Origin of the sequence: Pseudomonas sp. yb_2 (assembly GCF_043103905.1) — a bacterium.
GTDB classification, from domain to species: Bacteria; Pseudomonadota; Gammaproteobacteria; order Pseudomonadales; family Pseudomonadaceae; genus Aquipseudomonas; species Aquipseudomonas alloputida.
Genome location: NZ_JBICKH010000024.1, coordinates 1 through 56,730, shown reverse-complemented (window position 1 = coordinate 56,730; position 56,730 = coordinate 1). Strand labels below are relative to the sequence as shown.

Sequence of the window (56,730 nt, the reverse complement as noted above, 5' to 3'; positions counted from 1 at the left end):
GAAAATGGCCGACCCCGGCTGGAGTGATATTGCCTCGACCAATGCCGTGGCACGCCTGTTACTGGAAAGCCTGGGTTACCAGGTGAAGATCGACAGCCTGGCCGTACCGATCATCTACGGCGGCCTCAAGGACGGCCAGGTCGACGCCTTCCTCGGAAACTGGATGCCGGCGCAGCAAGGCTTCCATGACAAGTTCATCGCCAATGGCGATGTGCAGCAGCTGTCGCGCAACCTGGAGGGAACCGAGTTCACCCTCGCAGTGCCCGACTATGTGTGGAATGCCGGGGTGAAGGACTTCGCTGACCTGCAAAAACACGCCGGGCAGTTCGACAAAAAACTGTACGGAATCGGCTCCGGCGCCCCGGCTAACCTGTCGCTCAAGGCAATCATCGACAAGAATGAATTCAAGCTCGGCCAGTGGAAGCTGGTGGAGTCCAGCGAGCAGGCGATGCTGGCCCAGGTCGACCGGGCGGTGAAGAAGCAGCAATTCATCACCTTCCTTGGCTGGACCCCGCACCCGATGAACGTGAAGCTGAAAATGCATTACCTGACCGGCGGGGAAAAGTGGTTCGGCAGCAAGGGCGAGGTATACACGCTGACGCGCAAGGGTTATCCACAAGCCTGCCCGAATGCCGCGAAGCTGCTGGGTAACCTCAAGTTCACACTGGACATGGAAAACAGCATCATGGCCGAGGTGGTAGACAAGAAGATCAGCTTCGATGAAGCGGCCAAGGCCTGGGTGAAAGCGCATCCTGAACGGTTGGATGGGTGGTTGGCCGGAGTTACCACCAAGGCCGATGGGGATGCCCTGGAGGCCGTCAAAGCCAAACTGTAATCTCACAAAGCAACACACCAACCCTGTGGGAGCGGGCGCGCCCGCGAACACCGGCAAAGCCGGTGCCAAGCAACGCGTTGGCTTTTTCGCGGGCATGCCCGCTCCCACAGGGCTTGGCGACCCCTTAAGGATTGTGGATAACCCATGCATCGCCTCTCTTTACTGCTGCCCTTCCTCACCTGGCTTCCCCGCCAATCGGGCCGCAGCCTGCGCCAGGACCTGCTGGTAGGCCTGAGCGGCGCCATCCTCGCCCTGCCGCAATCCATCGCCTACGCCCTGATCGCCGGCCTGCCCGCCGAATACGGGCTTTACGCCGCCATCGTGCCGGTACTGATCGCCTGCCTGTGGGGTTCTTCCTGGTACCTGATCTGCGGCCCGACCGCTGCCATTTCCATCGTGCTCTACGCCAGCATCAGCCCGCTGGCCGTGGCCGGCAGCGCTGACTACATCACGCTGGTGTTGCTGCTGACCTTCCTCGGCGGCATTTTCCAGCTGCTGCTCGGGCTATTGCGCTTCGGCGCGCTGGTCAACTTCGTCTCCCATTCCGTGGTGCTCGGCTTCACGCTGGGTGCCGCCATCGTCATTGCCTTGGGCCAGCTACCCAACCTGCTGGGCATGGCCCTGCCCAGCCAGGCCACCGCGCTGATGACCGTGCAGGACCTGGCCAGCCACGCAGGCGAGGTCGACCTACCTTCCTTGCTGCTGGGCCTGGCCACCGTCGTGATCGGTGCGGCCTTCAAACTCTGGCGCCCACGCTGGCCGAGCCTGTTGATAAGCCTGATCCTGGTCAGCTTGCTGGCCTGGCTGCTGCCGGGCTTCTTTGGCCATGTACCGCGGGTGGCAGCGTTCACCGGGCAACTCCCGCCTTTCAGCCCGCTGCCTTTGCTGGACGTGGAGCTCATGTTGCGTCTGCTGCCCAGCGCCGTTGCGGTAGGCATGCTGGGGTTGGTCACCAGCCTGTCGATTGCCCGCTCGCTATCGGCACGTTCAGAACAACTGATCGACCCGGACCAGGAAATACGCGCACAGGGCCTGTCGAATATCGCCGGTGCATTTTTCTCTGGTTACCTGTCTGCCGGTTCCTTCACCCGCTCGGGCCTGAGCTACGAGGCGGGCGCCCGTTCACCGATGGCCGGGGTGTTTTCAGCGCTGTGGGTGGCGTTGTTCGCCGTGACCGGCGCCGGCCTGATCGCGCACCTGCCGATACCGGCCATGGCCGGCAGCATTCTGCTGATCTGCTGGGGGTTGGTGGACCACCGAGGGATCCGTGCATTGTTCCGGGTCAGCCGCTCGGAGTTTCTGGTGATGGCGCTGACGGCTGCAGCGACATTGCTGCTGGAGCTGCAGACGGCCATCTATGCCGGCGTGCTGGCTTCGCTGTTCTTCTATTTGAAGCGCACCTCACGACCACGGATCCAACAAAGCCGTGAAGGGGACGCGGATGTATTGCGGGTAGGTGGGTCGATTTTCTTTGGTGCGGCGCATTACCTACAAGTGCGCTTGCAGCGCTGCCAAGGGCCGCATGTAGTGATCGATGCCCGGCAGGTGAATTTCATCGATTACTCGGGTGTGGACATGTTGCACCGCGAGGCGCGGCGGTTGCGGCGATTGGGGGGGAGTTTGACCTTGCACCGGGCCAGGCCGCAGGTGATCGAGGAGTTGCAGAAGCTGGAAGGGGTGGAGTTGTGCCCGATCCGGTTTGAGGAATGAGGTTGGGATTCTGGGGCTGCTTTGCAGCCCATCGCGACGCAAGGCCGCTCCCACAGAGGATCGGCGTACGACGTACTTTGTGGGAACGGCCTTGCGTCGCGATAGGGCCGCCAAGCGGCCCCGGCCAGCTCAGCCCCGAGCGAGTTGCCGGCGCAGTTCAGCCAACACCGGCGCCGTATCCGGCCTCACGCCACGCCAGATAAAGAAGGCTTCAGCTGCCTGCTCAGCCAGCATCCCCAACCCATCCAGTACCTTGGCAGCCCCCAGCTTGGTAGCCCACTGGCAAAACGGCGTCGGCTCCTTGCCATACATCATGTCGTAGCAAACCGTACGACCCGCCTCGACCAGGCTGTCGGCAATCGGTGGCAACTCCCCGGCCAGGCTCGCCGAGGTGGCGTTGATGATTACATCCACAGGCTCCTGCAACCAGGCAAACCCGCTGGCCACAACCGGCCCCAGTTCATCGAACTCGCGCGCCAGCTGTTCGGCCTTTTCCACGGTACGGTTGGCAATCACCAGCGACTGCGGCTTGTGCGCCAGAATAGGCTCCAGCACGCCGCGCACGGCGCCACCGGCACCGAGGATGAGAATGCGCTTGCCCGCCAGCTCGACCCCGGCATTCACCGTCAGGTCGCGCACCAGGCCAGCGCCGTCGGTGTTGTCGCCCTGCAGGGTGCCATCAGCCAGCTTGCTCAGCGTGTTCACTGCGCCTGCGCGCCGGGCACGTGGGGTCAGGCTGTCGCACAGGCGGAAGGCCTCTTCCTTGAACGGCACGGTGACATTGCCGCCACTGCCTTGCTTGAAGAAGCCGCGCGCGCAGTCGCTGAACTCGTCCAGCGGCGCCAGCAGCGTGGCATATTCCAGGTCCTGACCGGTCTGCTCGGCGAACAGGCGGTGGATCAGCGGCGACTTGCTGTGGCCGATGGGGTTACCAAAAACGACGTACTGGTCCATGACGGCTCCTTGTTTATCCACAGGCTTACTGGCCGAGCCAGTCGCGGTCTTGCAGGAAGTACTCTGTCAGGCGCGCTTCTTCACTGCCGGGTGCAGCCTTCCAGTCGTAGCCCCAGCGCACCTGAGGCGGCAGCGACATGAGGATGGACTCGGTACGGCCACCGGATTGCAGGCCGAACAGGGTGCCACGGTCGTAGACCAGATTGAACTCCACGTAGCGGCCGCGGCGGTATTCCTGGAACTCGCGCTGTTGCGGGGTGTAGGGCGTGTCTTTGCGGCGCTGGACGATCGGCAGGTAGGCGTTGATGTAGGCATCGCCGATGGCGCGGATGAAGGCGAAGCACGTGTCGAAGTCCCACTCGTTCAGGTCATCGAAGAACAAGCCGCCGATACCACGTGGCTCACCACGGTGCTTGAGGTGGAAGTAGCGGTCGCACCAGGCCTTGTAGCGTGGGTACACATCGGCGCCAAACGGCGCGCAGGCCTGCTCGGCCACTCGGTGCCAGTGAACGCAGTCTTCTTCGTTGCCATAGTATGGCGTCAGGTCAAAGCCGCCGCCGAACCACCATACAGCCTCTTCACCTTCCTTTTCGGCGATGAAGAAGCGAACGTTGGCGTGGGAAGTGGGCACATGCGGGTTGTGCGGGTGTATCACCAGCGACACGCCCAAGGCTTCGAAGCCACGGCCTGCCAGTTCGGGGCGGTGGGCACTGGCCGACGGCGGCAGGCCGCTACCAAACACATGGGAGAAGTTGACCCCGCCTTTTTCGATCACGTTGCCATCACCGATAACCCGCGTGCGGCCCCCGCCACCGGCTTCGCGCACCCAGGCGTCCTCGACGAAGCGGGCACCGCCGTCTTCTGTTTCGAGGGCAGAGCAGATGCGGTCTTGCAGGTCGAGCAGGTAGGCTTTCACGGCCTCGGTGCGGCTAGTCATCGGGTCACCAGGAACGGGCAGGGAAGAATTCGCCGCGTAGCATACCACCGCCAGCGCGCGCCGCAGTTGACGACGACCAAGCAAAGGCGTCCGATAGAAGGCCTTTCCCGATCCCGACTACAGGAGTGCGAGATGGCCAAGCGTATCCAGTTCAGCCAGCATGGCGGCCCGGAAGTGCTGCAGTTTGTGGAATTCGAACCCACCCCGCCCGGGCCACAGCAGGTGCGTGTGCGTAACCATGCGATCGGCCTGAACTTCATCGATACCTACTTCCGAAGCGGGCTGTATGCGCCGCCGTCCCTGCCTTCTGGCCTGGGTACCGAAGCGGCAGGTGTGGTAGAGGCCGTGGGCGAAGGCGTGTCCCGGCTGAAGGTAGGAGACCGTGTGGCACATGCCGGCGGCCCGCTGGGCGCCTACAGCGAGGTGCATACGCTACCGGAAGCCAACCTGGTCAAGCTGCCGGACACCATCAGCTTCGAGCAGGCGGCAGCGGTGATGCTCAAGGGTTTGACCGTACAGTACCTGCTGAAGCAGACCTATGAGGTGAAGGCGGGTGATGTGATCCTGTTCCATGCCGCAGCCGGTGGTGTAGGGTCGCTGGCTTGCCAATGGGCCAAGGCCCTGGGCGCCAAGCTGATCGGCACCGTGAGCTCTGCCGAGAAGGCCGAACGGGCCAAGGCGCTGGGGGCTTGGGCGACCATCGACTACAGCCGTGAAGACGTGGCCAAGCGCGTACTGGAGCTGACCGACGGCAAGAAATGCCCGGTGGTGTATGACGGCGTGGGTGCCGACACCTGGCTGACCTCGCTGGACTGCCTGCGCCCGCGTGGGTTGATGGTGAGCTTTGGCAACGCTTCCGGTGCGGTGAGCGGGGTGAACCTGGGGATCCTGGCGCAGAAGGGCTCGCTGTATGTCACCCGGCCGACCTTGGCCACATATGCCAACAATGCCGAGAACACCCAGGCCATGGCCGATGACCTGTTTGCGATGATTGGCAGTGGCAAGCTGGCTGTGGATATCCAGCAGCGGTATCCGCTGAGTGAGGCGGCCAAGGCGCAGGCGGAGTTGTCGGCGCGCAGGACTGTGGGGTCGACCGTACTGATTCCCTGAGCCACACACATTCCCTGTAGGAGCGGGTTTACCCGCGAAGAAGCCACCGCGATGGATGGCACCGGCTTTGCCGGTGTTCGCGGGCACGCCCGCTCCCACAGGTACTGAGTCGGCCTCGATAGCAGCGCTATGCCTTGGAGGCTGGGCGTGACGGCGATGGCGTCGACTCGATGCCATCGAGTATCGCCTCGATCACACCCTCTGCCATCTCAATCGCATGCAGGTTCGACCAGAACATGCCACGGCCTTCTTCACGCATGTAGTCCAAAGCTTTGTAGCCGGTTTCGTAAGCGCTGCGCAGGTATAGGGCTACGTGGACCAGAGCGTCCTCGGCAGAAATGTTTGGGTTGACGGTGAAGAGTGGATCGTGGCCGGCATCGCAGCGGCCGAAGGGGCGGGTGGAGGTGCAGGGTAGGGGTGGATCAGGAACAATCTTCTTCATCACTAGATCTCGCTTCATGGCCCCACCCAGTCGTTACCACACGAATGGGTGGCAGCTGTACGCAGGGTGGTAAACCGGGTGGGAGATCTAAAACCCAGCAGGCACGAAGCCTCCTGCGAACAGCCGCCATGGACTGCCAAGATCACCCAGAACCCGGGTTACCACACCCGATCGCCAAGTTGTTCGGCGACGGTTTGAGCCTAGGGGCAGAGGTTCCCACTGAGAAGGTGATGGCAGAGGACGCGGGTCGTAGGATATTTCCGAAGTGCCCAGCTGGACAGACATTTTGGCAATAATCAGAAAACCCTGATCACCTAGAAAGCCACAGAAGGCCCATCTACAGCACGCGAGAAAAAGATCCCGGCTTGACCGTACAGATTCGGAAACGTAGCATTTCTGCTTGAGGAAGTGCTGGTGCGCCGGTTGAGTTTCAAGTTATCCGGGCGAGTGCATCCCCGCCATTTAGGCCGCTTAAGCGGCCTTTATTTTTTGGCTTGTTTCTATCCCCTTTCGGGATGATGGAATAGAGCTCTGCCTTGGGCTTGCGGGCCGTCAGTTCAAAAATCGCCTCATCGAAGACCTCGTTACCATAGCCATCATCGCGACCAAACGTGCTGCGAAGGGCAGTCATGTGCGTGACACTTTCGGGAGCGGGCATGCCCGCGAACACGGGCGAAGCCCGTGCCTGGCACCGAGTTGTATTCTTCGCGGGCGCGCCCGCTCCCACAGGGGCCCGAGTCCCGAGCCAGGCCTGTGGATTGGTATCAACCCGGGCGAACGACTTCGCCGGTTGCCAGGTCGCGAATCACACTCGGGTTCTTCCGCCCGCCCAGCGCCCCGCCAAGCACCAGGTCCAACTGGCCATGGAAGTACTGCTCAACCCGCAAGCGGGTCTTCGCCGCCGGGCGCCCGCCGGGGTTGCACGAGGTGGAAATCAGCGGCCCCACCAGTGCGCACAGTTCACGCACCACCGGGTGATCACTGACCCGCAGCGCCACCGTGTCATGCTGCCCGGTCACCCACTCGGGCAACAGGTCCTGATGCGGCACCAGCCAGGTGTTCGGCCCCGGCCAGGTGCTGCTCATGCGGTCGATCCAGTCCTCGGGGAAGTCCTCGAACAGGAAGTCGAACTGGCGGATGTTGTCAGCGATCAGAATCAGCCCTTTATCCACAGGACGCGACTTCAGCGCCAGCAGGCGATACACCGCGTCCTCGTTCCATGGGTCGCAGCCCAGGCCCCAGACCGCTTCCGTCGGGTAGGCGATCACTGCGCCTGCCCGGATCTCACGTGCGGCTTGTTGCACACGAAAACTGCTCACCATTGCTGTTTCTCCGCCTATATACCTTGCATGTGAGCAGTGTACTTAGCCCGCGCGGGCAAACCAACGCCCGGCTTCATTGCTGACACGGCCTTCCAGCTCCAGCTCGGTCAACTGCGCCAGCACGTCGGCCAGCGGCTGCTCGCTGCAGTGGGCCAGGCTTTCACTGGTCTGGGGTGCGGCATGCAGCAGGGCGAGCAGGGGGTGGTCGAACCTGTCCACAACCGCAGGCGGCAGGTTCTGCCAGCCCTGCAAGCTTTCCAGGATCTGCTCCACAGTTTCCACCAGCAGCGCCCCATCACGAATCAGCTGGTGGCAGCCCTTGGCCCCCGGGTGATGAATGGAGCCCGGAATGGCGTACACCTCACGGCCTTGCTCTGCGGCCAGGCGCGCCGTGATCAGCGAGCCACTGGCGAGGCTCGCCTCAACCACCAGTACACCTAGCGACAGGCCACTGATGATGCGGTTGCGCCGTGGGAAGTTTCCAGGCAGCGGCCCGGCATCCAGGGGATACTCGGAAACCAGCGCACTGCCGTTGTCGATCATCGCCTGCGCAAGGTCCCGATGGCGCTGTGGATAAAGTTTTTGCAAGCCCGTACCGAGCACGGCAATCGTGCCGCCGCCAGCCTGTAACGCGGCCCGATGAGCGGCACCGTCGACACCTACCGCCAGCCCGCTGGTAATGGTGAAACCAGCCTGCGCGAGGTAGCGGGAAAATGCCCGGGCGGTGTCGAGCGCCGGGGGTGTGGCACGTCTGCTGCCCACGATCGCCAGCTGAGGACGATCGAGCAAGGCTGGTTCGCCAGCGACAAACAGCAGCGGCGGGGCATCGTCGATTTCTGCCAGCAAGGCTGGGTAGCCTGGGCCGTCCCACATCAGCAAATGCTGGCCAGGGCGCTCCAGCCAAGCCATTGCGGCCAGTGCGCCATCGCGTACCTCGGCACTGCGCCGGGCATCGATGGTGGCTTGGGGGATGCCCAACGCTCGCCAGGCCGAAGCGGGAGCACTGAGCGCGGAGGAGGCACTGCCGAAGGCTTCGAGCAACGTTCGAAAGCGCCGCAGTCCAGCCTCGGGGAGGCGATGCAGGCGTAAGCGTGCCTCCAGTTCGGCAGGCGGGCAGGGCGACGAATGGTGACTGGGCATTGAGATCATCCTTGATCGAAAGGGGGCCAATTACGTGGCACAACCTGTGGATAACTCTGTGAGTAACACTTTGAAAAGCTGTCCATTGATTGGGGGCTATCAAGCCCATAGTCACCCTAGACGAGCTTGCCAGGTGCCGAAATCCCCGTTTCCCTTTATTATGTGTGCTCAGTTTTCAACCGAACGCACAGTGACTGCCTGACCTTATGGCCATCTTGAACATTCTCGAATTCCCGGACCCGCGCCTGCGCACCCTCGCCAAACCGGTGACGGAGTTCGACGACGCCCTGCGTCAGCTGATCGACGACATGTTTGAAACCATGTACGAAGCCCCTGGCATCGGCCTGGCCGCTACCCAGGTGAACGTGCACAAGCAGGTTGTGGTCATGGACCTCAGCGAAGACCGCAGCGAACCGCGCGTCTTCATCAACCCGTCGGTCGAAGAGCTCACCCATGACATGGGCCAGTACCAGGAGGGCTGCCTTTCGGTACCGGGCTTCTACGAGAACGTCGACCGTCCGCTGCGTGTCCGGGTCAAGGCCCAGGACCGCGACGGCAAGCCTTTCGAACTGGAATGCGAAGGCCTGCTGGCGGTGTGCGTACAGCACGAATTCGATCACCTCAACGGCAAGCTGTTCGTCGACTACCTGTCGCAGCTCAAGCGCGACCGGATCAAGAAGAAGCTGGAAAAGCAGCATCGCCAGCAAGCCTGATCCCCACCTTCCTGAAGGCTTGCTCCGGCAAGCCTTTTTCTTTTTTGAAGCGAGAACTCCATGCGCATCGTCTTTGCAGGCACTCCAGAGTTTGCCGCCGAACACCTCAAGGCCCTGCTCGACAGCCCCTACGAGATCGTGGCCGTCTACACCCAGCCCGACCGCCCGGCCGGCCGTGGCCAGAAGCTGATGCCAAGTGCGGTCAAGGCACTGGCCGTGGCCCATGACATCCCGGTGTTCCAGCCGCAGACCCTGCGCAATGCCGATGCGCAGGCCGAACTGGCCGCACTGAAACCAGACCTGATGGTAGTGGTCGCCTACGGCCTGATCCTGCCGCAGGTGGTGCTGGATATCCCGCGCCTGGGTTGCATCAACAGCCACGCTTCCCTGCTGCCACGCTGGCGCGGTGCCGCGCCGATCCAGCGTGCCGTGGAAGCTGGCGACGCCGAAAGCGGCGTGACCGTGATGCGCATGGAGGCCGGCCTGGACACCGGCCCGATGCTGCTCAAGGTAGTCACCCCGATCAGCGCCGAGGACACCGGCGGCACCTTGCACGATCGCCTGGCCGAAATGGGCCCGCCCGCAGTGGTTCAGGCCATCGCCGGCCTGGCTGACGGTTCGCTGCAAGGCGAAATACAGGACGATGCCCTGGCCACCTACGCGCACAAACTGAACAAGGACGAAGCGCGTATCGACTGGACCCGCCCGGCTGTCGAGCTGGAACGCCTGATCCGCGCCTTCAACCCATGGCCGGTGTGTCACAGCACTCTGGATGGTGAAAGCGTCAAGGTGCTGGCCGCCAACCTGTCCACAGGCCAAGGCGCCCCAGGCGAGATACTTTCCGCCAGCAAGGACGGCCTCGTAGTTGCGTGCGGTGACCAAGCCCTGAGCCTGACCCGCCTGCAACTGCCTGGCGGCAAGGCATTGAGCTTCAGTGACCTGTTCAACAGCCGCCGCGAGAAGTTCGCCGCCGGCAAGGTGCTGGGCCAATGAACCCACGCCTCGCCGCCGCCCGTGCGCTGGCCGCTGTGCTCAGCGGCAAGGCTTCGCTGAACAGCTCGCTGCCGGCGCAACTGGACAAGGTAGATGAACGCGACCGCGGCCTGACCCAGGACCTGGCGTTCGGTACCGCACGCTGGCAGCCACGCCTCGACCTGCTGGCCGCACAGCTGCTGCAAAAGCCCTTCAAGGCAGCCGATGCCGATGTTCAGGCGCTGCTGCTGGTCGGCCTGTACCAGCTGTTCTACACGCGCATTCCGGCCCATGCCGCCATCGGCGAGACCGTGGGCTGTGCCGACAAACTGAAGAAGCCGTGGGCCAAGGGCCTGCTCAATGCCGTGCTGCGCCGTGCCCAGCGCGAAGGCGAGGAGCTGCTCGCCGGCATGGAGCGCGACCCGGTGGTGCGTACCGCGCACCCGCGCTGGCTGCAGAAGGCGCTGAAAGCCTTCTGGCCAGAGCAGTGGGAGGCCATCTGCGTCGCCAACAATGCCCACCCTCCGATGATTCTGCGGGTCAACCGCCGTCACCATAGCCGCGATGCCTACCTGGCACTGCTGGCCGAAGCCGGCATCGGCGCCAGCGAATGCCAGTACAGCCGGGATGGCATCGTGCTGGCCGAAGCCTGCGACGTGCGCGGCCTGCCAGGCTTCGCCGAAGGCTGGGTGAGCGTGCAGGACGAAGCTGCGCAGCTATCTGCCGACCTGCTGGAACTGGCCCCCGGTCAACGCGTGCTCGATGCTTGCTGCGCACCGGGCGGCAAAACCTGCCACCTGCTGGAGGCCGAGGCTGGCCTGGCGCACATGGTGGCCATCGATCTCGAAGCCAAGCGGCTGACCCGCGTGCGAGAAAACCTCGACCGCCTGCAGCTGGACGCCGAGCTGATCGCCTGCGATGCCCGCGACACTGCCAGTTGGTGGGACGGCAAGCCATTCCAGCGCATTCTGCTCGACGCGCCGTGCTCGGCCACCGGCGTGATTCGCCGCCACCCGGACATCAAGCTGACCCGCCAAGCCGACGACATCCCGGCTTTGGCCACGCTGCAAGGCGAGCTGCTCGATGCCCTGTGGCCGACCTTGGAAGTGGGCGGCATGCTGCTATACGCCACCTGCTCCAGCTTGCCGACCGAAAACACTGAAGTGATCAAAGCCTTCCTCGCCCGCACCCCGGGCGCCCGTGAGCTGGACCTGGCGACCGAAGCCGGCCTGCGCCAGCCCCACGGCCGTCAGCTGCTGGCCCAGGAAGGCGGTCACGACGGTTTCTACTATGCCAAGCTGATCAAGATCGCCGCCTCGCGCGGATAAGAACAAAGGATAGGGAGTAGCGCATGAAGATCATCATCCTCGGCGCAGGGCAGGTAGGCGGTACGCTGGCTGAACACCTGGCCAGCGAAGCCAACGACATTACCGTGGTCGACACCGACGGCGACCGCCTGCGCGACCTCGGCGACCGCCTGGACATCCGCACCGTCCAGGGCCGCGGCTCACTGCCGACGGTGCTGCGTCAGGCCGGTGCCGACGACGCCGACATGCTGGTGGCGGTAACCAACAGTGACGAGACCAACATGGTTGCCTGCCAGGTGGCCTATTCGCTGTTCCATACCCCGACCAAGATTGCACGGGTGCGCGAATCGTCCTACCTGACCCGCGAAGAGCTGTTCGACAACGACCATATCCCGGTCGACGTTCTGATCAGCCCCGAGCAGGTGGTGACCAATTACATCAAGCGCCTGATCGAACACCCAGGCTCGCTGCAGGTGATCGATTTCGCCGAGGGCAAGGCCCAGCTCGTGGCAGTGAAGGCCTACTACGGCGGCCCGCTGGTCGGCCAGCAATTGCGCCAGATCCGCGCGCACATGCCCAACGTCGACACCCGCGTGGCGGCCATCTTCCGCCGCGACCGGCCGATCACCCCGCGTGGCGACACGGTGATCGAAGCCGACGACGAGGTGTTCTTCATTGCCGCGAAGAAGGATATCCGTGCGGTGATGGGCGAACTGCGCCGCATCGACGAAACCAATAAACGCATTGTCATCGCCGGCGGCGGGCAGATCGGCGAGCGCCTGGCGGAGGCCATCGAAAGCCGATATCAGGTGAAGATCATCGAGATGAGCCCGGCGCGTTGCCGGCACCTCTCCGATACCCTGGAAAGCACTGTGGTGCTGCAGGGCAGCGCCTCGGACAAAGACCTGATGCTCGAAGAGAACATCGCCGACGCCGATATTTTCCTGGCCCTGACCAACGATGACGAAGCCAACATCATGTCGTCCTTGCTGGCCAAGCGCCTGGGCGCAGGCAAGGTGATGACCATCATCAACAACCCGGCTTATGTCGACCTGGTACAGGGTGGCGATATCGACATTGCCATCAGCCCGCAGCTCGCCACCATCGGCACACTGCTGGCGCACGTCCGTCGTGGCGACATCGTCAGTGTGCACTCGCTGCGCCGTGGTGCAGCCGAGGCTATCGAGGCGGTGGCACACGGGGACTCGAAGTCGAGCAAGGTGGTCGGCAAGGCAATCGAGGACATCACGCTGCCACCGGGCACCACTATTGGTGCGATCATCCGTGATGAAGAGGTGATGATTGCCCATGACGACACCATGATCGAATCAGGGGACCATGTGATCCTCTTCGTTGTGGATAAAAAGCATATTCGCGATGTGGAGAAGCTGTTCCACGTCGGCTTGAGTTTCTTCTAGGAGAAAAGAGCATGCGCGAATCGCTGGAGAAGATGCTGGCCAAAGGTGTGGATAACCCGCTGCTGAGGTTTGGCCTGGGCAAGGCCTGGCTGGATGAAGGCAACGGCGCTGAAGCAGCGGTGCACCTGGCGCGCTGTGTAGAGCAGGATCCGAAATACTCGGCAGCATGGAAGCTGCTGGGTAAGGCCTATCAGCTGCAGGGCGAGCTGGCGGCGGCGCGCAAAGCGTGGGAAGACGGGATCGTGGCGGCGCAGGCCCATGGTGACAAGCAGGCCGAAAAAGAAATGACCGTATTCCTGAAGAAGCTCAACAGAGCAGCGGGTTGACGCGGCCCCTGTAGGAGCGGGTTTACCCGCGAATGCGTCGGAAAAACCAACACCGCATTCGCGGGTAAACCCGCTCCTACCAGAGGGCGGTGAATGGCTTAATACCAGCGCGGCTCGCCAGCCGGGCGCTTCTTGAAGCGCTTCATGCTCCACATGTACTGGCTGGGGTACTCGCGCACATAGCGCTCGACCACCTTGCTCATCGCCGCCGCCGACACATTCACGTCGGTGCTGTACATCTCCTCTGGCGCCGCCTCCAGGAACACCTTGAAGCCCGAGCCATCCGGCAACCGCAGCGCATGCAGGAATACACCTACCGCCTTGCCACCGGCCAGCATGTTCGGCACGAACTTGCTGGTCAGCGCCTGGGTGCCGAGGAACGGTACGAACACGCCCGCCGATTCCGCCGGCTCCGGGTCGGCAGGAATACCCACCTGGCCACCACGGCGCACTTCCTTGATCACGCTGAGGATGCCTTCCTTGGTCGACGGTGCCACGCGATTGCCCATCTGCACGCGCTGCTCGCGCAGCAGGTCATCCACCGCCTTCAACTTCGGCGGGCGGTAGAAGATGATCGGTTTGCACTGGTTGCAGTAGAAGTGGTTCAACACTTCCCAGTTGCCCAGGTGGCTGGTGATGCCGACCACCCCTTTACCTGAGGCCAAAGCCTGCTCCAGCACTTCCAGGCCATGCACTTCCTTGACCAGCTCCAGCGAGCGTTGTGGCGGCCAGATCCAGGCACAGGCACTTTCGACAAAGGATTTACCGATATCCCGCAGCGCCTGGCCCACCAGTTGCTCACGGGCAACCGGGTCCATCTCCGGGAAGCACTTGGCCAGGTTGATCCGTACCACGTTGCGCGAACTGTTGGGGATTTTCCACATCAGCCAGCCAATACCGGCGCCGACACGCTGCACAGCGCCCCAGGGCAGCTTGGCAAACAGGCGCAGCACCCCGACCATCAGGGCGCCCTTGAACTTTTCCACAGGCGAATTCCTTATTTCAGCAAGGCGCGCATTGTAACCCCTCAGCGCAACAAGGCGGCGTAGCGATCGCAGTCGGTGGTGTGGTCCATGACCATGCCGGTGGCCTGCATGAAGGCGTAGCAGATGGTCGGACCGACGAACGTGAAGCCAGCTTTCTGCATGGCCTTGCTCATTGCCTTGGCTTCATCGGTGACCGCCGGCACGTCGCTGCGCTGCTTGAAGTGGTTGATCTTCGGTGAGCCGCCGACGAACGACCACAGCCATTCGGCAGGGTTATCCACAGCCAGCCAGGCCTGGGCGTTGCGCCTTGCGGCCTTGAGCTTGAGGCGATTGCGGATGATGCCTGCATCCTGCATCAATTCTTCGATGCGTTCGTCGCTCATGGCCGCCAGCTTTACGGGGTCGAAGCCGTACATCACCTGGCGATAACGCTCGCGTTTGCGCAAAACGGTAATCCACGAAAGCCCCGCCTGGAACCCTTCGAGCAAAAGCATCTCGAAGAGCAACGCCGGGTCGCGCTGTGGCATTCCCCATTCCTGGTCGTGGTAGGCCTGGTACAACGGATCGTCGGTACACCAAAAGCAGCGTGGCATAAGGCTCCAATGAGTAGAGGGCGAGGCGAATCAGGTTATACTCCCGCTCTTTACATCCGCATCCCCAGATACAGGTGAATTTCGTGAGCCAGCCTACGCCAGCCGTGCGTACCTTCCAAGACCTGATCCTTGCCCTGCAGAACTACTGGGCAGCTCAAGGTTGTGTGGTACTTCAGCCCTACGATATGGAAGTAGGCGCCGGCACTTTCCACACCGCTACATTCCTGCGCGCCGTGGGTCCAGAAACCTGGAACGCCGCCTATGTGCAGCCTAGCCGTCGTCCTGCCGACGGGCGGTATGGCGAAAACCCCAACCGCCTGCAGCACTACTACCAGTTCCAGGTGGTGCTCAAACCGAACCCGGCCAACTTCCAGGAGCTGTACCTCGGCTCGCTGAAAGCCATCGGCCTGGATCCGCTGGTGCACGACATTCGTTTCGTCGAAGACAACTGGGAATCGCCGACCCTCGGCGCCTGGGGTCTGGGCTGGGAAATCTGGCTCAACGGCATGGAAGTCACCCAGTTCACCTACTTCCAGCAGGTTGGCGGCATCGAGTGCTACCCGGTCACCGGTGAAATCACCTACGGCCTGGAGCGCCTGGCCATGTACATCCAGGGCGTCGATTCGGTGTACGACCTGGTGTGGGCCGACGGCCCGTTCGGCAAGGTCACCTATGGCGACGTGTTCCACCAGAACGAGGTGGAGCAGTCGACCTACAACTTTGAACATGCAAACGTCGACAAACTGTTCGAACTGTTCGATTTCTACGAAAGCGAAGCCAACCGCCTGATCAAGCTGGAGCTGCCGCTGCCGACCTATGAAATGGTCCTGAAGGCCTCGCATACCTTCAACCTGCTGGACGCCCGCCGCGCCATCTCGGTAACCGAGCGCCAGCGTTACATCCTGCGTGTACGTACCCTGGCCCGGGACGTGGCGCAAAGCTATCTGCAAGCCCGCGCACGCCTGGGCTTCCCGATGGCCACCCCTGAACTGCGTGACGAAGTGTTGGCTAAGCTGGAGGCTGCACAATGAGTGCTCAAGATTTCCTGGTAGAACTGGGCACCGAAGAGCTGCCACCCAAGGCCCTCGCCAGCCTTGGCGACGCCTTCCTGGCCGGTATCGAAAAAGGCCTGCAGGCTGCTGGCCTGAACTACACCGGCAAGCAGGTGTACGCCGCGCCGCGTCGTCTGGCCGTGCTGATTCGCCAGCTGGACGTGCAGCAACCTGACCGCAGCATCAACATCGACGGCCCGCCCCTGCAGGCTGCCTTCAACGCCGAAGGCGAGCCGACCCAGGCTGCGCTGGGCTTCGCCAAGAAGTGCGGTGTGGAACTGGCCGAGATCGACCAGAGCGGCCCCAAGCTGCGCTTCTCCCAGCACATCCCGGGCAAGGCTACCGTTGGGCTGCTGCCGACCATCGTCGAAGATTCGCTGAACGACCTGCCGATTCCCAAGCGCATGCGCTGGGCGGCCAGCCGTGAAGAGTTCGTGCGCCCGACCCAATGGCTGGTGATGCTGCTGGGCGATCAGGTGGTCGATTGCACCATCCTGTCGCAGAAGGCCGGGCGTGAATCCCGTGGCCACCGCTTCCACCATCCGGAAAACGTGCTCATCACCACCCCGGCCAACTACGTCGAAGACCTGCGCAAGGCCTACGTCCTGGCCGACTTCGCCGAGCGCCGCGAGCTGATCAGCAAGCGTACCGCAGAGCTGGCCATGCAGCAGGAAGGCACGGCCATCGTGCCACCGGCGCTGCTGGACGAAGTGACCGCACTGGTCGAGTGGCCGGTGCCGCTGGTGTGCTCGTTCGAGGAGCGTTTCCTCGAGGTGCCGCAAGAAGCCCTGATCACCACCATGCAGGACAACCAGAAGTACTTCTGCCTGCTGGACAGCGAAGGCAAGCTGCTGCCGCGCTTCATTACCGTGGCCAACGTCGAAAGCCGCGACCCGAAGCAGATCGTGCAAGGCAACGAAAAAGTCGTGCGCCCGCGCCTGACCGACGCCGAGTTCTTCTTCAAGCAGGACAAGAAGCAACCACTGGAAACCTTCAACGAGCGCCTCAAGAACGTGGTGTTCCAGGCTCAGCTCGGCACCGTGTACGACAAGGCCGAACGTGTTTCCAGGCTGGCCGCCTTCATTGCTCCGCTGATCGGCGGCGACGCCCAGCGCGCTGGCCGTGCCGGCCTGCTGTCGAAGTGCGACCTGGCCACCGAGATGGTCGGCGAATTCCCTGAAATGCAGGGTGTTGCCGGTTACTACTACGCGCTCAACGACGGTGAGCCGGAAGACGTAGCCCTGGCCCTGAACGAGCAGTACATGCCGCGCGGTGCAGGCGCCGAGCTGCCGCAGACCCTCACCGGTGCTGCCGTGGCCATCGCCGACAAGCTCGACACCCTGGTGGGTATCTTTGGCATCGGCATGCTGCCTACCGGCAGCAAGGACCCGTACGCCCTGCGCCGTGCTGCTCTGGGCGTGCTGCGTATCCTGATCGAGAAGCAACTGGACCTGGACCTGACCGGTGCGGTTGAGTTTGCAGTCAAGCAGTTCGGCGCCAAGGTCAAGGCCCCCGGCCTGGCCGATCAAGTACTGGAGTTCATTTTCGACCGCCTGCGCGCGCGTTACGAAGACGAAGGCATCGACGTGGCCACGTACCTGTCGGTACGCGCACTGCAGCCAGGCTCCGCCCTGGACTTCGACCAGCGCGTACAAGCCGTGCAGGCGTTCCGCAAACTGCCGGAAGCCGAGGCCCTGGCCGCGGTGAACAAGCGCGTGTCGAACCTGCTGAGCAAGGCCGAAGGTGCCATCGCCGAGCAGGTCGAGCCGAAGTACTTCGACAATGCCAACGAGTTCTCCCTGTACTCGGCCATCCAGCAGGCCGACCAGGCCGTGCAACCGATGGCTGCGGCACGTCAGTACAGCGAATCGCTGGCCCGCCTGGCGGCCCTGCGTGACCCGGTCGATGCCTTCTTCGAGGCGGTCATGGTCAACGCCGAAGACGCCAAGGTACGTGCCAACCGTTATGCCCTGCTCAGCCGTCTGCGCGGCCTGTTCCTGGGCGTGGCTGACATTTCGCTGCTGGGGTAAGCCTTGAAACTGCTGATTCTCGACCGTGACGGGGTGATCAACTACGACTCCGATGCGTACATCAAGACGCTGGAAGAATGGGTGCCGATCCCCGGTTCGGTCGATGCGATCGCGCAGTTGAGCAAGGCGGGCTGGACGGTGGCCGTGGCCACCAACCAGTCCGGCATTGCCCGTGGCTACTACCCGCTGGCAACCCTTGAGGCCATGCACGCGCGCCTGCGCGCGCTGGTGGCCGAGCAGGGCGGTGAGGTGGGCCATATCGTGTATTGCCCGCATGGGCCGGACGAAGGGTGCGATTGCCGCAAGCCCAAGCCCGGCATGCTGCGGGCGATCGCCGAGCATTACCAGATCGGCCTTGAAGGCGTCTGGTTCGTCGGCGACAGCAAAGGTGACTTGGAGGCCGCCCTGGCCGTCGGTGCACAACCCGTGCTGGTGAAAACCGGCAAGGGCGAGCGGACCCTGGAAAAAGGCGTCCCGGAAACTACACTGATTTTCGACGATCTGGCAGCTATCGCCAGAGAACTAATTTAAACAGTGCGCCTTCTGGCGCATTTTTCTCAGGCGGGCATGCCCCGCAATGGTACAAGCCACTATGTCGATCCTGCAGGCGATCAGAATCTTTCTTTTTTACCTGCTGCTGGGCACCAGTTCGCTGCTGTGGTGCTCGCTGAGCTTCTTCGTCGCGCCGTTCCTGTCGTTCCCCAAGCGCTACAAGTTCATCAACGTGTACTGGTGCCGCTGCGCGCTGTTTCTGGTGCGCACCATCCTGGGCATCGACTACAAGATCACTGGCGCCGAGAACGTGCCAGCTGAGCCTTGCGTGATTTTGTCCAATCACCAGAGCACCTGGGAAACCTTCTTCCTGTCCCAGTACTTCTCGCCGCTTAGCCAGGTGCTCAAGCGCGAGCTGCTGTATGTACCGTTCTTCGGCTGGGCCATGGCCATGCTGCGGCCCATCGCGATCAACCGCGACAACCCCAAGGAAGCGTTGCGCCAGGTGGCGAGCAAGGGTGACGAACTGCTCAAGCAGAAGACGTGGGTGCTGATTTTCCCAGAAGGCACCCGTGTGCCGTTCGGCACCATCGGCAAGTTCTCCCGCGGCGGTACCGCCCTGGCCGTGAATGCCGGGCTGCCGGTGCTGCCGATTGCCCACAACGCTGGCAAGTTCTGGCCCAAGACCGGTTGGGGCAAGCGTGCCGGTACAATCGAAGTGGTAATTGGTGAGCCGATGTACGCCAACGGCACGGGGCCACGTGCCATCGCCGAACTCAACGACCGCGCTGCAGCTTGGAACGAAGCGACCCAGCGGGCCATGGGATCGCTGCCGCCAGCGGCGGAAAAACCTCAGGAGCAGATGGCTTGACCTTCTGTGGATAACTTGTGTGCAGTTTTTGGATTAAATGCTTGAATTGATACCTAAGTGTATGAATTTTATAGTTATTTCTTTGTATGAATTTTTTCTGAAAATCGTGCATAAGTTTTTTTGAGGCATAAGAAAACCGGCTTTTACAGCCGGTTTTTTTATGGCATGTGGACATCAGACTTTGTCGATATCTACATCCTTGGTTTCTCTCAGACAGAAGATCCCAACCACCAGGCTGATCCCGGTCACCAGCACCGGGTACCACAGCCCGTAGAAGATATCCCCGGTATAGACCACCAGCGCAAACGATACGGTAGGCAGGAAACCACCAAACCAGCCATTACCAATGTGATAGGGCAGCGACATCGAGGTGTAGCGGATGCGGGTCGGGAACAGCTCGACCATCACCGCCGCCAACGGGCCATAGGTCATGGTCGCGATCAGGATCATCGCCACGATCAGTACCACCACCATTACCTGGTTGACCTGCGCAGGGTCGGCCTTGGCCGGGTAACCAGCCTGCTCGATTGCAGCACGCATGGCGGTTTCGTCAAAGCCGTTGATGGTCTTGTCACCGATGTTGACCACCACTTCACTGCCGGCCACGCTAACCGAGCTGTACGGCAGGCCCTGCTTGACCAGGAAGGTCTTGACCTTGTCGCACGGGCTGTCAAAACGAGCCTTGCCCACTGGGTCGAACTGGAATGTGCAGCCTTGCGGGTCGGCGGTGACCACGATCGGCGCCTGACGGCTGGCAGCGTCGATCTGCGGGTTGGCGTAGTGGCTCAGCGCCTTGAACAGTGGGAAGTACAGTACCGTGGCCAGCAACAGGCCGAGCATCAGGATCGGCTTGCGGCCGATACGGTCGGACAACCAGCCGAAGAACACGAAGAACGGCGCGCCAATCACAACGCTGATGATGAGCAGGGTGTTGGCCTGAGCCGAGTCCATTTTCAGCATCTGGGTCATGAAGAACAGAACGTAGAACTGCGCCGTGTAGAAGGTCACAGCCTGCCCCGCGTTGATGCTGAACAGGGCGGTAAGCACCACTTTCAGGTTTGGCCAGGAGGTGAATGACTCACGGATGGGCGACTTGCTGACCTTGCCCTGAGCCTTCATTTTCACAAAGGCCGGCGACTCGTGCATGCTCATGCGAATCCAGGTGGAGATCGCCAGCAGCACGATCGACAGCAGGAACGGCAAGCGCCAGCCCCAGGTTTCGAACTGGTCGCCACTGATATACCGGCTACCCAGCACCACCAAGAGCGACAACAACAGGCCCAGCGTTGCGGTGGACTGGATGAAACCAGTGTGTAAGCCACGCTTGCCGGGCGGCGCATGCTCGGCCACGTAAGTGGCTGCACCGCCATACTCGCCGCCCAGCGCCAGCCCCTGAAGCATGCGCAGGATCACCAGGATGATCGGTGCGGCGATGCCGATGCTGGCGTAGGTGGGCAACAACCCCACAGCGAAAGTGGACAGGCCCATCAGCACGATGGTGACCAGGAAGGTGTACTTGCGCCCGATCATGTCACCCAGGCGGCCGAACACCAGCGCGCCAAACGGCCGCACCAGAAAGCCCGCAGCGAAGGCCATCAGGGCGAAGATGAAAGCGGTGGTATCGTTCACGCCAGCGAAGAACTGCTTGCTGATGACCGCTGCCAGCGCACCATAGAGAAAAAAGTCATACCACTCGAAAACCGTCCCGAGGGATGACGCGAAAATGATCTTGCGTTCTTCACGGCGGCTGGAGCTACTGGCCGCCGCCCCCTGCTCTTGGATGTAATCCGACATCGTTGCTGTCCTCGGCCCTTAGGCCACAGTGATTATTCTTGTTGTTCCACTGTCGGCGACTTCTGACCGCAAGCCGCCGGTACTGCACGCACCCGGGTCAGGGCGTCGGTAACGCGTCTTGGTTCAGGTAGGTCTGGGTAGCAGCTCCTTTGAGGATCAGTTGCGCCGCCTTTTCGGCGATCATCAGGGTGGGGGAACACGTATTGCCGGAAGTTATCTGCGGCATGATCGAAGCATCGGCTACACGTAGACCGGGGATGCCATGCACGCGCAGCTGGTTATCCACAACGTCCATGGCACCGTTGCCCATGCGACAGGTACCGACCGGGTGGAAGATGGTGGTGCCGATCTTGCCAGCGGCCTCGAACAGGTCTTCCTCGCTTTGCAGCGCCGGGCCCGGCAAATATTCCTTGGGCTCGAAAGCGGCGAGGGCAGGGGCCTGGACGATGCGCCGGGTAAGGCGAATGGCATCGGCAGCAACCCGCAAGTCCTGCGGAGCACTGAGGTAATTGGGGTCGATCCGCGGCGTGCTGTTCATGTCGGTGCTGCAGATGTCGATGCGCCCGCGGCTGGCCGGGCGCAGGTTGCACACCGAGGCAGTAAAGGCCGGGAACTGATGCAACGGCTCACCGAAGCGTTCCAGTGACAGCGGCTGCACGTGATACTGAAGGTTGGCGGTGGCCTGTTCAGGGCTTGAACGCACGAACGCGCCTAACTGGCTCGGCGCCATGGCCAGCGGCCCGCTACGGTCGTAGAGGTAACGCAGGCCCATGCCCATCTTGCCCCACAGGCTGTTGGCCATCTGGTTCAAGGTACGGGCGTTGCGGATCTGGTAGATCAGGCGCAGTTGCAGGTGGTCCTGCAAGTTGCCACCAACGCCTGGCATGTCGTGGCGAACACCAATACCCAAGCTTTCCAGCAACTGACGCGGGCCGATGCCGGAACGCTGGAGGATGCCCGGTGAACCTACCGCCCCAGCACAGAGGATGATCTCGCGGCGCGCCGCAAACTCATGCCAGGCCCCTTGCCAGAGCGCCTTCACCGCCCTTGCGCGGGTGTTGTCGAGCAGTACCTGGTCAACCTGCACGCCGGTCAGCACAGTGAGGTTGGCGCGATCCTTGATCGGCCGCAGGAAAGCTTTGGAAGCGTTCCAGCGCACACCACTGCGCTGGTTGACCTGAAAATATCCACAACCCTGGTTGTCGCCGGTGTTGAAATCGTCGACCTTGCCAATACCGCTCTGCTCGGCGGCATCTCGGAAAGCATCAAGGATCGGCCAGCTGTAACGTTGCCGCTCGACCCGCCATTCGCCCTCCGCGCCGTGGTGCTCGCTGGCGCCTGCAAAGTGGTTTTCGCTGGCCTTGAACAGCGGTAACACATCTTTCCACGCCCAGCCGTCGTTGCCTTGCGCGGCCCAATGGTCGTAGTCGGCGGCTTGGCCCCGCATGTAGATCATGCCGTTGATCGACGAACAGCCACCTAGCACCTTGCCCCTTGGATAACCCAAAGCGCGACCGCCGAGGCCAGGTTGTGCCTCGGTCTTGAAGCACCAGTCTGTGCGCGGGTTGCCGATGCAGTAGAGGTAACCGACGGGGATGTGGATCCAGGGATAATTGTCACGGCCACCCGCCTCCAGCAGCAGCACGCGGCAGGAAGGGTCGGCGGACAAACGATTGGCCAGCAGGCATCCGGCAGGACCGGCCCCTACGACCACGTAGTCGAAGACAGAATCGGCTGATGGCATGTGCAACCTCGCGCCTGTTTTTTATTCTTGTCCCGATCCATCTTAGTGAGTAATTTCGTGGATGAAACACGAGATTTCGCGCAGCCGCTGTGCGTTTTAGCACAGTGGCAAGCCTGTACCGACCTCTTCACGGGCTCGCCCGCAGCTCAGGGATCACGTTACCTTCAGGGTGTTCACCGCACCTGTGGGCATGCCCGTGAAGAGGCCGGAACGAACTGCCATAAAGGACAAGCATGTTCGACTGGAATGATCTGCGGTTTTTCCTCGAGTTGCAGCGCAGCGGCCGCCTGCTGACCGCCGCCAAGCGCCTGAACACTACCCACAGCACCGTGGCCCGGCATATCGAGAGCATCGAGCAGAGCCTGGGGACCGCGCTGTTCGTGCAACATGCCCAGGGGTACGAGCTGACCCCCTCGGGTCAAGCCCTGCTCAAGCATGCCGAAGCCATGGAGAACGTCGCCCTGCTGGCACAGGAGGAAATCACCCAGGCCATCACCCCGCTGGGCAAGATTCGCCTGGGGGTAACCGAAGGCATCGGCATCATGTTCTTCACCCCACGCATGAACGCGTTGTTCGAGCGCTACCCCGGCCTGGAGGTGGAATTGGTAGCGGTGCCGCGCTTCGTCAGCATCCTCAACCGCGAGGCAGAAATCAGCATCCATCTGGAGCGGCCCAACGCCGATCTGCTGATCACCCGCAAACTCACCGACTACCGCCTGGCGCTATACGCCAGCCAGGCCTACCTGGACCGCGCGCCGCCACTGCGCCACCGCGAAGACCTGGCCCGGCACAGCTGGATCGGCTACGTTGACGATTTGCTGTTCAGCCAGGAACTGCTGTTTCTCAACAGTTTCTGCCGAGTACCCAACGTGGTGTTTCGAAGCACCAGCGTGATCGCCCAGCAAGCCGCCGCCCGCGCCGGGCTGGGCATCGCCGTGCTGCCCAACTACATGGCCCGCCACGACCCGACACTGGTGCGCGTGCTGCCGGGAGAAACCATCCAGCGCAGCTACTGGATCTGCACCCGCCGCGAGCTGCACAAGTCTGTGCGCCTGCGGGTGGTGTGGGACTACCTGCTGGCGTTGTGCGCGGCCGAACAAAGCGAGTTGCTAGCCGAGTAGAGCCTTGCCGGCCAACAACAGGGCAGCGGCCCAACCTGCCACGGCAAACATCTGCTGCAGACGCGGCCCGGCCAACCTGGCTGCCAAAGGCCGCGCCAGCAGCAGACCGAGCACTGCGCCGACGGCAAACGGGGCGCCAACCTGCCAGTGCATGACGCCCGCAAGGCTGGCGCTGACCACACTGCCGGTAGAGACCAGGGCAATCACCGCCAGCGAGGTGGAGACGATGCTGGCCATGCGCAGGTTGGTGTAGCGGTTCAGGGCAGGGATGATGACGAACCCCCCACCCACGCCCAGCAAGCCGGACAACAACCCGGACAAGGCACCCGTGAATGCCAGTGCGCGCGCGCAGGGCAGGGTCCAGCGCAAACGACCCTGCAGCGGGTTCAGCACACACGGCTCGATAAAGCGATGAGCGCCATTGGCTTCGCCACACAGTTCTTTGGCCGCCTTGCGCCAGATGCGCAGGCAGGCATAAACCAGCACGCCAGCGAATACCACCTGCAACGGTGCATTCGGCAGGCGGTGCGCCAGCATCAGCCCGAACGGCGCTGCTGCCACACCAACCAAAGCAATGAACAGCGCAGCCCGATAACGCACCAGCCCTTGGCGCAAGCCCAGCACCGCACCAACCGCTGCAGCCAAACCTACAGCCAACAGGCCCACCGGTGCCGCTTCGACCATCGATAGCCCCAGGCCGAACACCAGCAAGGGTACTGCGAGAATGCCACCGCCTGCGCCGGTCAGCGCCAGCACCGCGCCGATGATTGCGCCCAGGCCCGCTCCTAACAGTTGATGCTCGATCACTGCCCACCCTCGGCTACCAGCTGCGGGCGTGCCAACCACTCCCGCCCCTTGAGCATGCCTTGCCAGTACAACGGTGGCAGTGCCTGTGCCTTGAGCTGCCAGGCCAGGCGGGTCGGCTTGCGGCCATCCAGTAACCAGTTGGGGAAGCTCGGGGCCAGCTTGCCGCCATAGGTGAACTCGGCCAGGACGATCTTGCCGCGCTCGACGGTAAGCGGGCACGAGCCATAGCCGTCGTACTGGGCCAAGGTCGCCAGCCTGCCCAGCGCCACCAGCACATTGTTGGCGACCACCGGTGCCTGCTTGCGCGCCGCAGCGGCGGTCTTGGCATTGCTGGTGTTAGCCACGTCACCTAGGGCATGAACGTTGGTGTATTTGCGATGGCGCAGGGTATGCGGATCGACGTCAACCCAGCCGGAGCTATCAGCCAAGGGGCTTTCGCGAATGAAGTCTGGCGCCACCTGTGGCGGTACCACGTGCAGCATGTCGAAGGCCTCGATGCGCGTTTCGCTGCTGCCGTCGGGCAGGGTACGCAAGAATGTAGCGCGCTTTCCCGGGCCGTCTACTGCTACCAACCTGTGGGAGAAGTTGAGGTCGACGGCGTATTTCTCGATGTACTTCATCAGCGCGGGCACATAGTCGGCGACACCGAACAGTACGGCACCCGCATTGTAGAAGCTGGCTTTCACCGCCCCCAAATGGCCATGGCGCAGCCAGTGGTCGCAAGACAGATACAGCGCCTTCTGTGGTGCACCGGCGCACTTGATCGGCATGGGCGGCTGGCTGAACAACGCGCGTCCTTGCTTGAGCTTTTGCACCAGCTCCCAGGTATAGGGTGCCAGGTCGTAGCGATAGTTGGAGGTGACACCGTTGCGGCCCAGGGTCTCGCTGAGCCCATCAATGGCCGCCCAGTCCAGCTTGAGGCCGGGGCAGACGATCAGCTGTTCATAGCTGATGGCGCGACCATCATCGAGGATGACCAACTGGGCCAATGGGTCGAATCCCTTTACCCACGCCTTGACCCAGCGCACACCGCGAGGAATGGTCGACGCCATGGTGCGGGCAGTGCTTGGTGCCTTGAACACACCGGCACCGACCATGGTCCAGCCGGGTTGGTAGTAGTGCACTTCGGCAGGGTCGATCAAGGCGACGTCCAACGATGGGTCGCGGCTGATCAGGCTGGAAGCAGTGGCGATTCCGGCGGCACCGGCACCGACGATGACCACCTTGTGGTGGTCGGTATTGGCAGGGGACAACAAGGCAGGCATGGCGGTAAATCCTGGAAATCTGATTATGGGGGCAGGGCGCTTACAGCTTGTTCAGCGGGATCTTCAGATAGCTCACACCGTTCGCCTCCGGTGGGGGCAGTTGGCCGCTACGCATGTTCACCTGCACTGAAGGCAGGATCAGCACAGGCATTTCGAGCGTCTTGTCGCGCGCTTCGCGCATAGCAACGAAGCTGTCCTCATCGATACCCTGATGGATGTGAATGTTGTGGGCGCGCTGCTCGGCGACAGTTGTGACGTACTGCATGTCGCGGCCACCTGGCAGGTAGTCGTGGCACATGAACAACCGCGTCTGATCGGGGAAAGCCAGCAGGCGACGGATTGAGCGGTACAAGGTGCGGGCATCGGCCCCGGGGAAGTCGCAGCGGGCGGTGCCATAGTCGGGCATGAACAAGGTGTCTCCAACGAACACCGCGATCTCGCCGGCATCTTCGATCATGAAACTCATGCACGCGGGTGTGTGCCCAGGCGTGTGCAACGCACGGGCCTGCAGGTTGCCAATCCGGAAACCTTCCTCGTCTTCGAGCAGCACATCGAACTGGCTGCCATCACGGGCGAAGCCGGGCTCTGCGTTGAACAAGGCGCCAAACACTTTCTGCACCTGGGTAATGTGCGCGCCAATTGCGGTATGGCCGCCCAGCTTTTCCTTCAAATAGGCAGCGGCTGAAAGGTGGTCGGCGTGTACATGAGTTTCCAGCACCCACCGCACACTGGCATTCAGCTCGTTCACACGCTCGATCAGGCGATCAGCCGAAGCGCTGCAGGTGCGCCCGGACTTGGGGTCATAATCCAGCACGCTGTCGATCAATGCGCATTGTCGGGTTTCACGGTCCATGACCAGGTAGCTGATGGTCGAGGTCGCCTCGTCGTAGAAGGCGTCCACGTGAAGGTTGTTGCCGATGATCATCACGTTCTCCAATTTATCCGCCCCGCCTTGTACAGGCGTAGGCAGTGACAGGAGCTTTATCAAGATGCATGCCAGGCTTTTTGCCACTCACTGGCCAGTAAAACCGGCCAGTTGCAGACAGCTGCGGGCAAAACTGGCAGCCCAGGTGGCAGTCGACTGACAGCCAATGGCAGTGTTTGGCAGTCCTTGTTACCCTGCGTCGGTCATCCATACGGTGCCGACATGCCTGAAGCCCATCCTCTCATCCTAGCTCTGGTTTCCTACCTCGAGCACGATGCCCTCCCGACCATCGTGTTGGACACCGACTACAACATCCTCGCCGCCAATGCGGCCTATCGCCGTCAGTTTGGCCGGCATGATCAGGCCCCACTGGGCGAGAAGTGCCACAGGGTTTCGCACCACTACGCGGTGCCGTGCGACCAGGCTGGCGAACATTGCCCGATGCGCAAGGCGTGGGACAGCAAGGTACCGGAGCGGGTATTGCACATTCATCACACACCACGCGGCCCGGAGCATGTGGATGTGGAGTTGCGGCCGATCCTGGATGAGCAGGGCAAGGTAGTGGCCTTTGTCGAACGCCTCACCACCATCACCCTCGCCTCGGCGCAGCCTCAGGAGCAAGGGTTGGTCGGCCGCGCGCCAACCTTCAAGGCCGCGCTGGCCAGCCTGCAGCGTGCGGCACCGGCGCAGATCCCGGTGTTGCTGCAGGGGGAGTCGGGGACCGGCAAGGAGCTGTTCGCCCGTGCAGTGCACATGGGCAGCCCCAGGGCCAACGGCCCACTGGTGGTGGTCGACTGCACCGGCCTGACCGAGTCGTTGTTCGAGAGTGAACTGTTCGGCTATGAGAAGGGTGCGTTCACCGGGGCGAATCAGCGCAAGATCGGCTTGGCCGAGGCAGCCCATGGCGGCACCCTGTTCCTCGACGAAATCGGTGAAGTGCCGCTGGCGATGCAGGTGAAGCTGCTGCGCCTGATAGAGTCCGGCAGTTTCCGTCCTGTGGGTAGCCTGCGCACTGTCCATTCGGATTTCCGCCTGATATCGGCCACCCATAAACCACTTAAACAAATGGTCGCGGATGGCTCCTTCCGTGAAGACCTGTATTACCGCATCAGCGGCTTCCCGATTCGTCTGCCTGCATTGCGCGAACGGGTGGAAGATTTGCCGCTACTCGCACAGAGCCTGCTGCAGCGCATGGCCGGCCAGCCGACGCCCAGGCTGAGTGAAGATGCCTTGCAGCAACTTGCATTGCATCCGTTTCCGGGCAATATCCGCGAGCTGCGCAACATTCTGGAACGCGCGCGTTTGTTTGCCGATGACGGTGTGATCAGGCCAGAGCATTTACCGGAAGACACCGGGCTGACTGGCGCGGCTAAAGGAAGCGGCCGTCGCAATGACTTGGGTGAGCTGGCGCAGGCGCTGGAGCAGTTCAAAGGCTCGCGCAGTGAACTGGCCAGTCATCTTGGCATGAGTGAACGCACGCTGTATCGCCGCTTGAAAGCGCTCGGGCTGAACTGAAAGAACGCCAGACTTTACCGGACCTTTACCTGCGCCCTGACATTGAAAGGGAAAAATCGTGGTCTGATCAGTTAACCGAACCTGGCAATCAATACTTGCCAGGCGATTAACAGGCAGAGGACCGCATCAAAATGAAGAAAGCCCTAACCGTGATCTGCGCCGCGCTCATGCTCAGCACACCGCTGGCAAGCTTCGCGCAACCGGGCCCGCCTGATCGGCATGATGGCGGCCCATCGCACCAAGGCAACCCGCCACATGGTCAACCACAGCACCAGGGCCGACATGACAATGGCCGCGGACCTGCTTACCGTGATCCAAACTTCCGCCCACAACAAGGCATGCCGATACCTCATAAGCAGTGGCAGCGTGGTCATGCCGTTGATCCTCATTACCGTGGGGACCGTTACTGGGTAACTGACTGGAAAGCGCGCCACCTGTATGCGCCACCTCGTGATCATCGTTGGCTGTATGTGAATGGCGACTATGTTCTGGTGGCCATTGCCAGCGGTGTGATCGTGAACATTCTCACCGGCTACTGATTGTTTGCAGGCACTAAAAAGCCCGCAGCAGCGGGCTTTTTAGTGCCTGGCGAATTACACCTGATCAGAAGTCCAGGTTCGACACCGACAGCGCGTTACTTTCGATGAAGTCACGACGCGGCTCGACCGCATCACCCATCAGGGTGTTGAAGATCTGGTCAGCGGCGATAGCATCTTCGATCGTGACCTTGAGCATACGGCGAACGGTCGGGTCCATGGTGGTTTCCCACAGTTGATCCGGGTTCATCTCACCCAGCCCTTTGTATCGCTGAATCGTATGGCGCTTGGTGGTCTCGTTCATCAGCCAATCCAGGCCCTCTTTGAACTCGACGATTGCCTTGCGGCGTTCACCGCGCTGCACGTACGCACCTTCACCCAACAGGCTCGAAAGCTTGGCACCAATGTTGACTACGGTACGGTAGTCATTGCTGCCGAAGAAATCGCGGTTGAAGGTGATGTAGCTGGCCAGACCGTGAGAGGTAATTTCCACTTCAGGCAGCCATACGTTGCGCTCTTTGTCTTCACGCAGGCTGGCGTTGTAAGCCAGGCCAGACTTCTGGCTGGAGTTCAGACGCGCCTGGAACTGGGCCAGCCAGGCCTGCATCACTGCGTGGTCACCCAACTGCTCCAGGGTCACCTCAGGCAGGTAGACGAAGTGCTCGGTCAGCTCTTCCGGGTACAAGCGCGACAGGCGCTTGAGAGTCTTCATGACACTACGGAACTCATTCACCAGCGCTTCCAGCTGCACGCCGGAAACTGCTGGCGCCGATTCGTCCAGGTGCAGGCTGGCATCTTCCAGAGCCGACTGGGTCATGTACTCTTCCATGGCCTCATCGTCCTTGATGTACTGCTCCTGCTTGCCTCGTTTCACCTTGTACAGCGGCGGCTGGGCAATATAGATGTAGCCACGCTCGACCAGCTCCGGCAGCTGACGGAAGAAGAAGGTCAGCAGCAGCGTACGGATGTGCGAACCGTCAACGTCAGCATCGGTCATGATGATGATGTTGTGATAACGCAGTTTGTCGATGTTGTACTCTTCGCGGCCGATGCCACAGCCCAGCGCAGTGATCAGCGTGCCCACTTCCTGGGACGAAATCATCTTGTCGAAGCGCGCTTTCTCGACGTTGAGGATTTTACCCTTCAGCGGCAAGATCGCCTGGGTACGACGGTTGCGGCCTTGCTTGGCCGAGCCACCCGCGGAGTCACCCTCCACCAGGTACAGTTCGGAGAGAGCAGGATCCTTCTCTTGGCAGTCGGCCAGCTTGCCCGGCAGACCCGCGATATCCAGCGCACCTTTACGGCGGGTCATCTCACGGGCTTTACGGGCGGCTTCACGGGCGCGAGCGGCGTCGATCATCTTGCCAACGACGGCCTTCGCCTCGTTCGGGTTTTCCAGGAGGAAATCGGCGAAGTACTTGTTCATCTCCTGTTCCACGGCGGTTTTAACCTCCGAGGAGACCAGCTTGTCCTTGGTCTGCGAGCTGAACTTCGGGTCCGGTACCTTCACCGAGATGATCGCGGTCAGGCCTTCACGGGCGTCGTCGCCAGTGGTTGCCACCTTGTTCTTCTTGGCCAGGCCTTCCTGCTCGATGTAGCTGTTAAGGCTACGGGTCAGCGAGGAACGGAAACCCACCAGGTGGGTACCGCCATCACGCTGCGGAATATTGTTGGTAAAGCACAGCAGGTTTTCGTTGAAGCTGTCGTTCCATTGCAGGGCGACTTCAACACCCACGCCATCGTCACGCTGAACGTTGAAGTGGAACACCTGGGAGTTGACCGGCGTCTTGTTGGTGTTCAAGTACTCGACGAACGCACGCAGACCGCCTTCGTACTTGAAGAACTCTTCCTTACCGCTGCGCTCATCCTTCAGCAGAATGCCAACGCCCGAGTTGAGGAACGACAGCTCGCGGATGCGCTTGGCCAGGATGTCCCAGCTGAAGTGAATGTTCTTGAAGGTTTCAGCCGATGGCTTGAAGTGGATGTGGGTACCCGTGGTTTCACTGTCACCGACAACCGCCATGGGCGCTTGTGGAACACCGTGAACGTAAGTCTGTTCCCAGATCTTGCCGCTACGGCGAACAGTCAAAACCAGCTTCTCGGACAGGGCGTTCACAACCGACACACCTACACCGTGCAGACCGCCGGATACTTTGTAGGAGTTGTCGTCAAACTTACCGCCGGCGTGCAGCACAGTCATGATGACCTCGGCTGCGGAAACGCCTTCTTCCTTATGCACATCGACCGGAATGCCGCGACCGTTGTCGCGCACACTGATAGATTCGTCCGGGTGGATGATGACGGTAATGTCATCGCAGTGACCGGCGAGGGCTTCGTCGATCGAGTTGTCGACCACCTCGAAGACCATGTGGTGCAGGCCACTACCATCATCGGTGTCGCCAATGTACATGCCGGGACGCTTGCGTACGGCATCCAAACCTTTCAGCACCTTGATGCTGGAGGAGTCGTACGTTTGATTTTCGCTCATGCCTTCACTCCCGATGGTCGTGGGTCTGGGTGATACGGCCTTGTTCCACGTGGAACAAAGCAACTGGCGTTTCCGTCTGCCAGCCTTCCCTCAGTAATTCGTGATCTACACAGGTGATGAACACCTGGCAGCGTAATTCTTCAAGCAAGCGGCACAGTGCGCGGCGATGCTGGTCATCCAGTTCGGACGGCAAGTCATCCACGAGATAAATACAGTGACCGCGGCGAGCCTGACTAACGAGGTGGCCTTGGGCAATGCGCAATGCGCATACCACCAACTTTTGCTGACCACGCGACAGGATGTCGGCTGCGTTGTTGCCAGCCAACCGCAAACGCAGATCAGCACGCTGCGGACCGGCTTGGGTATGGCCCATCTGCTGATCGCGAAGGAGGGAGGAGGCGAGCACTTCTTGCAGTTCCCGGTCCTTGTCCCAGCCTCGGTAGTAGCTCAGGGTCAACCCGTCCAGCTCGACCAGTTCGCTCAGGGTTCGCTCGAAGACGGGCTTCAAGGCCTTGATGTAGTTGCGACGGTATTCATCTATTTCCGCGCTAGCCAGGCACAATTCCCGGTCCCAGGCGGCTTGCGAAGCTGGGTCAAGTGTACCATGACGCAACCATGAGTTCCGCTGCCGCAGCGCCTTCTGAAGGCGTTGCCAGGCTGGCAGAAAACGAGGTTCCACGTGGAACACCCCCCAGTCCAGAAACTGGCGGCGTATTTTGGGGGCACCTTCCAGCAGCCGGAAACTGTCTGGGTTGATGAGCTGAAGCGGCAGTAACTCAGCCAATTGCGCGGCGCTGCGCGCATTTTGCCCATCGATGCGGATAGTAAACTCCCCTTGTCGCTCACGGGACACACCCAGGTTACTCGTACCACCCTCCGTCAGCTGAACCTCGCCGAACACAGTACAGGCAGCCTGTTCGTACTGAATAACCGGATTCAGGCGGGTGCTGCGAAATGAACGGGCCAGCCCGAGCAAATGCACGGCTTCAAGCACGCTGGTCTTGCCGCTGCCGTTGGCGCCGTAAAGGATGTTGATGCGGGGGGAGGGTAAGAGTGTCACCGGGTGCAAGTTGCGCACCGCGGTGACCATGATACGTCGAAGGGACATTTCGCCTGCTACAGGTTACAGGCGCATCGGCATGACAACGTAGGAAGAATCGTCATTGCCAGCTTCCTGCAGCAGCGCACTGCTGTTTGAATCGGACAAGATCAGACGAACTTGCTCAGTAGTCATCACGCCCAGCACGTCCAGCAAGTAGCTGACGTTGAAACCAATCTCCAGCGAGCTACCTTCGTAGTCCACGCTGATTTCTTCTTCGGCTTCTTCCTGCTCGGGGTTGTTAGCCTGGATCTTCAGTTGACCGGCTGCCAGCTGCAGGCGAATACCGCGGTACTTTTCGTTGGAAAGAATCGCTGTACGGCTGAAGGCTTCACGCAGCGCCTGGCGGTCTCCGACGACCAGCTTGTCACCGCCTTTGGGCAGTACGCGCTCGTAGTCCGGGAATTTGCCGTCCACCAGCTTGGAGGTAAAGGTGAACTCACCAGTAGTGGCGCGGATGTGATGCTGGCCCAGCACGATGCTGACCATACCTTCAGGATCGGTCAGCAGGCGCGCCAACTCCAGGATACCTTTACGCGGCACGATGACCTGGTGTCGATCCTCCTGCTCGATCGGCGCGCTCATCGAGCAAAGCGCCAGGCGGTGACCGTCGGTGGATACAGCGCGCAACGTGTTGCGGGAAACCTCAAGCAGCATGCCGTTGAGGTAATAGCGCACATCCTGCTGGGCCATGGCGAAGCTGGTTCGCTCGATCAGGCGGCGCAGCTTGCTCTGCTCCAGGTTGCAGGTCAGCGAACCCGGGCCTTCTTCCACAGTCGGGAAGTCATTGGCAGGCAGGGTCGACAGGGTGAAGCGGCTGCGGCCGGCCTTTACCAACAATTTCTGCTCATCGACCTTGATATCGATCAGGGCGTCGTTAGGCAGGCTTTTGCAGATGTCCATCAGCTTGCGCGCAGGAACAGTGATCTCGCCAGGCTCGGCCGGCTCTTCCAGTTGCACGCGGCCTACCAGCTCGACTTCCAGGTCGGTACCGGTCAACGACAGTTGCTGGCCTTGTACGACCAGCAATACGTTGGACAGGACCGGCAAGGTCTGACGGCGCTCGACGACACCGGCGACCAGTTGCAGGGGTTTCAACAGGGCTTCGCGTTGAATGGTGAAATGCATGGTCTAGTCCCTTGCCTTCAATTAGCTGCGCAGACGGCCATCAGGTCGTCAGCGTCCGCAGCAGGTTCTTGTAGTCCTCGCGGATGTCCGCGTCGGATTCCTTCAGTTCATTGATTTTGCGGCAGGCGTGCAGCACGGTCGTATGGTCGCGACCACCGAACATGTCGCCGATTTCCGGCAGACTGTGGTTGGTCAACTCCTTGGACAGGGCCATGGCTACCTGACGCGGGCGCGCGACAGAACGCGAACGACGCTTGGACAACAGATCGGAGATCTTGATCTTGTAGTACTCAGCGACGGTACGCTGAATGTTATCCACACTGACCAGTTTGTCTTGCAGCGCCAACAGATCCTTGAGCGATTCACGAATCAGCTCGATGGTGATGTCACGCCCCATGAAGTGCGAGTGAGCGATAACCCGCTTCAGTGCACCTTCCAGCTCACGGACGTTGGACCGGATGCGCTGAGCGATGAAAAAGGCTGCGTCATGCGGGAGCTCGACTTTGGCCTGGTCGGCCTTCTTCATCAGGATCGCTACGCGGGTCTCCAGCTCTGGCGGCTCGACAGCCACCGTCAGGCCCCAACCAAAGCGCGACTTCAGACGCTCTTCCAGGCCTTCGATTTCCTTGGGATAGCGGTCAGAGGTAAGGATTACCTGCTGGCCACCCTCGAGCAAGGCGTTGAAGGTGTGGAAAAACTCTTCTTGCGAGCGCTCTTTGCGAGCGAAGAACTGGATATCGTCGATCAGCAAAGCATCCACCGAGCGGTAGAAGCGCTTGAATTCGTTGATGGCATTGAGTTGCAGCGCTTTGACCATGTCCGCGACGAAACGCTCCGAATGCAGGTACACCACCTTGGCGTTCGGATTTTTCTTCAGCAGATGGTTACCCACAGCATGCATAAGGTGGGTTTTACCCAAACCCACACCACCATAAAGGAACAGTGGGTTGTAGCCATGCTTAGGGTTGTCCGCAACCTGCCAGGCAGCCGCGCGGGCGAGCTGGTTCGACTTACCTTCGACGAAGGTGTCAAAGGTAAAGGTCCGGTTCAGGTAACTGGTGTGCTTGAGCGCACCTTCAACCTGCACGGTGCGTTGTTCAGCCCGGCCACCACCACTGGGCGGCGCCGCAGCGGGCTCGGCCATGGCATCAAAGCTGTCACGCGAAGACGTCTCGACCAGTACAGGCTCGGCTGCAGCCACGGCAACGGGTTCAACCGCTGCTGCCGGGGCCGTCTTGTGTGCCTGAGTCTGCGCCAGCGAAGCCGCAACGGCAGCGCTGACCGGCGCGTTGGGCGCAGCCCTTGGGGCCGAGCTGCGACGGCTACCTATTAATAAGGAAAGGGCTGGTGCAATGCCGCTACCGTTCTCACCCAACAGCTCGAGCAAGCGACCCAGGTACTTTTCATTGACCCAATCGAGAACGAAACGGTTAGGCGCATAGACGCGCAACTCGTCGCCTTCGGCTTCGACCTGTAGCGGACGGATCCAGGTGTTGAATTGCTGGGCAGGCAGTTCATCGCGCAGAAGCTCCACGCACTGCTGCCAAAGTTCCACTGACACGGATATCCCCTGAGTTTGAAAGCCGGATGAGGCAAAAACAAACCGCCATTGTACCGGTCGAGCGTTCAGTTATCCACATGTGGACACGTTAGGAACCACGACAAAACAGCCATTTATCGACCAAAACGGCTTTTCGCCTCTGTGAATAAGCCCTGTGGATAAACGACCATGAGGGCTATGCACAACCCCACCCCTTAGCCTGTTGATAACTCCCCTGTGGATAACAGGTGTTTTCATCCACAGCTTTCGCTCACGATTGGAACAAGCGCAGCACGGGATCAGAACAAAGTTGTAAAACTCTGTACACCCCGTAATTCATGGGTCAGCGCAGGTTATCCACAGAAGGTTATCCACTTAAGAGTTATAAGTTCTTCAAAAAAGCTTTTTATATGTCTCTTCTTTTTTTTCATGTTGTCCCCGATCCGTGTGTCCGATCAAGCACCCCTTGGGCACTGATCAACAGGCACCGTCCATCACATGCTCTATATGGAAAGACTGGTTGGAAATTGACCTATGGGCTTGCTTTCTCTAGAATCGCCGGTCTCTTAAAAAGGGGGCCATCCCGGCCCGTCGTCGACAAACCAGGTAACACGCCATGAAACGTACTTTCCAACCAAGCACCATCAAGCGCGCCCGCACCCACGGTTTCCGTGCCCGTATGGCTACCAAGAACGGCCGTGCTGTTCTGTCGCGTCGTCGTGCCAAAGGCCGTAAGCGTCTGGCCATTTGATTTTTCGGCACAGGTGGTGAGTCAGGACTTCAGTCGGGAAAAGCGACTGCTTACACCCCGGCATTTCAAAGCGGTCTTCGACTCCCCAACCGGCAAGGTTCCAGGGAAAAACCTGCTGATCCTTGCTCGCGAGAACGGCCTCGATCACCCACGCCTTGGCTTGGTAATCGGCAAGAAGAGTGTCAAGCTCGCCGTTCAACGCAACCGCCTCAAGCGCTTGATGCGCGATTCCTTTCGTCTGAACCAGCAATTGCTTGCCGGTCTGGACATCGTGATCGTCGCGCGCAAGGGATTGGGTGAGATAGAAAACCCGGAATTGCACCAACACTTTGGCAAGCTCTGGAAACGCCTGGCGCGCAGCCGGCCGACACCAGCAGTCACCGCCAATTCCGCAGGGGTAGACAGCCAAGATGCGTAAACTGGCACTCGTTCCGATCCAGTTTTACCGTTATGCCATTAGTCCTCTGATGGCCAATCACTGTCGGTTTTTCCCCAGTTGCTCCTGTTACGCGTATGAAGCCATCGAAAACCATGGCATCTGGCGTGGTGGGTGGCTGGCCGTTCGTCGCCTGGGGCGTTGTCATCCGTGGAATGACGGCGGTTACGACCCCGTTCCACCCGCTCCTTCCTCCCGAACTTCTTCGATAGCCGAGTAATCATGGATATTAAACGCACGATCCTGATCGCCGCGCTGGCAGTCGTGTCCTACGTCATGGTCCTGAAGTGGAACGATGACTACGGCCAGGCTGCCCTGCCGACTCAGAATACTGCTGCCAGCACTGTTGCTCCGGGCTTGCCCGATGGCGTGCCGGCCGGTAACAACGGTGCCAGCGCCGATGTACCGAGCGCCAACGCCGAATCGAGCCCTGCCGAACTGGCACCGGTCGCACTCAGCAAGGACCTGATCCGAGTCAAGACCGACGTTCTGGAACTGGCTATCGATCCGGTCGGTGGTGACATCGTCCAGCTGAACCTGCCGAAGTACCCACGCCGTCAAGACCACCCGAACATTCCATTCCAGTTGTTCGACAACGGTGGTGAGCGTGTTTACCTGGCACAAAGCGGTCTGACCGGTACCGACGGCCCGGATGCCCGCGCCAGCGGCCGTCCCCTGTATGCCGCCGAACAGAAGAGCTACCAGCTGGCCGATGGCCAGGAACAACTGGTGGTAGACCTGAAGTTCAGTGACAACGGTGTCAACTACATCAAGCGTTTCAGCTTCAAGCGCGGTGAGTACGACCTGAATGTCAGCTACCTGATCGACAACCAGAGCGGCCAGGCCTGGAACGGCAACATGTTTGCCCAGCTCAAGCGTGATGCCAGCGGCGATCCGTCCTCCAGTACTGCCACCGGCACCGCGACCTACCTGGGTGCTGCCCTGTGGACAGCTTCTGAGCCTTACAAAAAGGTATCGATGAAGGACATCGACAAAGGTAGTTTGAAAGAAAATGTGTCCGGCGGCTGGGTTGCCTGGCTGCAGCACTACTTCGTGACCGCCTGGATTCCGGCCAAGTCGGACAACAACGTTGTCCAGACCCGCAAGGATAGCCAGGGCAACTACATCATCGGCTACACCGGCCCGGTTATCAGCGTACCGGCTGGCGGCAAGGTCGAAACCAGTGCCCTGCTGTACGCCGGCCCGAAGATCCAGTCCAAGCTGAAAGAGTTGTCCCCAGGCCTGGAATTGACCGTCGACTACGGCTTCCTGTGGTTCATCGCCCAGCCGATCTTCTGGCTGCTGCAACATATCCACAGCCTGCTGGGTAACTGGGGCTGGTCGATCATCGTGCTGACCATGTTGATCAAAGGCCTGTTCTTCCCGCTGTCGGCTGCCAGCTACCGCTCCATGGCGCGTATGCGTGCCGTTGCACCTAAGCTCGCCGCACTCAAGGAACGCTTCGGTGACGATCGCCAGAAGATGTCCCAGGCGATGATGGAGCTTTACAAGAAAGAGAAGATCAACCCACTGGGCGGCTGCCTGCCGATCCTGGTGCAGATGCCGGTATTCCTGGCCCTGTACTGGGTATTGCTGGAAAGCGTGGAAATGCGCCAGGCCCCGTGGATCCTGTGGATTACCGACCTGTCGATCAAGGATCCGTTCTTCATCCTGCCGATCATCATGGGCGCCACCATGTTCATCCAGCAGCGCCTGAACCCGACTCCGCCGGATCCGATGCAGGCCAAGGTGATGAAAATGATGCCAATCATCTTCACCTTCTTCTTCCTGTGGTTCCCTGCCGGTCTGGTGCTGTACTGGGTTGTGAACAACTGCCTGTCGATTTCGCAGCAGTGGTACATCACTCGCCGTATCGAAGCAGCTACCAAAAAAGCTGCTGCTTGACGGGCTAATACGCTAGCCTGTGAATAAAAAACGCCCCCTAGTGGGGCGTTTTTGCTATCTGTCGTTTTTGTCGTAGAGGCTTTCGAGCATGAACACTGTGCGTGAAACCATCGCCGCCATCGCCACGGCCCAGGGCCGGGGCGGTGTGGGAATTGTCAGGTTGTCCGGCCCTCTGGCTGCCAAGGCCGGCCTGTTGATCACCGGCCGCACCCTGACCCCGCGGCATGCCCATTACGGTCCATTCCGCGACGATGAAGGGCTGGTGCTGGACGAAGGGATTGCTCTGTTCTTTCCAGGGCCTAATTCGTTCACTGGCGAGGACGTGCTTGAACTGCAGGGACACGGTGGCCCTGTGGTCTTGGACATGCTGCTGCAGCGCTGTGTACAAGTCGGCTGTCGTCTGGCCCGCCCGGGCGAGTTCAGCGAGCGCGCCTTCCTCAACGACAAGCTCGACCTGGCGCAGGCTGAAGCCATCGCCGACCTGATCGAGGCCAGTTCCAGCCAGGCAGCGCGCAACGCCCTGCGCTCGCTGCAAGGGGAATTCTCCAGGCGTGTGCACAGCCTCACCGAGGCGTTGATTGCCTTGCGTATTTACGTCGAGGCGGCGATCGATTTTCCTGAAGAAGAGATCGACTTCCTCGCCGATGGCCACGTGCTGTCGATGCTTGATGCCGTGCGCAGCGAGTTATCCACTGTGCAGCGCGAGGCCGGGCAGGGCGCCTTGCTGCGTGACGGCATGACGGTAGTCATTGCCGGCCGGCCGAATGCCGGTAAATCGAGCTTGCTGAACCAGCTGGCTGGTCGGGAAGCTGCCATCGTCACTGACATCGCCGGCACTACGCGGGATATCCTGCGCGAACATATCCACATCGACGGCATGCCGCTGCACGTTGTCGATACTGCCGGTTTGCGCGATACCGATGACCATGTGGAAAAGATCGGCGTGGAACGCGCCCTGAAGGCCATTGGCGAGGCAGACCGCGTTCTGCTGGTAGTCGACTCTACTGCGCCCGAGGCCAGCGACCCGTTCGCTTTGTGGCCTGAGTTTCTGGCTCAGCGGCCTGACCCGGCCAAGGTCACGCTGATTCGCAACAAGGCCGACCTGAGTGGTGAGCGGGTAGCGCTGGAACAGTGCGATGACGGCCATGTGACCATTACCCTGAGCGCCAAGGGCGACGACACAGGGCTGCAACTGCTCCGCGACCATCTGAAAGGCTGTATGGGTTATGAGCAGACTGCAGAGAGTGGCTTCAGCGCCCGCCGGCGCCATCTGGATGCCTTGCGCCAGGCCAGCGAGCACCTGGAGCACGGCCATGCTCAATTGACCTTGGCGGGCGCGGGAGAGCTTCTGGCTGAGGACTTACGCCAGGCACAGCATGCGCTGGGGGAGATCACAGGAGCATTCAGCTCGGATGACCTGCTTGGGCGGATTTTCTCCAGCTTCTGCATCGGCAAGTAATCCACAGCCACGCAAGGCCAAGCGCCGCTCCTTAGGGAGCGGCTTTTTTTTGCCTGAAATTCGTTGCAGAAGATGAATGCAGGCCGCTGACCCAAGCACCTGTGGGAGCGGGTGGACCCGTGATGAAGCTCTTACAAGCACCAGATCTCTGTGGATGTACCCATCCTTTCGCGGGCTCGACCGCTCCAACCTGACCATGCCTAGCCGCCAGCGCGATGAATTTTCCCTGCTCGGCTTGAAAACGGTGCTCAGGAGCCCTGTGGAAAAGTCGCCTTCAGCTCAGTTGATAAGCGGGCTTTTTTTCTGAGGAAAAACCCGCCTGTGGGTAAACAGCCATTTAATCCACAGGCTAAATGACGTTATCCAGAGCCCTCATGGCACTCCAGGCACAGGGTTTAATTTCTCTCTACATAGCGCCATTATTGGGATGCAGGACTTTATCCACAGAAGTCGCTGTGTATAAGAATAAACATAAAAACAAAGCTTTTTAAATTTCTTCTCTCTGATTTCTGTTGTTTGCCACTCATCCACAGACTGGTCAAAATTTGCTCAGACGGTTTCTTTACTGGGGGGGAAGTCCCTATACTTGTCCGCTTACCTTCTCTATTCGCAAAAACAGGCACGAGGTGCGTGGTGGATTTCCCTTCCCGTTTTGACGTGATCGTCATCGGCGGCGGCCATGCCGGTACCGAGGCTGCGCTTGCGTCTGCACGCATGGGTGTGAAAACCCTGCTGCTGACCCATAACGTGGAAACCCTCGGTCATATGAGCTGCAACCCCGCCATCGGCGGTATTGGCAAAAGCCATCTGGTCAAAGAGATCGATGCGCTCGGCGGCGCCATGGCGCTGGCCACCGACAAGAGCGGCATCCAGTTCCGCGTTCTGAACAACCGCAAGGGCCCGGCCGTACGTGCCACCCGTGCGCAAGCCGACCGCGCCATCTACAAGGCAGTGGTACGTGAAATCCTGGAAAACCAGCCAAACCTGTGGATATTCCAGCAGTCCTGCGACGACCTGATCGTCGAGCAGGACCAGGTCAAAGGCGTGGTGACCCAGATGGGCCTGCGTTTCTTTGCCGAATCGGTGGTGCTGACTACCGGTACCTTCCTCGGCGGCCTTATCCACATTGGTCTGCAAAACCATTCCGGTGGTCGCGCCGGTGATCCACCTTCGATTGCCCTGGCCCACCGCATGCGTGAACTGCCGTTGCGCGTCGGCCGCCTGAAAACCGGTACCCCGCCACGCATTGACGGCCGCTCGGTGGACTTCTCGGTAATGACCGAACAGCCAGGCGATACGCCGATCCCGGTGATGTCGTTCATGGGCAATGCCGAAATGCACCCGCGACAGGTGAGCTGCTGGATTACCCACACCAATGCGCGCACCCACGAGATCATTGCGTCGAACCTCGACCGTTCACCGATGTACTCGGGCGTGATCGAAGGTGTCGGTCCGCGCTACTGTCCGTCTATCGAAGACAAGATCCACCGCTTTGCCGACAAGGAAAGCCACCAGGTGTTCATCGAGCCGGAAGGCTTGAACACCCATGAGTTGTATCCCAACGGTATTTCCACTTCGCTGCCGTTCGACGTGCAGTTGGAGCTCGTGCGTTCCATCCGTGGCATGGAAAACGCCCACATCGTGCGCCCCGGCTACGCCATCGAATACGACTACTTCGATCCCCGCGACCTCAAGTACAGCCTCGAGACGAAAGTCATCGGCGGCCTGTTCTTCGCCGGGCAGATCAACGGCACCACCGGGTACGAAGAAGCCGGCGCCCAGGGCCTGCTGGCCGGGACTAACGCCGCACTTCGGGCGCAGGGCCGTGACAGCTGGTGCCCGCGCCGCGACGAGGCATACATCGGCGTACTGGTGGACGACCTGATTACCTTGGGTACTCAGGAGCCGTACCGCATGTTTACCTCGCGTGCCGAGTACCGGCTGATACTGCGCGAAGACAACGCCGACCTGCGCCTGACCGAAAAGGGCCGTGAACTGGGCCTGATCGATGACCAGCGCTGGGCCGCATTCTGCGCCAAGCGCGACGGTATCGAGCGTGAGGAACAGCGCCTGAAATCGACCTGGGTTCGGCCGAATACCGAGCAAGGCCAGGCCGTTGTGGATAAATTCGGCACTCCGCTGAGCCACGAGTACAGCTTGCTCAACCTGCTGGCGCGTCCCGAAATCGACTACGCCGGCCTGATCGAAGCGACTGGCGGTGAAGCAATCGATCCACAGGTTGCCGAGCAGGTCGAGATCCGCACCAAGTACGCCGGCTACATCGACCGTCAGCAGGATGAAATTGCCCGACTGCGCGCCAGCGAAGACACACGCCTGCCTGTGGATATCGACTACACGACGATTTCCGGCCTGTCCAAGGAGATACAGGGCAAGCTGAGCCAGACCCGTCCGCAGACGCTGGGCCAGGCTTCGCGTATCCCGGGTGTGACCCCGGCGGCGATTTCCCTGTTGCTGATTCACTTGAAAAAACGCGGCGCTGGCCGCGAATTGGAGCAAAGCGCTTGAGTTCCCTGGTCACCCCTCAACACGCTGAAGAGTTGTCCACAGGTGCGCGCCAGCTTGGTGTCGAGCTGACTGCCGAGCAGCACGAGAAGCTGCTTGGCTACCTGGCTCTGTTGATCAAATGGAACAAAGCCTACAACCTGACTGCTGTGCGCGACCCGGACGAGATGGTTTCGCGCCACCTGCTCGACAGCCTTAGCGTCATGTCTTTTATCCACAACGACCGTGATAACTGGCTGGATGTTGGCAGCGGCGGTGGCATGCCCGGCATCCCGTTGGCTATTCTGCATCCACACAAGCGCGTCACCGTGCTGGACGCCAATGGCAAGAAAACCCGTTTCCTGACACAGGTGAAAATGGAACTCCGGCTGGACAACCTCACGGTTATCCACAGCCGGGTCGAGGCCTTCCAGCCGGCACAACCGTTCGACGGAATCATCTCCCGCGCCTTCAGCAGCATGGAGAACTTCACCAACTGGACCCGCCACTTGGGCGACACCGGGACGCAATGGCTTGCAATGAAGGGGCTGCATCCTGCCGATGAACTGGTAGCATTGCCCGCAGACTTCACAGTGGAAAGCGAACAGGCCCTGACCGTTCCGGGTTGCCAGGGCCAGCGCCATCTGCTGATACTGCGCCGCAAGGCATGACTGGGAACACTCGCAACAATGGCTAAGGTATTCGCAATCGCGAACCAGAAAGGTGGTGTGGGCAAGACAACCACCTGTATCAATCTCGCCGCCTCGCTGGCTGCGACCAAGCGTCGTGTCCTGCTGATCGACCTCGATCCGCAGGGCAACGCCACCATGGGCAGCGGTGTGGACAAGCACGAGCTCGAGCATTCGGTCTACGACCTGCTCATCGGGGAGTGCGACTTGGCCCAGGCTATGCACTACTCCGAGCACGGAGGCTTCCAGTTGCTGCCGGCCAACCGTGACCTGACCGCCGCTGAGGTGGTGCTGCTGGAAATGCAGGTCAAGGAAAGCCGTCTGCGCAACGCCCTGGCGCCTATTCGCGATAACTACGATTACATCCTCATCGACTGCCCGCCGTCGCTGTCGATGCTCACGCTGAATGCTCTGGTCGCTTCCGATGGCGTGATTATCCCCATGCAGTGTGAGTACTACGCACTGGAAGGTCTCAGCGACCTTGTGGATAACATCAAGCGTATCGCCGCCCGGTTGAACCCGGAGTTGAAGATCGAGGGCCTGCTGCGGACCATGTACGATCCGCGTCTGAGCCTGAACAACGATGTTTCGGCACAGTTGAAGGAGCACTTTGGCCCTCAGCTGTACGACACGGTCATTCCGCGCAACATTCGCTTGGCCGAGGCCCCCAGCTTCGGCATGCCAGCCCTTGCTTACGACAAGCAATCGCGGGGCGCGCTGGCGTACCTGGCCCTGGCTGGGGAACTGGTACGCCGTCAACGCCGTCCATCACGCACTGCACAAACAACTTAAGGAATCCGTATGGCCGTCAAGAAACGGGGTCTCGGACGTGGGTTGGATGCACTGCTCAGTGGTCCTTCCGTCAGCGCGCTCGAAGAGCAGGCTGTGAAGATCGACCAGAAAGAACTGCAACACCTGCCGGTCGAGCTGGTCCAGCGCGGCAAGTATCAGCCTCGCCGGGACATGGACCCGGAGGCGCTGGAAGAGCTTGCGCACTCGATTCGCAACCATGGTGTGATGCAACCGATCGTGGTACGCCCGATTGGTGACAACCGATACGAGATCATCGCCGGTGAGCGCCGTTGGCGCGCTACCCAGCAGGCCGGCCTGGACACGATCCCGGCCATGGTCCGCGAAGTGCCCGACGAAGCCGCCATCGCCATGGCATTGATCGAGAACATCCAGCGCGAAGACCTCAACCCACTGGAAGAGGCCATGGCCCTGCAGCGCCTGCAACAGGAATTCGAACTCACCCAGCAGCAGGTGGCTGACGCTGTGGGCAAGTCGCGGGTGACTGTGGCCAACCTGCTGCGCCTCATCACCTTGCCCGATGCGATCAAGACCATGCTCGCCCACGGTGATCTGGAGATGGGGCACGCCCGTGCATTGCTGGGCCTGGACGAAAATCGTCAGGAGGAGGGGGCGCGTCATGTTGTCGCACGTGGCCTCACCGTGCGCCAAACCGAGGCACTGGTCCGTCAGTGGCTCAGCGACAAGCCTGATCCGGTCGAACCGAGCAAACCTGATCCGGATATCGCACGCCTTGAACAGCGGCTCGCAGAGCGCCTGGGCTCGGCCGTGCAGATCCGTCATGGCAACAAGGGCAAAGGCCAGTTGGTTATTCGCTACAACTCGCTTGACGAGTTGCAAGGCGTGCTCGCTCACATCCGCTGAAACAATTCCTGTTGTAGCGTGAAGTCGGAAATCACTACCGAAGAGTTGAATAGGGGTTAATCCACCCCTATACTCTGCGCGCATTTTGTCGGCACAAATTATGCCAAGTCATAGCTGACTTGTTGGTCGACTTCCGAGGAGCAGTTGTGATGGAAATACGCACGCCAAACCGCCTGCCTTTCCATCGCTGGGCGGTTTTTCCGGTACTGCTGGCTCAATTTGTCGTACTGCTGCTGGCAACCTTGGTGTTGTGGCAGTGGAAAGGGTCGGTCAGTGGATATTCAGGCCTTTGCGGAGGTTTGATTGCCTGGCTGCCCAATGTGTATTTCGCCTGGAAGGCTTTTCGCTTCAGCGGGGCTCGGGCGGCACAAGCTATCGTCAAGTCGTTTTACGCTGGCGAGGCAGGCAAGATGATTTTGACGGCAGTGCTTTTTGCACTGACCTTTGCAGGAGTGAAGCCACTGGCGCCGCTAGCAGTATTCGGCGTCTTCGTGTTGACCCTTTTGGTCAGCTGGTTCGCGCCCCTGCTGATGAATAAAAGACTTTCGAGACCTTAGGGCGTTTGAGGCAACCATGGCAGCAGAAACCGCTTCGGGCTATATCCAGCACCACTTGCAGAACCTGACCTACGGTCAACTACCAGACGGCAGCTGGGGCTTCGCCCATTCGGCTGCAGAAGCCAAGGCAATGGGCTTCTGGGCGTTCCACCTGGACACCCTGGGTTGGTCCGTCGCGCTGGGTCTGATCTTCCTGTTGATCTTCCGCATGGCGGCCAAGAAGGCGACTTCCGGCCAACCTGGCGGTCTGCAGAACTTCGTTGAGGTGATGGTCGACTTCGTCAACGGCAGCGTGAAGGACTCCTTCCACGGCCGTAGCCCGGTAATCGCACCACTGGCGCTGACCATTTTCGTCTGGGTATTCCTGATGAACGCCGTCGACCTGATACCGGTCGACTGGATTCCTCAGCTGGCCATCCTGATTTCCGGTGACCCGCACATTCCGTTCCGCGCCGTGTCGACCACCGACCCGAACGCGACCCTGGCCATGGCCTTCTGCGTCTTCGCCCTGATCATCTTCTACAGCATCAAGGTCAAGGGACTGGGCGGCTTCATCGGTGAGCTGACCCTGCACCCGTTTGGCAGCAAGAATATCTTCGTGCAGATCCTGCTGATTCCAGTCAACTTCCTGCTGGAATTCGTCACCCTGATCGCCAAGCCGATCTCGCTGGCACTGCGTCTGTTCGGCAACATGTATGCTGGCGAGCTGGTGTTCATCCTGATCGCTGTAATGTTCGGCTCCGGCCTGCTGTGGCTCAGCGGCCTGGGTGTGGTGCTGCAATGGGCGTGGGCTGTGTTCCACATCCTGATCATCACCCTGCAAGCTTTCATCTTCATGATGCTGACCATCGTCTACCTGTCGATGGCTCACGAAGATAACCATTAAGACCGCCTGGCGTGTCTGATAGCCTTCCCTGCCTGTACGGGGGGAGGGCTTAAAAAGTCCGCAAGGGCATGCTGTACCAAACGATTTGTTTTACCGCTTCAAACTAAAAACCTAACCAATACGACGTAAAAGTCGGGAGGAAAGATGGAAACTGTAGTTGGTCTGACCGCTATCGCTGTTGCTCTGCTGATCGGCCTGGGTGCTCTGGGTACCGCCATTGGTTTCGGCCTGCTGGGTGGCAAATTCCTGGAAGGCGCTGCTCGTCAGCCAGAAATGGTTCCGATGCTGCAGGTCAAAATGTTCATCGTTGCCGGTCTGCTCGACGCCGTAACCATGATCGGTGTTGGTATCGCTCTGTTCTTCACCTTCGCGAATCCGTTCGTTGGTCAGATCGCCGGCTAATCACTCGTCACCACGAGTTGATGGCTGTATGAATTAAGACCGAGCGAGGTGTTGGCGTGAACATTAATGCAACCCTGATTGGCCAATCCGTTGCTTTCCTGATTTTTGTACTCTTCTGCATGAAGTATGTATGGCCTCCGGTCATCACTGCTCTGCAAGAGCGCCAAAAGAAGATTGCCGACGGCTTGGACGCTGCCAACCGCGCAGCTCGCGACCTGGAGCTGGCCCAAGAGAAAGCGGGTCAGCAACTGCGTGAAGCTAAAGCACAAGCAGCCGAAATCATCGAGCAAAGCAAGAAACGCGCTGCTCAGCTTGTCGACGAAGCCCGTGAACAGGCTCGCGTCGAAGCTGACCGTGTGAAGGCTCAGGCTCTGGCCGAGATCGAACAGGAACTGAACAGCGCTAAAGACGCCCTGCGTGCCCAAGTGGGTGCTCTGGCCGTTGGTGGTGCTGAAAAGATCCTTGGCGCCACAATCGATCAAAACGCGCATGCGGAGCTGGTTAACAAACTGGCCGCTGAAATTTAAGCGAGGGCGATCATGGCAGAACTGACCACGTTGGCCCGACCTTACGCTAAGGCTGCCTTTGAGCATGCCCAGGCCCATCAGCAACTGGCCAATTGGTCAGCCATGCTCGGCCTGGCTGCTGCGGTGTCGCAAGACGACACCATGCAGCGCCTGCTCAAGGCCCCGCGACTGACGAGCGCAGAAAAGGCCGCCACGTTCATTGACGTGTGCGGTGACAAGTTCAATGCACAGGCACAGAATTTCATTCATGTTGCCGCGGAAAACGACCGTCTCCTGCTTCTGCCGGAGATTGCCGCTCTGTTCGACCTGTACAAGGCCGAGCAAGAGAAATCCGTGGACGTGGAAGTCACCAGTGCCTTCGCGTTGAACCAAGAACAGCAAGACAAACTCGCCAAGGTTCTCAGTGCACGGTTAGGCCAGGAAGTGCGCCTGCACGCGTCGGAGGATGCCAGCCTGATTGGCGGCGTCGTCATCCGCGCCGGTGACCTGGTAATCGATGGCTCTGTTCGCGGCAAAATCGCGAAACTGGCCGAAGCATTGAAATCTTGAGTTTGAAGGGGCAGCAGAGCAATGCAGCAACTCAATCCTTCCGAAATTAGTGAAATCATCAAGGGCCGCATCGATAACCTCGATGTGAGCTCCCAAGCCCGTAACGAAGGTACCGTCGTTTCGGTATCCGACGGTATCGTGCGGATCCACGGTCTGGCCGACGTCATGTACGGCGAAATGATCGAGTTCCCTGGCAGCGTCTACGGCATGGCCTTGAACCTGGAGCAAGACTCCGTAGGTGCAGTGATCCTGGGTGCCTATGACACCCTCGCCGAAGGCATGAGCGCCAAGTGCACCGGCCGCATCCTGGAAGTTCCGGTTGGTAAGGAACTGCTGGGTCGCGTCGTTGACGCACTGGGTAACCCGATCGACGGCAAAGGTCCTCTGGGCAACACCCAGACCGACGCAGTCGAGAAAGTGGCTCCAGGCGTGATCTGGCGTAAGTCGGTAGACCAGCCTGTACAGACTGGTTACAAATCCGTCGACGCCATGATCCCTGTCGGCCGTGGCCAGCGTGAGCTGATCATTGGCGACCGTCAGATCGGCAAGACCGCCATGGCCATCGACGCCATCATCAACCAGAAAGACTCCGGTATTTTCTGTGTTTATGTTGCAGTCGGCCAGAAGCGTTCCACCGTTGCCAATATCGTTCGCAAGCTGGAAGAAACCGGCGCCCTGGCCAACACCATCGTGGTTGTTGCCAGTGCTTCGGAATCCGCCGCACTGCAATTCCTGGCGCCATACGCCGGTTGCACCATGGGCGAGTTCTTCCGCGACCGCGGTGAAGACGCACTGATCGTTTACGATGACCTGTCCAAGCAGGCCGTTGCCTACCGTCAGATCTCCCTGCTGCTGCGCCGTCCACCAGGACGCGAAGCATACCCAGGCGACGTGTTCTATCTCCACTCCCGTCTGCTGGAGCGTGCATCGCGCGTTTCGGAAGAGTACGTCGAGAAGTTCACCAACGGTGCTGTTACTGGCAAAACCGGTTCCCTGACCGCTCTGCCGATCATCGAAACCCAGGCTGGCGACGTTTCTGCGTTCGTTCCGACCAACGTGATTTCCATCACCGACGGTCAGATCTTCCTGGAATCGGCCATGTTCAACTCGGGCATCCGCCCTGCAGTGAACGCCGGTGTTTCGGTATCCCGCGTAGGTGGTGCCGCTCAGACCAAGATCATCAAGAAGCTGTCCGGTGGTATTCGTACCGCTCTGGCTCAGTACCGTGAACTGGCTGCATTCGCCCAGTTCGCGTCCGATCTGGACGAAGCGACCCGCAAGCAGCTGGAGCATGGTCAGCGCGTTACCGAGCTGATGAAGCAGAAGCAGTACGCGCCGATGTCCATCGCGGACATGGCTCTGTCGCTGTACGCCGCTGAGCGTGGCTTCCTGATCGACGTAGAAGTCTCCAAGATCGGCAGCTTCGAGCAAGCTCTGATCGCCTTCTTCAACCGTGATCACGCTGAACTGATGGCGAAGATCAACGTGAAGGGTGACTTCAACGACGAAATCGACGCAGGCCTGAAAGCCGGTATCGAGAAGTTCAAGGCCACCCAGACCTGGTAAGCCGCAGCGGGGGCTCAGGCCCCCGCTTGCTAACCTGATAGGTGATACATGGCAGGCGCAAAAGAGATTCGCAGTAAGATTGCGAGCATCAAAAGCACGCAAAAAATTACCAGCGCCATGGAGAAAGTGGCGGTCAGCAAGATGCGCAAGGCACAAATGCGCATGGCTGCTAGCCGTCCTTACGCGGAACGTATCCGCCAGGTGATCGGTCATCTGGCCAACGCCAACCCGGAATACCGCCACCCGTTCATGATCGAGCGCCCTGTAAAGCGCGCTGGTTATATCGTGGTGAGCAGTGACCGTGGTCTGTGCGGTGGCTTGAACACCAACCTGTTCAAGGCCCTGGTCAAGGACATGAGCGCAAACCGCGAACAGGGCGTGGAAATCGACCTGTGCGTGATCGGCAGCAAGGGTGCGACTTTCTTCCGCATCTTTGGCGGCAACGTCGTAGCAGCGATCAGCCACTTGGGCGAAGAGCCATCGATCAACGATCTGATCGGCTCCGTCAAAGTGATGCTGGACGCCTACCTGGACGGCCGTATCGATCGCCTCTCGGTGGTTTCGAACAAGTTCATCAATACCATGACCCAGAAGCCGACGGTCGAGCAATTGGTACCGTTGGTGGCAACCCCGGATCAGGATCTCAAGCATCACTGGGACTACCTGTACGAACCCGACGCAAAAGAGCTGCTGGACGGCTTGATGGTGCGCTACGTGGAGTCGCAGGTTTACCAGGCGGTGGTCGAGAACAACGCTGCTGAACAAGCGGCCCGGATGATCGCCATGAAGAACGCCACAGACAACGCCGGTGATTTGATCAAAGAGCTTCAGTTGATCTACAACAAGGCGCGTCAGGCTGCGATCACCCAGGAGATCTCGGAAATCGTCGGCGGCGCTGCCGCGGTTTAACGGTTCACATATTCAGAGGATCCAGCTATGAGTAGCGGACGTATCGTTCAAATCATCGGCGCCGTCATCGACGTGGAATTCCCACGTGACGTCGTGCCGAGTGTATACAACGCGCTTAAAGTACAAGGCGCGGAAACCACCCTGGAAGTTCAGCAGCAGCTGGGCGACGGCGTGGTTCGTACCATTGCGATGGGCTCGACCGAAGGCCTGAAGCGCGGTCTGGATGTCGTCGACACCGGCGCTGCCATTTCCGTTCCAGTTGGTAAGGCCACCCTGGGCCGTATCATGGACGTACTGGGCAACCCGATCGACGAAGCCGGCCCGATCGGCGAAGAAGAGCGTCGCGGTATCCACCAGCCAGCGCCTTCGTTCGCTGACCAGGCAGGCGGCAACGACCTGCTGGAAACCGGCATCAAGGTTATCGACCTGGTTTGCCCGTTCGCCAAGGGTGGTAAGGTTGGTCTGTTCGGTGGTGCCGGTGTCGGCAAGACCGTAAACATGATGGAACTGATCCGTAACATCGCCATGGAACACAGCGGTTACTCCGTGTTCGCTGGTGTGGGTGAGCGTACTCGTGAGGGTAACGACTTCTACCACGAGATGAAGGACTCCAACGTTCTCGACAAGGTAGCGCTGGTCTACGGTCAGATGAACGAGCCACCAGGAAACCGTCTGCGTGTAGCGCTGACCGGCCTGACCATGGCCGAGAAGTTCCGTGACGAAGGTAACGACGTTCTGCTGTTCGTCGACAACATCTATCGTTACACCCTGGCCGGTACCGAAGTATCCGCACTGCTGGGCCGTATGCCTTCTGCAGTAGGTTACCAGCCGACCCTGGCTGAAGAGATGGGCGTTCTGCAAGAGCGCATCACCTCCACCAAGGAAGGTTCGATCACCTCCGTACAGGCCGTATATGTACCTGCGGACGACTTGACCGACCCGTCGCCAGCGACCACCTTCGCCCACTTGGACGCCACCGTCGTTCTGTCCCGTGACATCGCCTCCCTGGGTATCTACCCAGCGGTCGACCCACTGGACTCGACTTCGCGCCAGCTGGACCCGAACGTGATCGGCAACGAGCACTACGAGACCGCTCGTGGCGTTCAGTATGTTCTGCAGCGCTACAAAGAGCTGAAGGACATCATTGCGATCCTGGGTATGGACGAACTGTCCGAAGCCGACAAGCAACTGGTAGCCCGCGCTCGTAAGATCCAGCGCTTCCTGTCGCAGCCGTTCTTCGTGGCAGAAGTCTTCACCGGTTCGCCAGGCAAGTACGTTTCCCTGAAAGACACCATCGCTGGCTTCAGCGGCATCCTCAAAGGTGACTACGACCACCTGCCAGAACAAGCGTTCTACATGGTCGGCAGCATCGACGAAGCGATCGAGAAAGCCAAGAAACTGTAATTCCTGCGCCCCGCAAGGGGCGCTATCAGGTTGAGGCAAGCAGATGGCTATGACAGTCCATTGCGATATCGTCAGCGCGGAAGGAGAGATCTTCTCCGGCCTGGTCGAGATGGTGGTTGCGCACGGTAACCTGGGTGATCTTGGTATCGCTCCAGGCCATGCGCCGCTGATCACCAATCTCAAGCCTGGTCCGATCACGCTGACCAAGCAGGGTGGCGCACACGAGGTGTTCTACATCTCTGGTGGTTTCCTCGAGGTTCAGCCGAACATGGTCAAGGTGCTTGCCGATACCGTGCAACGTGCTGCAGACCTGGATGAAGCTCAGGCTCAGGAGGCCCTCAAGGCTGCCGAGAACGCCCTGAATCTGAAAGGCGCGGACTTCGACTACGGCGCCGCCGCCGCACGTCTGGCCGAGGCCGCAGCCCAGCTGCGTACCGTCCAGCAAATGCGCAAAGGCAAGTAATCGGCCCCGGCTGATAACTTCTGTTGCGATTGAGTAAAAGGGTAGCCTCGGCTACCCTTTTTCTTTTTCTGTTTTCTCCCCCGGTCTTTCACTGACCGCCCAGGATTGGTAGCCAGTAATGTCACTCGATATCGTTATTCTCGCCGCCGGCCAAGGCACCCGCATGCGCTCGGCGCTGCCCAAAGTGTTGCACCCGGTAGCAGGCAATTCCATGCTCGGCCATGTTATCCACAGCGCGCGTCAACTTCAGCCGCAAGGTATTCACGTGGTCATTGGCCATGGTGCCGAGCTGGTTCGCGAGCGGCTGGCTGCTGACGACCTGAATTTCGTCATGCAGGATAAACAGCTGGGTACCGGTCATGCTGTTGCCCAGGCACTGCCAGCGCTGACCGCTGACACCGTGCTGGTGTTGTACGGCGACGTGCCGTTGATCGAAGTGGAGACCCTGCAGCGTCTGTTGGCCAAAGCCAACGATCAGCAGCTGGGACTGCTGACAGTCACCCTCGATGATCCGACCGGCTATGGCCGGATCGTGCGTGACGAGCAGGGCCAGGTAACTGCCATCGTTGAGCACAAGGACGCCAACGACGCGCAAAAAGCGATCAAGGAAGGCAACACCGGCATTCTGGCCTTGCCGGCCGCGCGCCTCGCCGACTGGATGGGCCGCCTGTCGAACAACAACGCCCAGGGCGAGTATTACCTGACCGACGTAATTGCCATGGCAGTTGCCGATGGCTTGGTGGTGGCAACTGAACAGCCACACGATGCTATGGAAGTGCAGGGCGCCAACGACCGCCGCCAGCTCTCCGAGCTGGAGCGTCACTACCAGTTGCGGGAAGGCCGCCGTCTGATGGCTCAGGGGGTTACCCTGCGTGATCCGGCACGCTTCGATGTTCGTGGTGAAGTAAGCGTTGGTCGTGACGTGCTGATCGACATCAACGTGATTCTCGAAGGCAAGGTGGTCATCGAAGACGATGTGCAGATCGGCCCTAACTGCGTGATCAAGAACACGACCCTGCGCAAAGGCGCGGTGGTCAAGGCCAACAGCCACCTCGAAGGCGCCGTGATGGGCGAAGGCAGCGATGCTGGCCCGTTCGCCCGCCTGCGCCCGGGCAGCGTACTGGACGCCAAGGCCCATGTGGGTAACTTCGTTGAACTGAAAAACGCCCACCTGGGTGAAGGGGCCAAGGCTGGTCACCTGACCTACCTGGGGGATGCCGAAATCGGTGCGCGCACCAATATCGGCGCCGGCACCATCACCTGCAACTACGATGGCGCCAACAAGTTCAAGACCGTGATGGGTGAAGACGTGTTCATCGGTTCGAACAACTCGCTGGTGGCGCCTGTGGAAATCAAGGCCGGCGCGACCACCGCAGCCGGCTCGACCATCACCCAGGCTGTAGAAGCGGGTGACCTGGCTGTTGCCCGTGCGCGCCAGCGCAACATTTCGGGCTGGAAGCGCCCGGAGAAGATCAAGAAGAGCTGAGTTATTCACAGCCGTTTCGATCGAAAGCCGACTTATGTGAATAAGTCGGCTTTTTTATTGGCGCGGCTGCGCCTATAGGACCGCCTCAAAGCAGAAGCAAACAATCCACAGGTCAGCGACAGCTTGACGAATCGCGCGTCTTAGGTTTTGATTGCAACCATTAACTTTCGAATCGAAACTTAAACGCACATGTCGAAACGAAACACACCACAACGGCGACACAATATTCTGGCTTTGCTCAGCGAGCAGGGTGAGGTAAGTGTGGACGCGTTGGCCAAGCGTTTCGCCACCTCGGAAGTGACCATTCGCAAAGACCTCGCCGCCTTGGAAACCAACGGCTTGTTGTTACGCCGCTACGGTGGTGCTGTGCCGGTACCGCAAGAGTTGCTCGGTGAACCGGCACAACCCGTCTCTTCCTATAAAAAGGCCATTGCGCGTGCCGCCGTGGGGCGTATCCGCGAACATGCGCGCATTATCATCGACAGCGGCAGCACCACGGCGGCAATGATCCCCGAACTGGGGCGCCAGCCAGGCCTGGTGGTGATGACCAATTCGCTCAATGTGGCCCGTGCAATCTGCGACCTCGAACACGAGCCGGTGCTGCTGATGACCGGTGGCACCTGGGACCCGCATTCCGAATCGTTCCAGGGCCAGGTCGCGGAGCAGGTACTGCGCTCCTACGATTTCGACCAATTATTCATCGGCGCCGACGGCATCGACCTGGGCCGGGGTACCACTACCTTCAACGAGTTGCTTGGGCTGAGCCGGGTCATGGCGGAAGTTGCCCGTGAAGTGATCGTGATGGTCGAGTCGGACAAGGTGGGGCGCAAGATCCCTAACCTCGAGCTGCCCTGGGGCAGTGTGCACACCCTTATTACAGATGAACGCCTGCCAGCAGCAGCGCGCGAACAAATTCAAGCCCGCGGCATCAACCTGATCTGCGCCGCGATCAGCCAGGAGCAATAAAACATGTGTGGAATCGTTGGTGCTGTCGCCGAGCGTAATATCACAGCCATCCTGATCGAAGGCCTTAAGCGTCTTGAATACCGCGGTTACGACAGCGCCGGTTTGGCTGTACTCACCCAGAACGGTGAACTGCAGCGCCGCCGCCGCATCGGCAAGGTCAGCGAGCTGGAGGTTGCTGTTGCTGATGACCCATTGGCAGGCCAGCTGGGTATTGCCCACACCCGCTGGGCTACTCACGGCGCGCCGACTGAAGGCAACGCCCACCCGCACTTCTCGGGCAATGATGTGGCCGTGGTGCACAACGGCATCATCGAGAACCATGAGGAGCTGCGCGAAGAGCTGAAGGGCCTGGGCTATGTCTTCACTTCGCAGACCGATACCGAAGTCATCGTCCACCTGATCCACCACACCCTGAAGAGCATTCCAGACCTGACCGACGCCCTTAAGGCGGCGGTGAAGCGCCTGCACGGCGCTTACGGCCTGGCGCTGATCAGTGCCAAGCAGCCGGACCGCCTGGTGGCAGCACGCAGTGGTAGCCCGCTGGTTATCGGCCTGGGCCTTGGCGAGAACTTCCTGGCGTCCGACCAGCTGGCGCTGCGTCAGGTTACTGACCGCTTCATGTACCTGGAAGAAGGCGACATCGCTGAAATCCGCCGTGATCAGGTCTCTATCTGGGACCAGCAGGGCAACAAGGTCCAGCGCGAAACCGTGCAGTACCACGAAGGTGCCGAGGCTGCCGACAAGGGCGCTTACCGTCACTTCATGCTCAAGGAAATTCACGAGCAGCCAAGCGTTGTTCAGCGCACGCTTGAAGGCCGCCTGGGCAAGGACAACGTGCTGGTCCAGGCCTTTGGCCCGCAAGCTGCCGACCTGTTTGCCAAGGTGCGCAACGTGCAGATCGTTGCCTGTGGCACCAGCTACCACGCCGGTATGGTTGCGCGCTACTGGCTGGAAAGCCTGGCCGGCATCCCTTGCCAGGTAGAAGTGGCCAGCGAGTTCCGTTACCGCAAGGTGGTGGTGCAGCCGGACACTCTGTTCGTCTCCATCTCGCAGTCCGGCGAAACCGCCGATACCTTGGCCGCACTGCGCAACGCCAAGGAGTTGGGTTTCCTTGGCAGCCTGGCGATCTGCAACGTGGGTATCAGCTCGCTGGTACGCGAGTCGGACTTGACCCTGCTGACCTTGGCCGGCCCTGAAATCGGCGTGGCTTCGACCAAAGCGTTCACCACTCAGCTGGTTTCGCTGATGCTGCTGACCCTGGCCCTTGGTCAGGTGCGCGGTACGCTGGAAGCCGGTGTCGAAGCTGAGCTGGTTGAAGAGCTGCGTCGACTACCTACCCGCCTGGGCGAAGCCCTGGCCATGGATGCCACCGTCGAGAAAATTGCCGAGCTGTTCGCCGACAAGCACCATACCCTGTTCCTCGGCCGCGGCGCGCAGTACCCGGTGGCGATGGAAGGTGCTCTCAAGCTTAAAGAAATCTCCTACATCCACGCCGAAGCATACCCAGCAGGCGAGCTGAAGCACGGCCCGCTGGCTCTGGTGGACAACGACATGCCGGTGGTTACCGTTGCACCGAACAACGAACTGCTGGAGAAGCTGAAGTCCAACCTGCAGGAAGTGCGTGCCCGTGGTGGCGAGCTGGTCGTGTTCGCCGACGAGCACGCTGGCATGACCAATGGCGAAGGCACCCACGTGATCAAGGTGCCGCACATTGCCGATGCCCTGGCGCCAATCCTGTACACCATTCCGCTGCAGTTGCTGTCTTATTACGTGGCCGTGCTAAAGGGGACCGACGTTGACCAGCCGCGTAATCTGGCCAAGTCGGTGACTGTCGAGTAACGGGTAGTCAGGTGTTGATCACCTGGTTTTGTTGAATTAAAACTGTCGCCGGTGGAGGGGAGGCTCTCGCTTCCCTTCATCGGGCGGCTTCACCAGCCTCCCCGCGTCACCCCTCCCGATTCAGCCTGATGAAACTCTTCCGTCATATGTGAGAAGGAACCTGCTGCTCTATTGGGCCGAGTCCAAGGCAGATATCTTCGAAGACCTGCGTACCCGCCATGTAATAAAGACATCCGAAGTCAGGAGGCTCGCTGCAGCTATCGGCTGGCCTGAGTGCTATGGTTTCAATCGACATGTTCAAAATCACTCACTGAATGCGGCGTTTCACATCATGAAAAGTAACTGGGATGAAGCTTGCCCAGGCACTCGGCTTGCGCAGTTCGGCTAGTTGGTCATCATCTTGCTGACGATGCTCTTGGGGTTTGCTGTGGAGCTTGATCCAGGCTAGAGGCTGTGCACGGACATGCCCAGACGCTGGGCAATATCGGCGCCAGGCTTGCCTTTCTGGTCCCTTGCTTGACCGCTTCGATCTTGATTCTTCAGGGTAACGCTGACGACTCATGGCACCTCCTGTTTGGGCTCATTATG

Annotated in this window: 53 protein-coding genes and 1 pseudogene (1 of these 54 only partly in view); 36 read left to right on the top strand and 18 right to left on the bottom strand. The window is 60.3% G+C overall.

All coding sequences use genetic code 11. The features are described 5' to 3' along the window. Positions 1-835, top strand: the 3' portion of a protein-coding gene (gene choX, locus ACF8FB_RS04815) for a choline ABC transporter substrate-binding protein (RefSeq protein WP_392511078.1). The gene continues 89 nt to the left of window position 1, outside the view; the window shows 835 of its 924 coding nt (coding positions 90-924); its start codon lies beyond the left edge, outside the window; the stop codon is at positions 833-835. A gap of 144 nt (positions 836-979) precedes the next feature. Continuing rightward, entirely contained in the window at positions 980-2,545 is a 1,566-nt protein-coding gene (locus ACF8FB_RS04810; RefSeq protein ID WP_392511077.1) for a SulP family inorganic anion transporter, read from the top strand. A 129-nt stretch (positions 2,546-2,674) separates the two neighbouring features. Here ACF8FB_RS04810 and aroE read toward each other — a convergent pair whose 3' ends face one another. Continuing rightward, positions 2,675-3,499 carry a shikimate dehydrogenase gene (gene aroE / locus ACF8FB_RS04805; RefSeq protein ID WP_010951480.1) on the bottom strand — a complete coding sequence of 275 codons (825 nt, stop codon included), beginning with the start codon at positions 3,497-3,499 and terminating at the stop codon, positions 2,675-2,677. 25 nt (positions 3,500-3,524) lie between these two features. After that, entirely contained in the window at positions 3,525-4,436 is a 912-nt protein-coding gene (gene hemF / locus ACF8FB_RS04800; RefSeq protein ID WP_161773599.1) for an oxygen-dependent coproporphyrinogen oxidase, read from the bottom strand. 132 nt (positions 4,437-4,568) lie between these two features. Here hemF and ACF8FB_RS04795 point away from each other — a divergent pair, with 132 nt between their 5' ends. Beyond that, a complete protein-coding gene (locus ACF8FB_RS04795) occupies positions 4,569-5,546 on the top strand; it encodes an NADPH:quinone reductase (RefSeq protein WP_010951478.1) in 978 nt (325 codons plus the stop codon). Between the two features lie 127 nt (positions 5,547-5,673). On the opposite strand, the gene ACF8FB_RS04790 is transcribed toward ACF8FB_RS04795, so the two are convergent. The 4 genes from ACF8FB_RS04790 to dprA form a co-directional block, all read right to left on the bottom strand. Further along, positions 5,674-5,988 (bottom strand): hypothetical protein, encoded by a 315-nt coding sequence (locus ACF8FB_RS04790; protein WP_172835044.1) that lies wholly within the window; start codon positions 5,986-5,988, stop codon positions 5,674-5,676. 430 nt (positions 5,989-6,418) lie between these two features. Further along, positions 6,419-6,619 (bottom strand): hypothetical protein, encoded by a 201-nt coding sequence (locus tag ACF8FB_RS04785; RefSeq protein WP_003253106.1) that lies wholly within the window; start codon positions 6,617-6,619, stop codon positions 6,419-6,421. A gap of 133 nt (positions 6,620-6,752) precedes the next feature. Further along, positions 6,753-7,310: an L-threonylcarbamoyladenylate synthase gene (locus ACF8FB_RS04780; protein WP_010951476.1), complete on the bottom strand. Its 558-nt coding sequence runs from the start codon at positions 7,308-7,310 to the stop codon at positions 6,753-6,755. 42 nt (positions 7,311-7,352) lie between these two features. Next, positions 7,353-8,450: a DNA-processing protein DprA gene (gene dprA / locus ACF8FB_RS04775; RefSeq protein ID WP_392511076.1), complete on the bottom strand. Its 1,098-nt coding sequence runs from the start codon at positions 8,448-8,450 to the stop codon at positions 7,353-7,355. Between the two features lie 206 nt (positions 8,451-8,656). Between dprA and def the strand changes: the two genes are divergently transcribed. Genes def through ACF8FB_RS04750 form a run of 5 tightly spaced genes read left to right on the top strand, consistent with a single transcriptional unit; the run spans position 8,657 to position 13,186 of the window. Then, entirely contained in the window at positions 8,657-9,163 is a 507-nt protein-coding gene (gene def, locus ACF8FB_RS04770) for a peptide deformylase (protein ID WP_003253111.1), read from the top strand. Positions 9,164-9,223: 60 nt separating this feature from the next. Beyond that, positions 9,224-10,156, top strand: coding sequence for a methionyl-tRNA formyltransferase (gene fmt, locus ACF8FB_RS04765; protein WP_064492538.1), 933 nt, complete (start codon positions 9,224-9,226; stop codon positions 10,154-10,156). Further along, positions 10,153-11,463 (top strand): 16S rRNA (cytosine(967)-C(5))-methyltransferase RsmB, encoded by a 1,311-nt coding sequence (gene rsmB / locus ACF8FB_RS04760; protein ID WP_392511075.1) that lies wholly within the window; start codon positions 10,153-10,155, stop codon positions 11,461-11,463. The genes fmt and rsmB overlap by 4 nt, the downstream gene beginning before the upstream one ends. A 23-nt stretch (positions 11,464-11,486) precedes the next feature. Next, on the top strand, positions 11,487-12,860 hold the full coding sequence (trkA, locus tag ACF8FB_RS04755; protein ID WP_010951472.1) for a Trk system potassium transporter TrkA: 1,374 nt from the start codon (positions 11,487-11,489) through the stop codon (positions 12,858-12,860). Between the two features lie 11 nt (positions 12,861-12,871). Next, the gene (locus ACF8FB_RS04750; protein WP_047603763.1) at positions 12,872-13,186 is read left to right on the top strand and encodes a tetratricopeptide repeat protein; all 315 of its coding nucleotides are present in this window, start codon (positions 12,872-12,874) and stop codon (positions 13,184-13,186) included. Between the two features lie 98 nt (positions 13,187-13,284). Here ACF8FB_RS04750 and ACF8FB_RS04745 read toward each other — a convergent pair whose 3' ends face one another. Together ACF8FB_RS04745 and ACF8FB_RS04740 are read right to left on the bottom strand one after the other, a co-directional pair. After that, a complete protein-coding gene (locus ACF8FB_RS04745; protein ID WP_003253121.1) occupies positions 13,285-14,172 on the bottom strand; it encodes a lysophospholipid acyltransferase in 888 nt (295 codons plus the stop codon). A 41-nt stretch (positions 14,173-14,213) separates the two neighbouring features. Further along, positions 14,214-14,765: a DNA-3-methyladenine glycosylase I gene (locus ACF8FB_RS04740; protein ID WP_392509891.1), complete on the bottom strand. Its 552-nt coding sequence runs from the start codon at positions 14,763-14,765 to the stop codon at positions 14,214-14,216. 83 nt (positions 14,766-14,848) lie between these two features. Between ACF8FB_RS04740 and glyQ the strand changes: the two genes are divergently transcribed. Genes glyQ through ACF8FB_RS04720 form a run of 4 tightly spaced genes read left to right on the top strand, consistent with a single transcriptional unit; the run spans position 14,849 to position 19,210 of the window. Continuing rightward, positions 14,849-15,796, top strand: a complete 948-nt coding sequence (gene glyQ, locus ACF8FB_RS04735) for a glycine--tRNA ligase subunit alpha (RefSeq protein ID WP_003253126.1) — start codon at positions 14,849-14,851, stop codon at positions 15,794-15,796. Further along, entirely contained in the window at positions 15,793-17,847 is a 2,055-nt protein-coding gene (gene glyS / locus ACF8FB_RS04730) for a glycine--tRNA ligase subunit beta (protein WP_392509890.1), read from the top strand. The genes glyQ and glyS overlap by 4 nt, the downstream gene beginning before the upstream one ends. 3 nt (positions 17,848-17,850) lie before the next feature. Then, the gene (gmhB, locus tag ACF8FB_RS04725) at positions 17,851-18,378 is read left to right on the top strand and encodes a D-glycero-beta-D-manno-heptose 1,7-bisphosphate 7-phosphatase (RefSeq protein ID WP_003253129.1); all 528 of its coding nucleotides are present in this window, start codon (positions 17,851-17,853) and stop codon (positions 18,376-18,378) included. Positions 18,379-18,424: 46 nt separating this feature from the next. Next, positions 18,425-19,210, top strand: a complete 786-nt coding sequence (locus ACF8FB_RS04720; protein ID WP_010951467.1) for a 1-acyl-sn-glycerol-3-phosphate acyltransferase — start codon at positions 18,425-18,427, stop codon at positions 19,208-19,210. A 174-nt stretch (positions 19,211-19,384) separates the two neighbouring features. Here ACF8FB_RS04720 and ACF8FB_RS04715 read toward each other — a convergent pair whose 3' ends face one another. Together ACF8FB_RS04715 and ACF8FB_RS04710 are read right to left on the bottom strand one after the other, a co-directional pair. Next, positions 19,385-21,004, bottom strand: a complete 1,620-nt coding sequence (locus ACF8FB_RS04715) for an MFS transporter (RefSeq protein ID WP_010951466.1) — start codon at positions 21,002-21,004, stop codon at positions 19,385-19,387. A 97-nt stretch (positions 21,005-21,101) separates the two neighbouring features. Then, the gene (locus ACF8FB_RS04710; RefSeq protein WP_392511074.1) at positions 21,102-22,748 is read right to left on the bottom strand and encodes a GMC family oxidoreductase; all 1,647 of its coding nucleotides are present in this window, start codon (positions 22,746-22,748) and stop codon (positions 21,102-21,104) included. A gap of 233 nt (positions 22,749-22,981) precedes the next feature. Here ACF8FB_RS04710 and ACF8FB_RS04705 point away from each other — a divergent pair, with 233 nt between their 5' ends. Then, entirely contained in the window at positions 22,982-23,869 is an 888-nt protein-coding gene (locus ACF8FB_RS04705; protein WP_010951464.1) for a LysR family transcriptional regulator, read from the top strand. Here the strand turns inward: ACF8FB_RS04705 and ACF8FB_RS04700 are convergent. The 3 genes from ACF8FB_RS04700 to ACF8FB_RS04690 are packed head-to-tail and all read right to left on the bottom strand — an operon-like array spanning position 23,858 to position 26,866. Beyond that, positions 23,858-24,676 carry a sulfite exporter TauE/SafE family protein gene (locus tag ACF8FB_RS04700; RefSeq protein WP_392511073.1) on the bottom strand — a complete coding sequence of 273 codons (819 nt, stop codon included), beginning with the start codon at positions 24,674-24,676 and terminating at the stop codon, positions 23,858-23,860. The genes ACF8FB_RS04705 and ACF8FB_RS04700 overlap by 12 nt on opposite strands. Continuing rightward, the gene (locus ACF8FB_RS04695) at positions 24,673-25,941 is read right to left on the bottom strand and encodes an FAD/NAD(P)-binding oxidoreductase (RefSeq protein ID WP_392511072.1); all 1,269 of its coding nucleotides are present in this window, start codon (positions 25,939-25,941) and stop codon (positions 24,673-24,675) included. The genes ACF8FB_RS04700 and ACF8FB_RS04695 overlap by 4 nt, the downstream gene beginning before the upstream one ends. 40 nt (positions 25,942-25,981) lie before the next feature. Further along, positions 25,982-26,866 carry an MBL fold metallo-hydrolase gene (locus ACF8FB_RS04690; protein WP_010951461.1) on the bottom strand — a complete coding sequence of 295 codons (885 nt, stop codon included), beginning with the start codon at positions 26,864-26,866 and terminating at the stop codon, positions 25,982-25,984. 222 nt (positions 26,867-27,088) lie between these two features. Here ACF8FB_RS04690 and ACF8FB_RS04685 point away from each other — a divergent pair, with 222 nt between their 5' ends. Next, complete coding sequence (locus ACF8FB_RS04685; protein WP_003253147.1) at positions 27,089-28,381, top strand: sigma-54-dependent Fis family transcriptional regulator; 1,293 nt, start codon at positions 27,089-27,091, stop codon at positions 28,379-28,381. 131 nt (positions 28,382-28,512) lie between these two features. Beyond that, the gene (locus tag ACF8FB_RS04680; protein ID WP_010951459.1) at positions 28,513-28,920 is read left to right on the top strand and encodes an RcnB family protein; all 408 of its coding nucleotides are present in this window, start codon (positions 28,513-28,515) and stop codon (positions 28,918-28,920) included. Between the two features lie 64 nt (positions 28,921-28,984). On the opposite strand, the gene gyrB is transcribed toward ACF8FB_RS04680, so the two are convergent. Genes gyrB through dnaA form a run of 4 tightly spaced genes read right to left on the bottom strand, consistent with a single transcriptional unit; the run spans position 28,985 to position 35,193 of the window. Continuing rightward, positions 28,985-31,405 carry a DNA topoisomerase (ATP-hydrolyzing) subunit B gene (gene gyrB / locus ACF8FB_RS04675; protein ID WP_003253152.1) on the bottom strand — a complete coding sequence of 807 codons (2,421 nt, stop codon included), beginning with the start codon at positions 31,403-31,405 and terminating at the stop codon, positions 28,985-28,987. Positions 31,406-31,409: 4 nt separating this feature from the next. Next, entirely contained in the window at positions 31,410-32,513 is a 1,104-nt protein-coding gene (gene recF / locus ACF8FB_RS04670) for a DNA replication/repair protein RecF (RefSeq protein WP_003253154.1), read from the bottom strand. Between the two features lie 15 nt (positions 32,514-32,528). Then, the gene (gene dnaN / locus ACF8FB_RS04665) at positions 32,529-33,632 is read right to left on the bottom strand and encodes a DNA polymerase III subunit beta (RefSeq protein WP_003253156.1); all 1,104 of its coding nucleotides are present in this window, start codon (positions 33,630-33,632) and stop codon (positions 32,529-32,531) included. A 40-nt stretch (positions 33,633-33,672) separates the two neighbouring features. Continuing rightward, positions 33,673-35,193, bottom strand: a complete 1,521-nt coding sequence (dnaA, locus tag ACF8FB_RS04660; RefSeq protein ID WP_010951427.1) for a chromosomal replication initiator protein DnaA — start codon at positions 35,191-35,193, stop codon at positions 33,673-33,675. A gap of 595 nt (positions 35,194-35,788) precedes the next feature. Between dnaA and rpmH the strand changes: the two genes are divergently transcribed. The 21 genes from rpmH (at position 35,789) to glmS (ending at position 56,142) form a co-directional block, all read left to right on the top strand. Next, positions 35,789-35,923, top strand: a complete 135-nt coding sequence (rpmH, locus tag ACF8FB_RS04655; RefSeq protein WP_003253163.1) for a 50S ribosomal protein L34 — start codon at positions 35,789-35,791, stop codon at positions 35,921-35,923. A 13-nt stretch (positions 35,924-35,936) separates the two neighbouring features. Next, positions 35,937-36,341, top strand: coding sequence for a ribonuclease P protein component (gene rnpA / locus ACF8FB_RS04650; protein WP_003253166.1), 405 nt, complete (start codon positions 35,937-35,939; stop codon positions 36,339-36,341). Next, positions 36,334-36,579 carry a membrane protein insertion efficiency factor YidD gene (yidD, locus tag ACF8FB_RS04645; protein WP_010951426.1) on the top strand — a complete coding sequence of 82 codons (246 nt, stop codon included), beginning with the start codon at positions 36,334-36,336 and terminating at the stop codon, positions 36,577-36,579. The genes rnpA and yidD overlap by 8 nt, the downstream gene beginning before the upstream one ends. 2 nt (positions 36,580-36,581) lie before the next feature. Beyond that, entirely contained in the window at positions 36,582-38,264 is a 1,683-nt protein-coding gene (gene yidC, locus ACF8FB_RS04640; protein ID WP_010951425.1) for a membrane protein insertase YidC, read from the top strand. An 88-nt stretch (positions 38,265-38,352) separates the two neighbouring features. Beyond that, positions 38,353-39,723, top strand: a complete 1,371-nt coding sequence (mnmE, locus tag ACF8FB_RS04635; RefSeq protein ID WP_392511071.1) for a tRNA uridine-5-carboxymethylaminomethyl(34) synthesis GTPase MnmE — start codon at positions 38,353-38,355, stop codon at positions 39,721-39,723. A 633-nt stretch (positions 39,724-40,356) separates the two neighbouring features. Beyond that, positions 40,357-42,249, top strand: a complete 1,893-nt coding sequence (gene mnmG / locus ACF8FB_RS04630) for a tRNA uridine-5-carboxymethylaminomethyl(34) synthesis enzyme MnmG (protein ID WP_392511070.1) — start codon at positions 40,357-40,359, stop codon at positions 42,247-42,249. Further along, positions 42,246-42,896, top strand: a complete 651-nt coding sequence (gene rsmG, locus ACF8FB_RS04625) for a 16S rRNA (guanine(527)-N(7))-methyltransferase RsmG (protein WP_020192710.1) — start codon at positions 42,246-42,248, stop codon at positions 42,894-42,896. Before mnmG ends, rsmG begins: the two co-directional genes overlap by 4 nt. Before the next feature lie 18 nt (positions 42,897-42,914). Next, a complete protein-coding gene (locus ACF8FB_RS04620; RefSeq protein ID WP_003253182.1) occupies positions 42,915-43,706 on the top strand; it encodes a ParA family protein in 792 nt (263 codons plus the stop codon). Positions 43,707-43,715: 9 nt separating this feature from the next. Further along, a complete protein-coding gene (locus ACF8FB_RS04615; protein WP_003253185.1) occupies positions 43,716-44,588 on the top strand; it encodes a ParB/RepB/Spo0J family partition protein in 873 nt (290 codons plus the stop codon). A gap of 149 nt (positions 44,589-44,737) precedes the next feature. Beyond that, the gene (locus ACF8FB_RS04610) at positions 44,738-45,145 is read left to right on the top strand and encodes a F0F1 ATP synthase subunit I (RefSeq protein ID WP_010955890.1); all 408 of its coding nucleotides are present in this window, start codon (positions 44,738-44,740) and stop codon (positions 45,143-45,145) included. A 16-nt stretch (positions 45,146-45,161) separates the two neighbouring features. Beyond that, on the top strand, positions 45,162-46,031 hold the full coding sequence (gene atpB / locus ACF8FB_RS04605; RefSeq protein ID WP_010955889.1) for a F0F1 ATP synthase subunit A: 870 nt from the start codon (positions 45,162-45,164) through the stop codon (positions 46,029-46,031). A gap of 144 nt (positions 46,032-46,175) precedes the next feature. After that, the gene (gene atpE / locus ACF8FB_RS04600; RefSeq protein WP_003097235.1) at positions 46,176-46,433 is read left to right on the top strand and encodes a F0F1 ATP synthase subunit C; all 258 of its coding nucleotides are present in this window, start codon (positions 46,176-46,178) and stop codon (positions 46,431-46,433) included. A 56-nt stretch (positions 46,434-46,489) separates the two neighbouring features. Beyond that, positions 46,490-46,960 (top strand): F0F1 ATP synthase subunit B, encoded by a 471-nt coding sequence (locus tag ACF8FB_RS04595; protein WP_010955888.1) that lies wholly within the window; start codon positions 46,490-46,492, stop codon positions 46,958-46,960. Positions 46,961-46,972: 12 nt separating this feature from the next. Beyond that, on the top strand, positions 46,973-47,509 hold the full coding sequence (locus tag ACF8FB_RS04590) for a F0F1 ATP synthase subunit delta (RefSeq protein WP_003253191.1): 537 nt from the start codon (positions 46,973-46,975) through the stop codon (positions 47,507-47,509). A 21-nt stretch (positions 47,510-47,530) separates the two neighbouring features. Beyond that, complete coding sequence (gene atpA / locus ACF8FB_RS04585) at positions 47,531-49,075, top strand: F0F1 ATP synthase subunit alpha (protein WP_010955887.1); 1,545 nt, start codon at positions 47,531-47,533, stop codon at positions 49,073-49,075. Between the two features lie 48 nt (positions 49,076-49,123). Beyond that, positions 49,124-49,984, top strand: coding sequence for a F0F1 ATP synthase subunit gamma (gene atpG, locus ACF8FB_RS04580; protein WP_003253195.1), 861 nt, complete (start codon positions 49,124-49,126; stop codon positions 49,982-49,984). 27 nt (positions 49,985-50,011) lie between these two features. Further along, on the top strand, positions 50,012-51,388 hold the full coding sequence (gene atpD, locus ACF8FB_RS04575) for a F0F1 ATP synthase subunit beta (protein WP_003253197.1): 1,377 nt from the start codon (positions 50,012-50,014) through the stop codon (positions 51,386-51,388). 43 nt (positions 51,389-51,431) lie between these two features. Beyond that, positions 51,432-51,851, top strand: coding sequence for a F0F1 ATP synthase subunit epsilon (locus ACF8FB_RS04570; protein WP_010955886.1), 420 nt, complete (start codon positions 51,432-51,434; stop codon positions 51,849-51,851). 118 nt (positions 51,852-51,969) lie between these two features. Then, complete coding sequence (gene glmU, locus ACF8FB_RS04565; protein ID WP_047603748.1) at positions 51,970-53,337, top strand: bifunctional UDP-N-acetylglucosamine diphosphorylase/glucosamine-1-phosphate N-acetyltransferase GlmU; 1,368 nt, start codon at positions 51,970-51,972, stop codon at positions 53,335-53,337. Between the two features lie 189 nt (positions 53,338-53,526). Continuing rightward, a complete protein-coding gene (locus ACF8FB_RS04560) occupies positions 53,527-54,303 on the top strand; it encodes a DeoR/GlpR family DNA-binding transcription regulator (protein ID WP_003253204.1) in 777 nt (258 codons plus the stop codon). A 3-nt stretch (positions 54,304-54,306) separates the two neighbouring features. After that, complete coding sequence (gene glmS, locus ACF8FB_RS04555) at positions 54,307-56,142, top strand: glutamine--fructose-6-phosphate transaminase (isomerizing) (RefSeq protein ID WP_010955884.1); 1,836 nt, start codon at positions 54,307-54,309, stop codon at positions 56,140-56,142. A gap of 370 nt (positions 56,143-56,512) precedes the next feature. On the opposite strand, the pseudogene ACF8FB_RS04550 reads toward glmS, so the two are convergent. After that, positions 56,513-56,704, bottom strand: a pseudogene (locus tag ACF8FB_RS04550) (transposase); the annotation flags it as partial. Positions 56,705-56,730: the final 26 nt, after the last annotated feature.

What these genes read in the sequence shown, in the direction of transcription:
- ACF8FB_RS04610 (WP_010955890.1), top strand. Translation starts at nt 44,738, where the DNA reads ATGGAAATACGCACGCCAAACCGCCTGCCTTTCCATCGCTGGGCGGTT.
- ACF8FB_RS04750 (WP_047603763.1), top strand. Translation starts at nt 12,872, where the DNA reads ATGCGCGAATCGCTGGAGAAGATGCTGGCCAAAGGTGTGGATAACCCG.
- def (WP_003253111.1), top strand. Translation starts at nt 8,657, where the DNA reads ATGGCCATCTTGAACATTCTCGAATTCCCGGACCCGCGCCTGCGCACC.
- rsmB (WP_392511075.1), top strand. Translation starts at nt 10,153, where the DNA reads ATGAACCCACGCCTCGCCGCCGCCCGTGCGCTGGCCGCTGTGCTCAGC.
- ACF8FB_RS04695 (WP_392511072.1), bottom strand. Translation starts at nt 25,941, where the DNA reads ATGCCTGCCTTGTTGTCCCCTGCCAATACCGACCACCACAAGGTGGTC.
- ACF8FB_RS04690 (WP_010951461.1), bottom strand. Translation starts at nt 26,866, where the DNA reads ATGATCATCGGCAACAACCTTCACGTGGACGCCTTCTACGACGAGGCG.
- atpA (WP_010955887.1), top strand. Translation starts at nt 47,531, where the DNA reads ATGCAGCAACTCAATCCTTCCGAAATTAGTGAAATCATCAAGGGCCGC.
- yidD (WP_010951426.1), top strand. Translation starts at nt 36,334, where the DNA reads ATGCGTAAACTGGCACTCGTTCCGATCCAGTTTTACCGTTATGCCATT.
- ACF8FB_RS04680 (WP_010951459.1), top strand. Translation starts at nt 28,513, where the DNA reads ATGAAGAAAGCCCTAACCGTGATCTGCGCCGCGCTCATGCTCAGCACA.
- trkA (WP_010951472.1), top strand. Translation starts at nt 11,487, where the DNA reads ATGAAGATCATCATCCTCGGCGCAGGGCAGGTAGGCGGTACGCTGGCT.
- fmt (WP_064492538.1), top strand. Translation starts at nt 9,224, where the DNA reads ATGCGCATCGTCTTTGCAGGCACTCCAGAGTTTGCCGCCGAACACCTC.
- ACF8FB_RS04780 (WP_010951476.1), bottom strand. Translation starts at nt 7,310, where the DNA reads ATGGTGAGCAGTTTTCGTGTGCAACAAGCCGCACGTGAGATCCGGGCA.
- ACF8FB_RS04615 (WP_003253185.1), top strand. Translation starts at nt 43,716, where the DNA reads ATGGCCGTCAAGAAACGGGGTCTCGGACGTGGGTTGGATGCACTGCTC.
- ACF8FB_RS04705 (WP_010951464.1), top strand. Translation starts at nt 22,982, where the DNA reads ATGTTCGACTGGAATGATCTGCGGTTTTTCCTCGAGTTGCAGCGCAGC.
- ACF8FB_RS04570 (WP_010955886.1), top strand. Translation starts at nt 51,432, where the DNA reads ATGGCTATGACAGTCCATTGCGATATCGTCAGCGCGGAAGGAGAGATC.
- gyrB (WP_003253152.1), bottom strand. Translation starts at nt 31,405, where the DNA reads ATGAGCGAAAATCAAACGTACGACTCCTCCAGCATCAAGGTGCTGAAA.
- ACF8FB_RS04810 (WP_392511077.1), top strand. Translation starts at nt 980, where the DNA reads ATGCATCGCCTCTCTTTACTGCTGCCCTTCCTCACCTGGCTTCCCCGC.
- ACF8FB_RS04560 (WP_003253204.1), top strand. Translation starts at nt 53,527, where the DNA reads ATGTCGAAACGAAACACACCACAACGGCGACACAATATTCTGGCTTTG.
- atpG (WP_003253195.1), top strand. Translation starts at nt 49,124, where the DNA reads ATGGCAGGCGCAAAAGAGATTCGCAGTAAGATTGCGAGCATCAAAAGC.
- glmU (WP_047603748.1), top strand. Translation starts at nt 51,970, where the DNA reads ATGTCACTCGATATCGTTATTCTCGCCGCCGGCCAAGGCACCCGCATG.
- ACF8FB_RS04715 (WP_010951466.1), bottom strand. Translation starts at nt 21,004, where the DNA reads ATGTCGGATTACATCCAAGAGCAGGGGGCGGCGGCCAGTAGCTCCAGC.
- glyS (WP_392509890.1), top strand. Translation starts at nt 15,793, where the DNA reads ATGAGTGCTCAAGATTTCCTGGTAGAACTGGGCACCGAAGAGCTGCCA.
- aroE (WP_010951480.1), bottom strand. Translation starts at nt 3,499, where the DNA reads ATGGACCAGTACGTCGTTTTTGGTAACCCCATCGGCCACAGCAAGTCG.
- glmS (WP_010955884.1), top strand. Translation starts at nt 54,307, where the DNA reads ATGTGTGGAATCGTTGGTGCTGTCGCCGAGCGTAATATCACAGCCATC.
- ACF8FB_RS04620 (WP_003253182.1), top strand. Translation starts at nt 42,915, where the DNA reads ATGGCTAAGGTATTCGCAATCGCGAACCAGAAAGGTGGTGTGGGCAAG.
- ACF8FB_RS04785 (WP_003253106.1), bottom strand. Translation starts at nt 6,619, where the DNA reads ATGACTGCCCTTCGCAGCACGTTTGGTCGCGATGATGGCTATGGTAAC.
- yidC (WP_010951425.1), top strand. Translation starts at nt 36,582, where the DNA reads ATGGATATTAAACGCACGATCCTGATCGCCGCGCTGGCAGTCGTGTCC.
- mnmE (WP_392511071.1), top strand. Translation starts at nt 38,353, where the DNA reads ATGAACACTGTGCGTGAAACCATCGCCGCCATCGCCACGGCCCAGGGC.
- dnaN (WP_003253156.1), bottom strand. Translation starts at nt 33,632, where the DNA reads ATGCATTTCACCATTCAACGCGAAGCCCTGTTGAAACCCCTGCAACTG.
- atpD (WP_003253197.1), top strand. Translation starts at nt 50,012, where the DNA reads ATGAGTAGCGGACGTATCGTTCAAATCATCGGCGCCGTCATCGACGTG.
- ACF8FB_RS04795 (WP_010951478.1), top strand. Translation starts at nt 4,569, where the DNA reads ATGGCCAAGCGTATCCAGTTCAGCCAGCATGGCGGCCCGGAAGTGCTG.
- recF (WP_003253154.1), bottom strand. Translation starts at nt 32,513, where the DNA reads ATGTCCCTTCGACGTATCATGGTCACCGCGGTGCGCAACTTGCACCCG.
- dprA (WP_392511076.1), bottom strand. Translation starts at nt 8,450, where the DNA reads ATGCCCAGTCACCATTCGTCGCCCTGCCCGCCTGCCGAACTGGAGGCA.
- rpmH (WP_003253163.1), top strand. Translation starts at nt 35,789, where the DNA reads ATGAAACGTACTTTCCAACCAAGCACCATCAAGCGCGCCCGCACCCAC.
- ACF8FB_RS04685 (WP_003253147.1), top strand. Translation starts at nt 27,089, where the DNA reads ATGCCTGAAGCCCATCCTCTCATCCTAGCTCTGGTTTCCTACCTCGAG.
- ACF8FB_RS04710 (WP_392511074.1), bottom strand. Translation starts at nt 22,748, where the DNA reads ATGCCATCAGCCGATTCTGTCTTCGACTACGTGGTCGTAGGGGCCGGT.
- atpE (WP_003097235.1), top strand. Translation starts at nt 46,176, where the DNA reads ATGGAAACTGTAGTTGGTCTGACCGCTATCGCTGTTGCTCTGCTGATC.
- ACF8FB_RS04790 (WP_172835044.1), bottom strand. Translation starts at nt 5,988, where the DNA reads ATGAAGAAGATTGTTCCTGATCCACCCCTACCCTGCACCTCCACCCGC.
- ACF8FB_RS04720 (WP_010951467.1), top strand. Translation starts at nt 18,425, where the DNA reads ATGGTACAAGCCACTATGTCGATCCTGCAGGCGATCAGAATCTTTCTT.
- ACF8FB_RS04590 (WP_003253191.1), top strand. Translation starts at nt 46,973, where the DNA reads ATGGCAGAACTGACCACGTTGGCCCGACCTTACGCTAAGGCTGCCTTT.
- atpB (WP_010955889.1), top strand. Translation starts at nt 45,162, where the DNA reads ATGGCAGCAGAAACCGCTTCGGGCTATATCCAGCACCACTTGCAGAAC.
- ACF8FB_RS04740 (WP_392509891.1), bottom strand. Translation starts at nt 14,765, where the DNA reads ATGCCACGCTGCTTTTGGTGTACCGACGATCCGTTGTACCAGGCCTAC.
- hemF (WP_161773599.1), bottom strand. Translation starts at nt 4,436, where the DNA reads ATGACTAGCCGCACCGAGGCCGTGAAAGCCTACCTGCTCGACCTGCAA.